We start from the raw sequence: 54,512 nt of genomic DNA, 5'->3' as shown, positions 1-54,512 counted from the left end.
TTATTGCGGTCGATGGCGGCTGGTGCTGGGCTGGCGACGAGAAGGCGGTGGCGGCATGACGGACCACCTCGACTTCAACCGCCAGGACCTGGCGCTGTTCCTCACCGCCAGCATTCGGCAGGCGGGCCATGAGAGGGCGTTCTTTCCACTTGGTGACGGCGCGCTCGATCTTGGCCGGGTGGATGGCGAGCGGCGGGAAGAGATGCGGATCCGCAGATATGCCCGCGTCTCGCCCGCGATCCTGGCGCTGGCACTTTCCGGAGAGGGCACGCTGCGCGAGGAGACGCAAGCCGCCCTCTGGCTGGCGCTGGGCATCAATCCCGACATTCGCCGCGACACACGCGAACTGCAGAAATTCAAGGCCAGCGGGCGAAGCCCGCGCCGGCCGGAGACAGATGGAAAGGTGGCGGCATGACCATTCACACCCTCTTCGACACGGCTTCGCCGGTCGTCATGCCGAGCCTCTACAAGGGCCGCCCGATGATCGTCGACAGCTTTGCCGGCGGTGGCGGGGCCTCGACCGGGATCGAGATGGCGCTCGGTCGTTCGCCCGATATCGCGATCAACCACAATCCGGCAGCCCTTGCGCTGCATGCGGCTAACCATCCGGAGACGCTGCATCTTTCGGAAAATGTCTACAGGGTCGATCCGCTGGACCACATGCGCGGGCGGCATATCGGGCTCATGCATTTTTCGCCCGATTGCAAGCATTTTTCCAAGGCCAAGGGCGGCAAGCCGGTGGAGCGGAATATCCGCGATCTCGCCTGGATCATTCCCGGCTGGATCGAGCGCATCCAGAAAAGCGGCGGCAAGGTCGATGTCGTGACCATGGAAAATGTCGAGGAGTGGAAGGATTGGGGGCCGCTGGTCGAGACCGAGCGCGGGCTGATGCCTTGCCCTGAGCGGCGTGGGCAGACCTTCGAGGCCTGGTGCAAGAAGATCCGCAAACTGGGCGGCAAGATCGAGTGGCGCGAGCTGCGCGCCTGCGACTACGGCGCGCCGACCATTCGCAACAGGCTGTTTCTGGTCATCCGGTTTGACGGCAAGCCGATCGTCTGGCCCATGCCGACGCATGTCGCGCCGAAGAAGCTGCTGCGTGACGGTTATGGCAGCCCGGATGATCCGGCCTATCTGCCGGTCCCGCTCAAGGCATGGCGGACAGCGGCCGAAATCATCGACTGGTCGTTGCCTTGCCCTTCGATCTTCGACACGAAGGCAGAGATCTTCGAAAAGCACGGGCTGCGGGCCGTGCGGCCTCTGGCCGACAATACGATGGCGCGGGTGGCGCGGGGCATGAAGCGCTATGTGCTGGATGCGGAGCGGCCGTTTCTGGTCCAGACCGGATATGGCGAGCGGCCAGGGCAGGCTCCGCGCTGCATGGATGTCGACGCGCCCCTTGGCACGGTCGTTGCCAGCGGCATCAAGCATAACGTTGTCGTTCCCCATGTAATGACCATGCGCAATGCCCAGAAGCCGTTCAACGGCGCTGACGAGCCGTTGCATACTATCACGGCTGGCGGGGCGGGAATGACGCTGGTCGCTCCCGTGCTGACCTATGCGCAGCAGGGCGGCGGGGTGCGTTCGGTCGAAGATCCTCACCACACGATCACGGCCAGCGGCAAGGATCAGAATGCGGTGATCATTCCGCATCTGACAGCCTTCTATGGTCCGGGGGCAGGCGGCGAGGATCGCTCGGCCAATGTGGCGGAGCCGCTGCGCACGATCACGACGGAAAACCGGCATGCGGTTGTCATCCCGACCGTGGTCGGCTGTGGCGGCAGGGCGGGGCAAAGCCGCCCGCGTGGGGGCGACGAGCCCGTCGCAACGCTGACCACCAAGGCAGATAACTGCGTGGCGACGGCGTTCATTGCCCAGCAGAACAATGACAGCCGTCGCCTGGGCGGCGTCAATCCGGGCCGCGGGGTCGACGAGCCGCTTTCAACGGTGACGGCGACCGGTGCGCAGCAGATGCCGGTCACGGCCTTCATCGCGCGCCAGTTCGGCGAGAGCACCGGTCACGCGATCGACGAGCCGCTAGGCACGGTGACGGCCGGTGTGAACAAGTCGCAGCTGGTGACGCCCTATCTGTCGCATCTGTACACCTCCAACACGGCAGGCGGGCAGGGCGACCTTCGCATGCCAATCAAGACCGTCACGGCCGGTGGCGGGCATGCGGCCTATGTCGCTCCATACCTTCAGAAATACTATGGGACCGGCGACGGCTCGCGGCATGACGAGCCTTGCCACACGGTGACCACCAATGACCGGTTCGGCCATGTCGAGGCCTCGATCGAGGTGCCGCCGTTCCGGCCGGAACAGGAGGGCCGGGCCCGCGAGGTGGCGGATTTCATGCGGGCGCATGGCTTCTGGGACAGCCGAGAATTCGTGACGCTCGATATCGCCGGCCAGACCTTCGTCATCGTCGATATCGGCATGCGCATGCTGACGCCGCGCGAGCTGTTCAACGCGCAAGGCTTCCCGTCCGACTACGTGATCGACGGCGCATGGCAGGGCGAGGGCGAGGACCGGCGCTATGTGGAATTTCCGAAGGATGTGCAGGTGAGCTGCTGCGGCAACAGCGTCTCGCCCTATCCCTATGCCGCGCTGGTGGCGGCCAACTGCGGCGAACTCGCCGAAATGCGGGAGGCTGCGGAATGAGCGGCGAACAGACAATCCGCCGCGGGGTGCGCAATGCGCGCTATGCGGCCATTCCAAACCATGTGTTCGAAGACGATCGGCTTTCGATGGAGGCTCGGTGGTTGCTGGGCTATCTGCTGTCCAAGCCGGACAACTGGACCGTGGTCATCGGCGACATCGTAAAGCGGGGCAAATGCGGGCGCGACAAGGCCCGAAAGATGATCGCGGAGCTTGTCGAGGTGGGTTATGCCGACCGCGAACAGACACGTGAGGACGGAAAGTTCTCGGCCTCTGTGCTGGTCATTTATGATGAGCCGATGGCCAGAGAAGGTGAGCGAATTCAGACGACTAGAGATGGTGTTGCATTTCTACCGCAGACTGATTTGCCGGCGACGGCAAAACCGTCGCCGGATTCACCGGCGCCGGTAAAGTCGGCGCTTAGTAATAACTCAGGTCTAACAAATACTGATGATAGCAATCTGAGAGAGAGCGCGAGCGAGCGTGAGGGACAAGAGGAAGATAATCCTCTTGCCGTCGAACGAGCCTTCAAGCGCTGGTATCCGTCGTGGCCGACCTATGTCGACGACAGCGAGCCGAAGGCGCGGTTGGCATGGCAGCGGCTTTCTGCGACTGACCGGCTGAAGGCTGCCGAGATGACGGCGGCCTACCTTGAGGCCGTCAAGGGAAGCGGTCGGAAATATATCTGCTCCTCGCAGGTCTATCTTGCCGAAAAGCGCTGGGAGAAGCTGGCCGAGCTGCCGAAGCCGGCTGCCGCGAAGAAGGGCGGGCGCATCGTGGTGAAGGCGTTGGGACGCGAGTTCTCGGCGGCTTACTTCGAAGCCGTACTTTCCCGGCCGCAGGCTGTGCGGCTGGCTGATGGCATTCGCCAGACCGTGCTTGCGACCTATGAGCGGCGGCGCAAGCTCAACCCGGTGGGTGCGCAGGATTATCTCGACGCCAAGGGCATCACCTTCGATGCCGAGGGCACGGCGATCTTTCCCGACACTTTCGAGCGCGACGAGGAACGCAAGCTGCGCCTGGCCGAGGGCTATCCCATGGCCAACAGGCTGGCAGCGCAGGCGCAGAACAGCGGCGAAGTGGGCCTGCCGGAGCGCTTTGAGGGGCTGAAGGAGGCCATGGAATTCGTGACCACGGACAGCGTGGTGATGGGCGCATGGCGCGCCTGGTTTGACGACAACTTCCTGCCTTTCCCGCCCATGGGGCCGAGAGGCGGATACTTCCCGGCAGGCGGGCCGGACAGGCTGGACGATTTCAGGGCGGCATTGGCAACGGGAAGCGACGAGGGCGAACATGATGCAGCATAGGCACATTGAAGGGCAGGTGATCGAGATCACCGAACGGGCCATCGCCAAGCGGGAGAGGGCCATCTGCGAGAAGGCGAATCGGGAGGATCGATTCGCGGCGGCGATCTCTGCTGCTGATGATTCGCCATGGTTCGCCGTTCGCACCATGACGGGATGCGAGCAGACTGTGGAAAAGGTGTTGCAGGATCACTCGATCGAGGCACTGGTGCCGATGCGCAAGGGCAAGACCTGGAGGCGTCAGGGCCGCATAGTCGAGGGCCGATCCATGCCCGTGATCCATGGCTATGTGCTGGTGCGCTTCATGCCGCACCCGACCGCCTTTGAGGCGATTTCGAGCATCGATAAGGTGCTCGGCTTTCTTCGTGCAGGAGAAGAGGCAAAACGCATAAGTCATTACGAGGTCAAGCGTTTCTATCAGCGGGCCGTGGCTGGTGAGTATGACTGGAAGGGTTCGCAGATCACCTACGCAGTTGGTGAAAAGGTGCGGATCACAGACGGTCCATTTGCGGGCCATATCGCGGAAGTGGTCACTCGCGAGACGCGAAAGGGTGACGTGGGCAAGGATGCCGCTGACCTGATCGTGGTCAACGTCGAGATGTTTTGTGCCGAGCACGCGGTGACGCTTCCTCTTGCGCTCATCGAAAAGTTGTGAGAGTCATCCTTCCACTGGACGCGCTGATGATCCTGCTAGTGAGCCTCTGAAAACGCACGAGAGTGTGGGGAGAAATCCTGAGGTCGGTACACCGGTCAGCCCCAGCCTTGACGGTTCGCAATGCGGACATCGACTCAAGGCCAGTGCGAAAGCTATGACCAATCACATCGACGCCACAGGATATTGGATCGCGGTTTCTCTCGTAGATGATGTCGGTCGAGATCCTTCATGGGTATTGATGGTGATGCGGGAGAAGGGCCACGGTGACATCGACCTCGATGAGGCGAGGCAGTGGCTCAAGGACAATCCGAAGGCGATGTGCTCTTGTGCGCGATGCTCGCCTAAGGTCGAGAAGGCTAAGCCGCAACCAGTGCAATTGAGCTTTCTGTAAAGCCCGGTGATGAGCCGGGCTTTCGTGTGTCTAGGAGTATGGGCAAGCTCAAGACAATGGCGCCTCGGATCGGTCGGCTTGCACCTCGCATTGGGCGTGCGCCCGGTGATGAGAAAGCCAGACTGAGAGAGCGAGATCAGACCGTCGACTGGCGTAGCTGGTATGGCACTGAGCGTTGGAAGAAGCTTCGGCGTCAGGTCTGGGTTCGCGACAAGTTCATCTGCCAGAAGACGGGAAAGCTTTGCATCGGACGGTATCCGGCGGGCAACAGTCCGGTCGCTGACCACAAGATCCCCCATCGAGGCGATGAGCGGTTGTTCTGGGACCCGGACAACATCGAGACGGTCAGCAAGGCCTACCACGATGGCGAGAAGCAGAGGCAGGAGCGAGCCCTCCGCTGAAGGGGGGGGGGCGAAAGTCTGGGGCCTTTAGAACGCCCCACCCGCGACCCCCTCACTCAGGTTTTTTATTTCCTGTGAGTTCACAAAAATGACTGTTCAAACTGCAGCAACCGAGGTGCTCGACTTGTTCGGGCAGCCTGTCCAAGCGCTCCGTGATCCACGGGGGCGGAAGAGCTACAAGAAAAGCGCTGAAAATCAGCAGCTTGTCTCCGTCCTTCGTGCTGGCGGGTGGAACCATGAACGGATTGCTGCCGTCTTGCAATGCGACGAGAAGACTCTGCGGAAATATTTTTCCCGTGAGCTGGACGTGGGCAAGGACATCGTCGAGGCGGAAACGCTGATGGTGAATTATGCGCAGATGCGCCAGGGCAAGTCGGGTGCGATTAGCCGGCAGATGAAGATCCTGGAAAATTCCGCGCTCGCAGCACCTCGGAAATCAGACGCGAAGCCGAGACGGGAGCCAAAGCCGGAGCAACTGGGCAAGAAGGCGCAGTTGGACGCCGATGCGCATAGCGGTTTGCGGTCGAGCAGCTGGGGTGATGTTCTGCAATGACGCTCGCCGTCGATCCGAACGACCTTTCGCCTCGCTGGAGCTTCGCTTGCCCTGACTGGTTCGAGCGTCTGCAGGCCGGCAAGCCGCCGTTTGCTGACCTGCCGATCGATCAGGCAAGGGCGCGGCAGGGTCTGCAGATCTTCGAAAAGCTGCGCATTCCTGATATCGATGACAAACCAACGTTCGGTGAAGCCTGCGGCCCATGGTTCAAGGAGATCGTTTCTACGATCTTCGGCTCCATTGCGGATGACGGGTCCCGGTCAATCAGCGAAATCTTTGCCCTGATCGGCAAGAAGAATTCGAAGACGACCAATTGCGCCGGCCTGCTTCTGGCATTGTTGCTGAATAACAAGGTGCCGCGCGCCGAAATCCTGTTCGTGGGGCCGACGCAGGAGATTGCCGACACAGCGTTTCAGCAGGTCGTCGGCATGATCGAGGAAGACGAGGAAGGTTATCTTCAGAAGCGGTTTCACATTCGCGACCATGTGAAGATTATCCGCGACCGCGTGACGAAAGCCTTCATCAAGATCAAAACCTTCGACATGAAGGTTATGACCGGCTCAAAACCGATCATCGTGCTGCTCGATGAGCTGCACCTCATGGGCTCAATCTCTTACGCCTCGCGCGTTATCCGCCAGATTCGCGGTGCATTGGTTCGCCGTCGTGATGGTCTCCTGGTGATTATCACCACACAGAGCGACGAAGAGCCGGCCGGCGCGTTCAAGAGCGAGCTGGAATATGCCAGGGGCGTGAGAGACGGGAAGATCACGTCGCATGTGCGGACTCTGCCGATCCTCTATGAGTTTCCGGAGGCGATGCAGATCGACGAAAAGAAGCCGTGGGAAGATCCGCGCAATTGGCCCCTGGTCATGCCCAATCTCGGACGGTCGCTGCATCTGGAAATGATGATCGCTGACTATGAGGCCGAGCGGCTGAAGGGCGACGAGGCCATTCAGCTTTGGGCATCACAGCACCTGAATGTTCAGGTGGGGCTTGCTCTTCACGGTGGGCGTTGGCGCGGGGCCGATTACTGGCCGCAGGCTGCCGATGCGCGGATCTCGATCGAGTACATGATCGAAGTCTGCGACGTGATTGTGGGCGGGGTCGATGGCGGCGGCCTGGACGATCTTCTTGGCGCAACCGTGCTCGGGCGTGTGGCCGAAACCAAGGAATGGCTGTGGTGGTCAAAGGCATGGGTGCAGGATGATGTCCTGCGGCTGCGCCCGCAGCTCGCCGAGCGGTTCCGAGATTTCAAGCTGCGCGGCGACCTGGTGATCTGCGAAGATCCTTCACAGGACATCGAGGAGCTGGCCGATCTCTTCGAACGCCTCTGGGAAAGTGGCCTGATGCCGGAGGCCGGTGCAATCGGCCTGGACCCACAGTCAGTCGGCGCCCTGGTTGACGAAATCACAGGGCGAGGCCTGCCGGACGATGCTCTTGTGGCGGTCAGTCAGGGTTACCGGCTTTCACATGCCATATGGGCTGCTGAGCGTAAGCTGAAGGATGGCACGCTCAAGCATCACAATTCGCCGATGCTGAACTGGTGCGTGGGCAATGCCAAGGCCGAGCAGGCTGGCAATGCCATCATCATCACCAAGAAAGCGGCAGGTAAGGCGAAGATTGACCCTCTGATCTCAGGGTTCAACGCCGTGTCGATCATGTCGCGCAACCCGGTTGCGCGGGGCCACAGCATTTACCAGCAGCGCGGCGCGCTCGTCATCTAGGACAATTGCCCATGCAGCTCCGTGACTTCTGGCCGTTTCGCGGCAAATCAACGGCCGGGCTCGAAGTACGAAACGCTGTGCAAGATAGTGGCGGCGGTACGATCATCGCGACTTCGGACCAGTTGGAGCGCGCAATCCGCGCTGCTGTCGTTTCATCCAGCGGCTCGATCGTGTCGCCCAATACTGCGATGAAGGTCGCCACCGTTTTTGCCTGTGTCCGGATCATTTCCGGCACGATCGCAAATCTGCCCATACAGGTGAAGCGTCGCATTTCCGCCGATGTGCGGGAAGACGCTTCCGATCATCCTCTCTGGAAAGTTCTGGCGCGCCGGCCAAATCGCTGGCAGACGCCGTCGCAGTTCAAGCGGATGATGCAGGCTCACCTGCTGTTGCGCGGTAATGCATACGCCCGCATTCTCAAGTCTGTGGCGAATGATCAGGTTATCGAGCTGATCCCTCTTCACCCTGACAGGGTCGAGGTCAGGCAGCGCAACGATCTTTCGTTGGTTTTTGAATATACCCGCCCGGATGGCGGGAAAGTTACGCTAGCTCAAAGTGAAGTGTTTCATCTGGTTGGCCTCACGCTCGATGGCGTCAAGGGCGTTTCCGTCATCACCTATGCTCGCGAAACCATCGGTATGTCGTTGTCGATGGAAGATTACGGGGCAAAACTGTTCAAGAACGGCGCCCGTCCTTCGTCCGTGCTCACTCATCCGGGCCGGCTTGGTAAAGAGGGGCTGGAGTTCCTGAAGGCCTCGCTTGATGATTACAAGCTTGGTGGCGACAGCGAAGGCAAATCCCTCATCCTCGAAGAGGGGATGAAGATGGACCAGGTCAGCATGACGTCGGAAGACGCTCAATGGCTTGATAGTCGCAAGTTTTCTCGGACTGACATTACTATGTTTTTCGGCGTCCCTCCGCATATGATCGGCGACACCGAAAAGTCGACAAGCTGGGGTTCCGGGATTGAGCAGCAGTCGATCGGTTATTCGACTTACACGGCTGAGGATCATCTCACCTGCTGGGAAGAGGCCATTGATCGCGACCTGATCACCGATGACGATCAGGTCTACGCGAAGTTCAATCGGAAGGCCCTGTTGCGCAGCGACATGAAGTCCCGCTTCGAAGCCTATCAGATCGGGCGCGCGATGAAGGTCTACTCCGCAAACGACATTCGGCGATTCGAAGACGAGAACCCGATCGAGGGTGGTGACGTCTACGAGAACCCGAACACATCAACCGACAAGGCGGGCAATTCCAATGACCCTTCGAAATCTGCCTGAGGGCAAGACCTTCCAGCGTCCGCAAAACTTCCAGTGGGACGCGCCGAGCGATGTCTTGGCAAGCTGGGCAGATTCGCCGCGCGCGGCTGAAAGCTCCGGTGATAACGTCATCACTATCTTCGATGTGATCGGCGAGGACTGGTGGACGGGCGGCGGCTTCACGGCCAAGCGGGCATCGGCTGCGCTGCGTGCGATCGGTGAGCGCGATGTTCGGGTGCAGGTCAATTCGCCCGGCGGCGACATGTTCGAGGGCATCGCCATCTACAACATGCTGCGGGCGCATAAGGGCAAGGTAACGGTCGAAGTGATGGGCTGGGCTGCCAGTGCAGCCTCGATCATTGCCATGGCCGGCGACGAAATCGTGATGGGCCTTGGCTCCTTTATGATGGTCCACAATGCCTGGGGCATGGTGGTGGGCAATCGCCATGACCTGGCCGAAGCGGCGACTTTGTTCGAGGGGTTCGATGCCGCCATAGCCGACATCTACGAGGCGCGCAGCGGGGTCGCCCGGAAGGACATCGTCAAGTTGATGGACTCCGAGACCTTCATGGGCGCATCGGATGCCGTCGCCAAAAAGTTTGCCGATCGGGTTGATGAAGGCCTGAAGTTGGACCAACCGGCGAAGAACCAGGCCGACGACGACCATATTAGAGCAAAGCGCCGTATCGAGGCCGCGCTCGCTCACAACGGCATCCCGAAAGGGGAGCGCCGAAAACTCTTTGCAGAACTTACGGGCGGCATGTCTGGCGCTGCTGTCCCTGATACCGGAGGCACGTCTCGCGCTGCCCCGGAGGCCACGTCTGGCGCTGGTCAAACCGCTGCTTTGACGCAGCAACTCATCGACATTTTCAAGATCTAGGAGATCTACCATGAAGATCGCATTCATCGGCGCCCTGGGCGCCGTCCTCTGCGCATGCGCGCTCGTCTTTCTCGCAAGCAACTCCTTCCATGCGGATCACGTCGCCACGGTTCTGTCTGCCCCCTTCAGTCTTCCCCATTTGGCAATGGTCGTGGCACCCGCGCTCAACCACCGCGCTCGTGGCATTTTCTCGGCTCGTGCCGAAGGCGATGCCAATGCGCTTTTTGCGGAATTGAAACAGACCGTCCAGGCATTCAAGGAAGCCCACGAGGCAGAACTCAAGGGCATCAACGCCAAGTTTGCCGACGTCGTCCAGGCGGAAAAGGTTGAACGCATAAACGCGGATATTTCCAAGCTGCAGAAGGCGCTCGACGACCTCAACGCCTTCAAGGCGGCAATCGAGATCGGCGGCGGAGCTGGCGAGCCCACTGCACCGGCCGCCAAGGAGCATCAGTCTGCCTTCAACAAGTGGTTCCGCAAGGGTGTCGATAACGGCCTCGCCGATCTCGAAGTGAAGGCCGCCCTGACGACGCAGTCGGACCCTGATGGCGGCTACCTGGTGCCGAAGGAAACCGAGACGCAGATCGACCGGGTTCTCGGCACTGTTTCGGTCATGCGGCAGATCGCCAACGTGATGCAGATCGGCACCGACACTTACAACAAATTCGTTAGCATGGGCGGCGCCGGTTCTGGTTGGGTCGGTGAAGAAGAGGCGCGCCCCGAAACCGGTACGGCGACGCTGCGCGAACTCGTCTTCACAGTCATGGAAATGTACGCGAACCCGTTCACCACGCAGAAGATGCTGGATGACGGGATCGTCGACATCTCCGCATGGCTGGCAGACGAGGTCCAGATCGCATTTTCCGAACTCGAAGGCGCTGCCTTCGTGGCCGGCAATGGCGTTAAGAAGCCGCGCGGTATCCTTTCCTACGATACCATTGCCAATACCAGCTACACCTGGGGCAAGCTCGGCTTTGTCGTCTCGGGCGCAGCTGCCGATTTTGCCACCACTGCACCGGCCGACGCTCTGATCGACGTACATTATGCTCTGAAGCAGGGCATGCGCCAGAACGCCTCCTGGCTGATGAGTGACGCCACCATGGGCAAGGCGCGAAAGCTGAAGGACGGACAGGGCAACTACCTCTGGAAGGAGCCCTCTGCGGCAGCCGAGGTCGCGACGATCCTCAACAAGCCTGTTTACACCGACGACAACATGCCGGCGGTGGGCGCCAATGCGTTTCCGATCGCCTTCGGTGATTTCCGCCGCGGATACATGATCCTCGACCGGACTGGCATCCGCGTTCTGCGCGATCCCTACACCAACAAGCCGAAGGTCGGGTTCTACACGACCAAGCGTTGCGGTGGCGGCATCGCCAACTTCGAGGCGATCAAGCTTCTGAAGATCTCGGCCTGATCGCGGGCGCTTCGTTCGCTGCAACTTGAACAGCATGCCGGGCGCCTGTCCGGCATCCCTTCATCCTTCCCAACACAAGGATCTGTCCCATGAAGGATATCCATTCGAAGATTACGCGCTCGGTCCTGATCGGCTGCGCCGTCCTTTCTGCCGACAATACGCCTGCCGCCGTCGACCTGCAGGGTTATGAGTCCGCCGAAATCTTGCTCGATATCGGTATTGGCGGCATCACGTTCTCCGGCACCAACAAGGTCGAGTTCAAGCTCACTCATTCGGACGATGACTCGACCTATACCGACGTCGTCACTGCCGACATGGACGGTGTTACCGTCGCCAGTGGCGGCATCATCAAGTCCCTGATCGCGGCCCATGCAGCGGCTGCCGTCTACCGCTGCGGCTATATCGGCGGCAAGCGATACCTGAAGCTCCTGGCGGACTTCTCCGGCACCCATGGTTCGGGCACGCCGATCGCGGCCAGCGTGCTCAAGGGCAACGGTTTCAGCAACCCGCAGGCCGATCAGGCCTGATCAACCGGATGAACCAGCCGGGCCGCTTTGTCGGCCTGGTTCGGCTCTACAGGAGACACGTTCATGGAAGCGAAAGTCACAAAGAGTTTTCCCGGCCGTCCGGATGACGAGGTCATGACACGTCAGTTCGAGGTCGGCGATATCGTCAAGGGCGATCTTGCCCGCGTGGCCGTCGAAAACGGATGGGCTGAGGAGGTCGAGTCTCCCGAGGTCGATGATGGTGGCAAGAGCAGCGAGCTTGCGAAGCTCACGGTTCCTCAGCTCAAGGCAATGGCGACAGAACTCAATGTCGATCTCGAAGGGGCCGAGAAGAAGGCTGACATCATCGCAAAGCTCGAAGCCGCCACCGCTGCCTGATCAGCGATGCGTCTGCGGCGGGGTCGAAAGGCCTCGCCATTTCCCTGGGAGATATCAATGCTTCGACCGCTTCGTACCGTCGCACCATTGTCGAGCCTCCTGGATCTCGAAGAGGTAAAGAGGCACCTGAACGTCGATCACAGCGATGATGATGAACTCGTCAGCGCCTACATCGATGCGGCGACAGCGCACTTCGACGGGTATTCCGGCATCCTCGGTCGCTGCCTGATCAGTCAGACATGGGTGCAAAAGTTTCATTGCTGGCCCGCCTGCGGGATGCGTCTTGCCTTTCCAGACGTGCAGTCCGTCGAGATTGCCTACTTCGACCCGCAAAACGTGTCACAGACGCTGTCGGCTTCGACATATCGTCTTATTGAAGGCGCCTCCGGTTCTTATGTCGAGTGGGACCAGCAGTTTGCTAGTCCCTCAATTTATGACCGAGCCGACGCGATCTCGGTCACGATGGTTTGCGGCTATGGAACGTCGGATACTGATGTTCCGGCCTCGATCAGCATCGCCGCAAAGATGCTGGTCGCGCATCTCTACGAAAACCGTGAGGCGGCTGGTGCCGCGCTCTCCGAGACGCCGTTTGGCGTGATGGCGCTGGTTTCGCCCTATCGCCGCATCGGTCTTTGACCATTCCCATTCGCTACAAGGAAAATCGCCATGGCTGATATCAGCATCACTGCCGCTTCCGTGATCTCCGCTGCGGCGGCACGGCGCAATCGAGGTGTGTCCGGTGCGACTATCGTTGCCGGTGATTTCATCTATCTCGATGCCGACACGACTGGAAAATATCAGCTTGCCGATTCCGACGCGGCTGCTGCGGCGGCGCGTGGAGCGACCGGCAAGCTTGCCGTCGCGCTGAACGGTGCGGCTGATGGCCAGCCGCTCGAAGTCCATGAAGAGGGGCTTCTGACGGTTGGCGCCGTGCTGACCGCGGGCGTCACCTATTATCTGTCCGATACGCCCGGCAAGATCTGCCCTCTCGCCGATATCACCGGCGGCGATTACTACGTCATCGTCGGCGTGGCCGTTTCGACCACGCAGTTGAAGGTCGACTTCCAGTATTCCGGTGTCGCGAGCTGACCATGGCGAAGGCAGCCGGAGTTGGTGGCGCTGGGAAGCTTCGTGAGCGGATCTCGTTTGCGAAGCGGATCGACAGCGAGGATGGTTATGGCAACGGCCAGGGTGACTGGGCAAACCAGTTCACCGTAGCCGGTGGCTATACCCATCTGCGCGGCGGCGAAACCGTCATTGCCTCCCGGCTCGAAAACCGCCATCCGGTGGTGATCCGCGTGCGGGCTTCGTCCGACACTCGGCAGGTCACAGCAGACTGGAAGGCCACCGATAGCCGGTCGGATATTGCCTACGCCATCCGCGACGTGACGATCGATCCCAAGGGTGCGTTTATCGACATGCTCTGCGAAAGCGGCGTGCCTATCTGATGGTACAAGGCATCCGTGAGTTAGAGGCGAAGCTCGCCGCCATCCCGCCCCGCGTCGTCAAGCTGACGCGCAAAGCTATGGAGAAGAGCGCGCAGGAACTTGTCGACATGATGAAGCGATTGGTTCCCACCGAGAGTGGCGACCTGCGCGACAGCATTGGCTGGACCTGGGGCGACGCACCGACGGGCTCATTCACGATCTTTCAGGTGCGCAATAGCAAGGCCGAGGAGGCGAGCTACGGCGCGCTGCGCATCACGGTCTTTGCCGGGAACAAAGAGGCCTTTTACGCCCATTTTGTCGAGTTTGGCACCGCGCCGCATAATGTGTCGCGCGGCGGCGGCAACAAGAGTTTCAAGGGCAAGCCTGTACCCCATCCCGGCGCCAGGGCACAACCGTTCTTCTACCCAGCCTGGCGGGCACTGCGAAAACGCATCCAATCGCGCATCAAGCGTGAAATGAAAAAAGGCATCCGGTTCATTGGACCGGATCTTCCTGGGGATGATTGATCGATGAGCGCGTCGGCGGAATTCCAGAAGCTCGTGCATGACACGATCCGTGGAGACAGTGCCGTGATGGCGCTGCTTGGCGATTTCTACGATGTGGTTCCCAAGGAACCGTTTAAGGGACGGACGGCCTATGGGTCGTTCGGACCGAGCGATGTGGTCGACGAGAGTGCCGATTGTATCTCGATGGGCACGCATAATCTGCAGCTCGACGTCTGGAGCATCGCGGTCGGGCAGGTCGAGGCCAAGCGCATCACCGATCGCCTTTACCGTCTGTTTCATGACCAGGATCTGGTGCTGACAGACAATGCCCTGGTGAGGATCAGCGTCCAGACCCGCCGGGTGATGCCGGATCGTGATCCGAAGATAACCCACGGAATCGTCACGCTCTCGGCAACGATCGAGGAGCCCGAGTGATGGCCTGGATGGTGGTTCTCCGCGAGGTCAACTGGGCGCGGCCGAAATCCATGCTGTCCTTCAATGCCAAGGCGGGACCGCAGCGCCAAGAGTGGCCGCAAGACTTCGTCGATTATGCCGTCAGCATTGGAAGGGCGACCCGCTGCGCCAATCCTGACCGGAGCCAGGCGCGCAAGGCGAAACAATCAAAACCGCCGGTTTCCGGCAACTGACAGGAGACAGGATCATGGTTGCACCCACCTCTGCCGAATTCAAGGACTTCGTGCTGGAAGTCGAGATCACATCAGGTTCTGGCGTCTACACGAAGGTCTGCGGGTTGACTGCCCGCGACATCAAGCGGAAGGCCAATATCAACTCGAACGAGGTGCCGTCTGACTGCAGCGACGAAAGCCTGCCTTCCGAGATCAAGAAGGGCGTGCAGAGTCAGGAAGTCATGGTGGGCGGCTCCGGTGTTTGGGCCAAGCAGAGCCATGAAATGATGCTGGACTGGTGGTACAGCGGCCAAACGAAGAATATTCGCCTGCAGCACGTCAACGCTGCCGTTGGCGACACCGAATACGAGTCCGGCCCGGCCATCCTGGCAGAACTTAACAATGCCGTTGAAAAAGGCCAGGTGGTCAACGCCGAGATCTCAATCGAGTTCAACGGCCTGCCGACGCGGACGGCCAAGGCCTGATGCGTCCGGCGATCGAAAAGACCTGGCCGGGTGGCGAGGACAGATTCCGGCTCGGGATCGGCCACCTCCGCGCGATCGAGGACCGCTGCGATGCCGGCTGTGCCGTCGTGCTGCTTCGCCTCCTGAAGCAGCAGTGGAAGGTCGACGATGTTCTCGCGCCGATCCGGCAAGGGCTGATAGGCGCTGGAATGTCGGACGACGATGCCAGAAAGAAAATCGACAAGGCAACCGAGGCGGCAAGCCTCTATGCCCTTGCGCTCGTCGCCGCTGACATCCTGCGTAATTTTATCATGTGGGAAGGTGGGGACCAGCCGGGGGAGGGCGAAGCGGGGACAGTGATGAGCGAGAGCTGAACCCGCTACCGAATGGCCGCACACGCTGGTCAAACTATTTCATGCTCGGCACCGCGATGGGCTTTCCGCCTGGTGCCGTGAACGAGATGACACTCTGGGAATTCGCATGCTGCGCGGAAGCATTCCGCAAGATGCACGCTACTGACGAGGCCCCGCCGACCATGTCGGCAGAGCGGGCCGCCTCCCTCGGAATTGCAGGATTTTGAACCGTGGCCACCGACGACACCGCACGACTGCTCGTCTCGATCGAGGCGACACAGGCCAAGTTTGCCAAGCAGCTTGCGTCCATCGCAAAGGATGCTGGCGCGACCGCAACGTCTATCGAAGGGCGGTTTAGTCGGGCGAACGACAATGCAGCGAAGTCCTTTGATAATGTTGGCCGGCGAGCCGTGGCGTCGCTTGGATCTCAACGGGCGGCGGCGCAGAATCTATCATTTCAGCTGAACGATATCGCAACCCAGCTCGCGGGCGGACAGTCTCCGTTCCTGATCGCCATGCAGCAGGGCTCGCAGATCAGCCAGGCCCTCGGGAGCGCAGGCGCGGGCGGGGCTGTGTCAGCACTGTCGACGGCCTTTGGCTCCATGCTCAATCCGGTCTCGCTTGCCACGTTTGCCATCATCGCGCTCGGTGGGACGGCGATTCAGTATTTCACCAGTCTGCTCAGCGAAACGGATAAGTCCGCGGAGGCCTTGCAGAAGCAGGCGCAGCTCATTCAGCAGGTGGCGAAGGAGTGGGGTGATGCGGTTCCGGCGTTGAAGGCCTATGCCGACGAACTGGAGCGCACTCAGAAGATTTCCGATCTTCAGCAGGGCGCGCAGATCATCAATGAAGGCACGCTCGAAGGGACGCGGGCCGCTATTGACGACATCCGGATTGCTCTTGCAGACGTAAACTCTCAGCTTCAGGGACAGGACCCCGAGGTTATTCTTGCACTTCAGTCCGCCTTCGAACAATTCGCGGCGGCTGCGGAAGATGGCTCGCTCAAGGTCGAAGACGTCCAGAACGTCCAGGATGCGTTGGCATCGGCAATCAATGCGACGGGCATCCCTGCGCTGGACGGTTTTCGCGCAATGTTCGATCAGCTTGCCGCATCGGCACTGCAGGCCGCCGGTAGCGTGCAGCAACTGAATGCCGCAACCGGTGCGGCGACGACTGCGCTCTATCCTTCGCAGGGGGCTTATGGCGGGGTTACTCGCAGCCCTGATGGGAATATCCAGAACGGCGGCTTCATGACGCCGGAGAATGGACCTACGCCGGATTCTCGGCCGCTGATCGAACTGACCGGCCTTCCGAAGGCAGGAGGCGGCGGGCGGTCCAAGGCTGCCAGTGAGGCGGAGCGTGAGCGAAAGGCGGTAGCCGAGCTGATCGAGCAACTGCAGTTCGAGCAGACGCTGATCGGTATGAGTGACCAGGAGCGGCAGGTCGCAAACGCTTTGCGGCGTGCGGGAGCTGCCGCCACTGACGAGCAACGTGCAAAAATAGAGCAGTTGGTCGAAGCGACTTATGCCGAGCGTGATGCCTTAAAGGCCAGCCAGGAAGCGATGAAAGAGCTGCAGGCGATCGGCAAGGACGTCTTGCAGGGAATCGTTTCGGATCTTCGCGCTGGTAAGAGTGGGGCGGAAATCTTCGCCAACGTGCTCGACAAGATCATCGACAAGCTTGCAAACATCGCCATCGACTCGATCTCCTCTAGCCTTTTCGGCGGTGGCGGTTTCCTTAGCTCAATTTTCAGGGGTTTTGCCGGGGGCGGATATACCGGCAATGGCGGTAAGTATGAACCCGCAGGCATTGTTCACAAGGGGGAATATGTCTTCGATGCCGAGGCCACGCGACGCATCGGCGCTGGCAATCTCAAGCGTCTCGCTGGTTATGCGAAGGGTGGCCTGGTTGGTGGGGGCGCGAGTGGCCAGGCGGCCGGCGCTATCGGCGGCGGTGCTGTCATCACCTACGCTCCCGTCATCGATGCGCGCGGGGCCTCCGTCGAGGCTGTGGCACGTCTGGAGCGGACAATGCAGCAAGACAGACAGAACCTGACCAAGGTGATCGATAGCAGAATGTCTGTCTCCCGCATCCGCAAGACGAGGGCATGATGGCACGTCTTTTGTCCTGGCCACTTGGCCTCAAGTGGAACAGATATAAACTTCTAAGCGGTCCCGAAACGATTGGAGCTGGTTCGAATTCATCGATCGGCAACGTCACGCAGTCGATTACGTCGCCCTTTGGTGCGCGATACATCCAGCTCTCGTTTCCCAGTCTGCGAGGTGTCGAGGCGCGTCGGGCGCGCGGGTTGGTCACGGCACTGCACAAAGGTGCAAATGCTGTCCGCGTTTCATTCTGCGATTGGGACGGGATGACCTTTTCCGAGGCGGGACTTCATGTCCCTGAGACTGAGCGCCGCGATGGTGTGCCGTGGAGCAATGGGCAGTCGTGGAGCAATGCTCGCAACTGGGGCATGTCGAAGCCACTCGTTGCTGTCGCTGAACCTGTTTCCTCGGATGATTCCGTTGTCGCTCTTGCAGGCGATTTCTGGGGTGGTTTGCTCGGTATCGGGGATTGGGTCGGCTTCGCACCCCTGCATTTCGGCCTCTATGAAGTTACCGAGGTGATTGAGCCCGGGCGATACCGTATTTGGCCGCCGTTGCGAAAAGCGCTGACGACGTCAGATTTCGCGACCTTGCATCCCGTCATGGCCATGCGCTTTCTTTCCACGAATCTTCCTGATGCGGAAAGGGGTCCGGCATTTCTCGATGGGCTGACGCTCTCGCTGTTCGAAGTCTTCGACTACGACGTGCGTGACTACTTCACCGAATGAGTGGTTGATCCATGCCAATTTTCTCTGAGGCTGATCGGGCGTTTCTCAGGCGCCCGCACATTGCGCGTGCCTGGTTCGTGGAACTGCAGCTGCCGTCCGGCACCTGGCGCCTGCACAATGGCGTTGGGCGAAAGACGGTCGGCGGGGTGGAATGGCGCGGGGTTTCCGATCCGGGCGGCAGGCAGCTGGTATCGCTCTCTGCTGTCGAAGATCCGCGATTTGGCCAAGCGGCGAAGCTGGATATCGTCATTTCGGGCGTCAATGTGGATTTCGTGCGCTCGGTCAAGGATCAGGCGCGGCTGATCGAGGGCGCGCCGGCTGATGTCTACTGGTGCGCTTTTGATCAGGAAACCCAGGAAGTCTGGTCGGGCGGTCTCAAGAAGCTGTTTCCCGGCTATCTGTCTTCACCTCGCCGGCAGAGCCAGGGCATCGGTATCCGGACAGTGTCCTTCACCATCGAAACGCTGTGGCAAAGCCAGAACTTCGTGTTCGGCGGGGCCTGGACGGATGCAGCACAGCAGATGCGGTATCCGGGCGACAAGGGCCTGCAATATGTCGGCGTCAAGGTGACGGAGATCATCAAGGGATGATTGAAGATAATCTCGCAGCTTATCTCGATGCGGCTATCGACCAACCTATGATCTGGGGTGAGAGCGACTGCACGACCTGGCCTGCGCGCTGGATCGAACGGGTGCGGTCTTGCCCTCTCGATATGCCGCGGTGGTCGAGCCGTGGTGAGGCCTATTCGTTGATCGATGTTTCCGGCTCTCTGCTTGCTCTTTGGGATGATGTGTTGGGGCGGGCAGGTTTGTTCGAGACCGGATCGCCGCTAGCGGGAGACGTTGGCGTCATCACCAGTCATGCCCATGGCCAATGCGGCGGGATTTTCCTTGCCAACGGTTTCTTTGCCTGGCGTGCGGAGCCGCAGGGCTATCGCATTCTTCGGCCTCGCGCCGATGCCATCCTCAAGGCCTGGTCCATCCGATGAAGCTCATCAAGCTCCTGATGCATTGCGGTGCGTCCTACATCGCCATGGTCTCTCATGCCTCGGCGGACCCGATCTCCATTATTGCTACGGCCATTCACGGCTTCCTGCTGTCCAGCACTGCGATTGCCGCATCTCTCACTGGCACGCTCGCAACGATCGCGGCCAATGCTCTGGTGTTCGGTGGGTTGGCGCTCGCATCCGGTCTGGCGGGCCGGCCCCGGGGTGGTGCGGTGAAGCCATCCGATGCCAAGAGCAATTTCGAGACGGGTGAGAGCTCCGTCATCGAGGGGGTGGGGCGTGTGCGCGTGGGTGGGCTGAAAGCCTTTGGCAATTCTGACGGCAGCACCCGCGCTCGCCTGATCTGCCACCTGCAAGGCCCAATCGACGCAATCGAGGCGTATTACCTCGGTCAGCGCGAAGTGACGGTCGAGGCCAATGGCGACATCAGCTCACCGCCGTGGGTCAAGCCTGGCGGAAGTTGGGCGAACTGGCTGACCAAGGCTGGCACCGGATCTGAAACGGCGTGGTCTGGCCTGATGGCGCTGTTTCCAACTCGCTGGACTTCAGCACATAGGGTGCGTGGGATCGCGCAATCGCAACTGCGTTTTTACAATCCTGGCCTGACCAAGCCAAAATATCTCAGCCTCTACCAGAATGGCGCGCCGGATGCGGAGGTGATCGCCCGCGCTTCGCTGATTTACGATCCCCGCACCGGGCTTACGGCCTGGACCGACAATGGCCCGCTGATCTGCGCGCATGTGCTTCGTCGTGATCCAGCATTTGGCTTTGACCGGTTCAACTGGACCAAGATCGCGGCGACTGCCACTGCAGCCGACCAGCTGGTAACGACGCGCAGCGGCACCGAAAAGCGTTGCCGACTCTGGGGCATCTGGGCCTGGGAGAGCGAGCGCGGCGAGACGATGAAGCAGTTTCTCGAATCGGCAGGGCTGGAAATCCGCCTCGACGAGAATGGTCTCATCTATTTCGAGTTCATCGATGACACGCCCACGGCAGAAATCGCGTTCACGCCTGAAGATATCTACGATTACAGCTGGTCTTCAGGGCCGGAGGCCGTAGAGCGGCCGAATATCTGCCGGGTCAAATACTATTCACCCGAGCGTCTGTTCGAAATCGCCGAAGTCAACCTCGACGGGATTGCCTGGGCTCGGATTGAAGACGAAATCGAGCGCTACGGGCCGAAGTATTTCGATATCGAGTTGCCTTTCTGCCCCTCGGCTGCACAAGCGCAGCGCATTGCGCGGCGGCGGTTTCTCATGGAGCGTGCCGATCGCGGCACCATCGTCACAAACATGGTCGGGCTTGCGGCCTGGGGGCTTTTCTATGCCGATATCACCGAGCCCGATCTCGGCGATACTTCGGTCGTAAGAATGCAGCCGCCTCGGGTGGATGACGAAAGCGGATCGGTCGAGATCCCCTTTGTCGCCTGGCCTCAGCTGACCGCCTGGGTTCCGGCAACCGACGAGGCTCTGCCGCCTGAGGTGGTTCCGGAACTGGGTTACGAATCCGATCTCCTCACACCGAATGCGCCGATGGTTGCGTTGCAGATCACCTATCCCGGGGGCGGCAAGGAATTGCGCATAGGCTTTGCTTTGCCGGCGCAATCCTACGACACGACCGAGGCGACTTATCGCGCCTATTCTGCTGGGCTTCCCGGTGCCTGGGAGAGCATGACCGAAGGGCCTGCGACAAACGCAGCGACTTTCGCCTATGTGGCCGGGGATTTCGAAGGCGCGACAATCGACGCCCGCGTGCGCGTCTTCAAGGATGACGAGGGCAGTTACAACTCGGCAAACCTGAACACCGTTGTCGCTGTCGACAACGCAGCGCCTGCGGCTCCCTCCGTGGTAAGTGCCGAGACCGTCGACTTGAGCCTCAATGCGGTTCTCAGAACCTCGCAGATGCGCGTTGCGGCCTTTCATCTGGAGCGCCGAACGAAGGCCAGCGCGTTTGTCGATTTCGGCCCCTGGGCCGCCGTCAACACCTACGCCGCACGTCCGGGCGTCGATGTAACCATCAGCAACTCGGCGAGCAGTTCCTACAGTGTGCAATGGCGCATCCAGGCGCTGACCAGCGACGGCACTGGCAGCGGTTACCTCAGCTACAGCGGCTCGGCTCCTTAAGGCATCCCGAACTATTCATCATACGAGGATCATCATGGCAGTTTTGACCAAACGCGCCTCCAGCATCTTTGCGCCTGTGAACGCGGATGGCTCGCCACGCGGCGCAGACCTGGGCGAAGCCTCGGTCTGGGGGACAGAGGTAGAGCGCGCGCTTGCGGCAGTTGGCGCGGACGCGCTTGAGCCCGGCGATATTCCACCGTTCTACGTCGATGCTTATGACGCTGGCGCCGGTGCGGCGAATGCGATCGAGGCCACAACCTCCGGCCCTGTCGCTGAAGGTGTGCCAGTCTTCATGAACATCTTCGAGACCAGTGGGGCAGGGCCGGTCACCGTCCGGTTCAACGGGGCAGGGCCGGCCTATACCATCAAGACAGCCAGCGGCAACGACCCGGCGACAGGCGGCCTCCCGGCTGGCATGCAGGTGATCGGGCGGATTTCGGGAACGCAGTTTCGGCTCTACACCGATCAGGTGTCGAGTGCGATTGTGGCAGCGGCGGAAGCAGCGGCGCAGCGGGCTGAGGACGCACTTGCTGATCTTGTCGCCGGCGCGGTCCTTGATGGCTCTGTCACCAACGCGAAAGTCGCTTCAAATGCTGCAATTGACGCGACAAAGCTCGCATTTACGCAGGCAGTCGCGGGAGCGGTTCCCCGCTCGATTCAACTGAAACTGGCTGATGCGATCAGCGCCAAGGACTTCGGCGCTCGTGGCGACGCCGTAGTGCAGCGAGCGACTGTGAGCATTGCCAGCGGCGCCGCTGTCCTTACGGTCGGGGCAGCCTTGTTCTCTGCCGGCGACGTTGGAAAATCCATCGCCGTTGAGGGCGCGGGGGCTGCCGGCGGCATACTCAACTCAACTATCTTGAGCTTCACGTCATCGACGCAGGTTACGCTTTCCACGAATGCCTCCACGACGCTATCCGTGTCGACAAACAAGACCGTGGCATTCGGTACAGACAATTATGCAGCTATCGTTGCGGCGCTTGATGTGGCGGGTTCTACAAGAACCGTAAACGTCCCTGACGGGCTGTATTATGTCAGTCAGGCAATCGTCCGAACCACTCCATTCAAACTTGCCGGTTTTTCTGACGCTGCCGTTCTTCTTCTTCCAAGAGCAGGCGCTCTCCTAAACATTGACGCAACGTCAGCAAGCAACAGCGGGGGGGCAATCTCCAACATTCGCTTTGCATCCATCACCAACGCATCCGGTGCTTATGGCATCCGTGTGACCGGGGCCGCATCAAACTTCGTCGCCCTTTGGAACTTCACGAATGTTCGGCTCTCCGGCTTCAATCAGTCTGTATCAATCAGCAAGGGACACTCTCTCAGCGGTTCGTGGTACGTTTCGTTCTTCAGCGCCAACACCTTCGACAACCTCATTGTCGACGAATACAATGGGAACCGCGCTCAGTACGGCATTGCGGGCGACGGCGCGAATACGCTGACTGTTTCAGGCGGGCTCATCCGAGCAGACATATCTGGGATTTCTCTCGGGAACGGCTCGATCGGCTTCGGCGATATTCTGGTGGTTGGCGTGCACTTTAACTTCTGCGATGTCTGTGTGACGCTCACGGGCTCGACAACGTCGAACTTCTACAAGCACAACATCGCGATCGTTAACTGCCAGTTTGATGGCGAGGTTTTGGGAATCAGAAGCCTGACGAATGTCGACACCTATACGGAGGTAGGCTGCAACTACGGCGGCGCAGGCGTCTCACCACCATCTTCAGTGTTCTCTGGGTGTGTTCGCGTTTCAATCATCCAGACTTCCCTGAAATCCGAGTTGGGTAACCGCAAGACATTCACAGGCGGAGCGATGACACTTGATGTCGTCCAAGTCCTTGCAATGGGCGCAACCTACAAAAGCGCCCGTGTCGAGGTGGTCGCAATGGGGACCGTGACTGGGGTGGGTGAATGCATCAGTCACCAAACTTTTATGGTGATCAGAGACAACGTGGGTGCCATGTCTGTTACGGCTGGAACGCAGACACAGGCCCCCGGATCTGGTGACCGGTTTTCGATTGGCATGACCACGGGAACAGGCTTGGCGAACGTGAGGATCACACTGCCTGCCGCGCACGACGGGACGGAGGTCTCTGTGCAAGTGACGCTGATTTCTGACGACTTTGTAATGTATGCGCTGTGACTTGTCGCCCGTGAAGGTTGTGGTAAACCGCAACCATGACGACGAGCACAATGCGAAACGACATCACGGGACTGAGAGCGATCGCGGTTCTCTCAGTCCTGTTCTATCATGTTGGCGCGCCTGTCTTCCCCGGCGGTTTTGTCGGGGTAGACGTGTTTTTGGTCATATCTGGTTATCTTATCACCTTGAAGATCCGGAACGAAATCGAGCGCACTGGGCGCTTCGATTTGAGCGCGTTCTATACCGGCCGGGTGCGTAGGCTTTTCCCTGCACTTCTGGCTACGGTCACGGGATCATCCATTGTTGCCTGCCTGATCTTCCCGCCATCTCTTTTTCAGGAGTTGGCCGGGTCGGCCGTCGCGGCGGTTTTGAGCTTTTCGAATTTCTTCTTCTACGGTGAAAGTGGATATTTTGACACCTCAACGAGGTTGAAACCTCTGCTTCACACATGGTCGCTGAGCATGGAGGAGCAATTCTATCTTGTATGGCCGGTCGCGATGATCTTTCTGATGAAGGTCAGGGGGGGAGGCGTTCGTCTGGCCGTGATTGCTGCACTCTTGTCGGCAAGCCTGCTGCTTAGCATCGCCAAAATGGCTGATCAGGCGATGATCTACTATTTGCTTCCATTCCGCGCTTTCGAATTGCTGATCGGCGCCCTACTGGCGCTTACAGAAAGGAAGTCCGGAGCAGACAAGGCTTTCGGGTCGTGGATCGGCTTGCTGGCGGGCTTAGCCTGCATCATCTGGCCGGTGTTGTTTTATTCCAAAGAGACGGTTTTCCCGACCTACAACGCTGTGCTGCCATGCCTTGGTGCGGCCTTGGTGATATTCTCCGGACAGTGCAAGGCCGGTCGGATCATCATTGGAAATCGCCCGATGGTCTATTGCGGGTTGATCAGCTACTCGCTGTATCTCGTTCACTGGCCGGCAATCGTCTTTTGGGAATATGCATCTGGCAGTTCGCCGACCCTGTGGGGACAGGCTGCGATCTGCGCGATATCTGTTGCCCTCGCTTCGGCAAGCTATCATCTCGTAGAGACGCCGTTCCGGCACTCGAAGGCGATAAGCTCAAGAATGGCCATGTCGGCATGCTTCGTTGGCGCGTCACTGGTTATCGCCCCCGCCGTGGTGGTCTGGTCTGGAGACGGGTGGCCTTGGCGCTTTCCCGGTGCAGCGATGACACTGATTGATCCGACCCGGTTCGACGAAGGCGTTACACATTACCCTCGCGATTGTTTCGCGCTCCCCACTCAGAAGCCAGACGAGAAAGACCCAGCCTGCTTCACAGCGGCAAACAACGGGAAAAAGAACGTGCTGCTGCTCGGCGACAGCACCGCCAATCATCTCGCCGCAGGACTGCATACCCTCCTTGCGGAGGAGGCCAACGTGTTGATCTGGGCCTCGTCTGTTTGTCCTCCTGTGCGAGGCGTTGCCGCAAAGGACAACCCAAACTGCCGGTCCAACATGGACCAGTTTTTTGACGAAATTCTGCCCGCGAACCACTACGATCTGGTCATAGCTGCGAGCTTCCAAGAGTTGGATGCAATGCGTGCGGGGTTCGGCGAAACACTGGAGACATTCAGGAGGGTTGGAACCCCTGTCGTTCTCGTTGGCCGTCCTCTGCTGTACCGGGCGAACCCATCGGACATCATCGCCCAAAACCTCCGTAGCGATGACTTTGGAACGTTGCTCGCCTCCAGGCTCCGCATTGGATGCGATGGGGAAGATGGGCTAGACCAGCTTGTAGCCCCCGATCGGTTCTTCTCGATGAAGTCGCATCTGTGTTCGAACGGCCTCCCAATTTATCAAGTGGGCGGCACCCTCATCAATGCGGATGTTCTTCATCTCAACGGACGCGGGTCTCTGATGATCGCTCGTAACCTCATCGCCTGGCTTCGTCAGCATACGCTACTTTGATCCGAAACGCTGCGTCATGTCCGCTCACGGATAGCGAAATTATCCCTGATGAGTTTCAACGGTATCCAGCATGGGCTCGCTTCGAGCCCCTAATTCACTTCCATAAACTTCGTTAGTCCTTGGTGGAGCCACTCCCATGATCACGACCACGTCACCGCGTGGCCGCGCCTTTACGCGTGGCCATGAAGGCATTGTTTTGACCTGCTATCTCGATTCCGTTGATGTTCCGACCATCGGAACCGGCTTCACGATGCGCAGCGCTGCCGTTCGGCGGGCGCTCGCCAAGATCCGGATCACCAAGCTGGTGCCCGGCAAGACGAAGATCACCATGGCGCAATGCGATGCGATCTTTGCCGAGGTGCTGGCGGCGGAATTCGAGCCGGCTGTTGTGAAGAATTCGCCCGCTGATCGCTCTCAGCAGCAGATGGATGCGGCGACCAGTGCGATCTTCAACCTGGGCACGGGCGCCATGGGCTGGCGCTGGGCTGAGGCCTGGCGGCGGGGCGATGTCTCCGGGGCAGCCTCCATTCTCGGCAGCAACTATAACACGGCCAAGGGCCGGAGGCTGCCGGGGCTGGTGCGCCGGCGGAAGGAAGAGGCCGCGCTCTTCTTGCATGGGGATTATGGCGACCACCGCCTGACCAAGCCTGAAGGCGTGCAGCGGACTGAGCAGGCAACCCAGCCTTCCGGGCCCGACGAGGTGGTGCGTGAGGTGCAGGGGCTGCTGGTCAAGGCTGGCTTTGATCCCGGCAAGGTTGACGGCTGGATGGGCGCGAAGACGACAGCTGCGGTTCTGGCTTTCCAGAAGGCCCATCCGCACCTCAAGGCAGACGGCATCATCGGTCCGGCGACGATTGCGCAGCTGCGGCGCGAGGCAGCCGTTGCAGGCGAGGCAACCACGAAGAGCGTTGCGGGCGGTGTTGCTGCCGGCGGTGCGGCTCTCGCCACGGGCTTGCCCTGGGGCTGGATTGCCGCGGGTGCCGCTGTCGCTGTTCTCGGCGTGCTGGTCTTCGTGGCCTGGCGCAAGCGCGACGTGATCGCGCGCCGCTTCAACACCTGGAGCGGCCGTGAAGCCGTCGTCTGAGTTCATCTTTCCAAGGCTCTGATCCGATGAGGAGATCAACACATGAGTGTCGTCGCGTCCATATTGATCGACGTTGCCGCAAAGGTTGGCGCACCGATGGTCAAGTCAATCCTCGAAAAGCATGTCGGTGGCGTCGCCGGATCGGTCGGCGGTGCCGTGATCGACGCGATCGCCGGGCAGGCGGGCGTTTCACCGCAAGACCTGCCGAAACTGCCTGAGCTGCAGCTCGAGGCGGCGATTGGCGCCGTGGAAGCATCGCCGGAAATCATTCTTGCCTACACACGCGGCCAGGAGCTTTCCAACGAGCTGATGCTGGCCGAGATGAACTCGGAAAGCCGGTTCGGCTGGATGTGGCGGCCGGCCGGCATGTGGCTCATGCTGTTCCTCACCGCGTGGTTTGCCTTTCTGCGGCCGGTCGTTAATGCGGCGTTGTGGTCGGCAGGGACCGCCATCCAGATCGAAATCGGTCTCGATCTCGCAACCTTCCTCGGCATCTTCACCATCTATACCGGCCTCTATATGGGCGGGCATACGGTGATGAAGGCGGTTGCGAAGGCGAAAGGCGCATGATGGCCGCGCATACGGACCTTTGAAACAGGAGATCTGAACTATGCCTTCTTCCACGCTGACCAAGTATCAGGACTTTTCCGAGCAGCTTGCCCGGGGCGTCCACAATTTCGGTGCGCACACGATCAAGGTCGCCTTTACCAACACGACCCCGAATGTGGCAACGCACACGGTGCTTGCCGATATTGGCCAGATCGCCACGGGCGGCGGCTATACCGGCGGCGCTGGTGGCGGGTTGGTACTCGACACCGTGATCGTTTCTGAGGCAGCTGGGATCGTCACTATTGACGCGGCCGATGAGGTTTTCACCGCAAGCGGCGGCAGTGTCGGGCCCATCCGCTATTTCGTGTTCTACAATGACACCCCGACATCGCCGGCCGATCCGCTGATCGGGTACATCGACTATGGCGCGTCCATTGTCATTGGTGATGGCGAGGCCGTCGCGATTCCGATGCCGTCCGGCTTTCTCACCATTTCCTGAAGGATGGCCCGATGGCTTGCCTTGCCAACATAGTGTATGACCCGACGACTGCCGTGACCTGGGCGACGACGGCGAACCTCGCGATGACCGCGATGAGTACGACCAATCTGCGCAACAGCTTCACTGTGCCAGCAAACGGCAAGGTGATGGTTCGCCTGGTCTGCACCATTCATGGTGCCGTTACCATGCCGAGCATTCTGCTTGGGGTGCTGCAGGGCTCGACCATCATCGGTCGCGTTTCGCCGATCGGCGGGCTGAAAAACACTGCCGTGGCAACGGCAATGGTGACGCAGGAGGCGACCTTCGTCGTTTCAGGCCTGACGCCTGGGGCTTCTCTGACCTGGGATATGGCTTACGGCGTCGAGACGCTTGTCGCTTCCACGGCGATCAAGGCGGGCGGGCCGAACGATACCACAAGCAATAACGCCTTCGGGGCTGCCATCTTCGAGATCTGGGAGGCCTGATGCCCGGCTCCAGCCTCAGCCGGCTGATTGCGCCGGCCACGCAGCGCAAGGTCTATGGGATGATCGCGCAGCCGGGTTCGGTGGCGATCGGGGGCGGCTCGATCGGGCTGCGGGCAACCCGGGTCCTCACTCTAGGCGCGGCCTCGACCGCCATCACTGGTCGCGCGCTTGCGGCCAACCGGCAATACGGGCTGCCGCTGCAGCCAGCCGCACTTGATATCACGGGGCAAAGTCTGGCGCTGACGCTGGCGCGGCGGCTCTCTGTCACTCCGGGCTCTTCCTCCCTTGCAGGCGCGTCCCTCTCGATGCGCGTGGCGCGGCGACTGGTAGCGCAGCCTGTTTTGCTTTCGTTGACGGGCGGCAGCCTGGGCATGCGGATCACACGGCAGATTGGATTGCAGCCGGCGGCAGTTGTCGTCGCTGGCGCCGATATCGACATGCTGGCGCTTCGCCAGACGATCCTTGCGCCGGGCGCTGTCTCCGTCACCGGGGCCGAAGCGCTGGTTCGCGTGGTCAGGCGGCTGGATGTCGTGCCCGGCGAGATGGGGACGGCAGGTGCGCCCCTTTCCGTCACCTATCAGAGCAACACGGTTTCCTATTCGCTCTTCGTCGCCCGCGCGCCGCGCGTAACCGAGCGACGGGCTATCCGCCCCTCCAACTTTCCTTTCATCGAAACAGGGCGGCGGCCGGCGGAACTGCTGCGCACGGCGCGAGGCCCCTGGGGTTCCATATTCATAGCAAGGCGGCCGCGATGACTAATACGATTGACAAGGGTTATGGCTTCGGGATGCGGTTCCCCATTCTCGACGAGTTGGGACAAAAGGAGGCGCTCACGGGCGCTGCGATAGAATGGAAGCTGGCGGCAAGCGCAAGCGGGATGCCGCTGATCGAGCGCGAGACTGGCGACATGACTATCTCGACGGCGGCTGGGACTGTGGAATTTACATTGACGTCGATCGAGACGGGCGCGCTTCAGCCCGGCCGCTACTATCACCAGCTCGCGGTGGCGCCTGCGGGCAAGGAGCGAAAGGTCTATTTCTCCGGCTTTTTGAAAGTGGAGGCGCGGCTGTGATGACGGCAAACAGCCAAGCGCTGGTGATCGAGGCGCTGAAGGGACGATGACGGATGGCTGATGCGGAGCAGACGGTTTGGGAACTCAAGGGGCAACTGACCGGGATTGAGAAGCAGTTGCAGCACATTGCCGAGGACTTAAAAGCTTCGCGGCAGGAATCCAGCGACAGTCGCCGACGCATGTATGCGCAGATTGACGCAGTGAAAGACGAGGCGGCAGAAAGCCGGGCGAAGATCGAGCGCGTGGCGGCCGATCTGCAAGAGAACAAGCCAATATTCATCGAGATCCGCGCATGGAAGGAACGCTTCATCGGCATGCAGATGCTGCTGGGGGCAGGGGCTGCCGTGATTGGTGGCGTGCTGGTAATCTTCTGGAAGTGGATCGGGCACAAGCTGGGGGTGGGCTGATGCGGGCGATACTGTTTTGGTTGGTGCCATCGCTTGCGCTTGCCGGCCTGCCGCCCGAGATCCCCGAGGATCAGCCGGAGCGGACAAGGATTGTGGCGGCGGCCGTGCCCTGCCTCAGGGGCGAGACGGAGCGGCGCTATGTCGTGCATTGGTGGGTTGTCAACGAGCGCACGGGCGAGCGAATGCAGGTGGGCAGTCGTCAGGTGCGGCTGCGGTGCTGACGGATCAATAGAGGTTTCCTAGCTTAACGTTCGCGGGTACCATTGGGGAAAAGATCACCTGAAACAATTTTGCATTTCATATGTTTGGCAGCTTTCCGGGATTATTTGGGAGGGCGGATGCACGGGTTGTTGGCGGGACATGATGCCCGGCGGTTTAACGAGACGCTCAGGCGGCTTTCTGAAAAGTTGAAAGCTGATCCTTTGGCTGAGCTTTGGGCTGAACTTGATGGGGTCGACCCGGCGCACCGCCGCATTATCGACCTCCTTGTCACGCTCGCCAAGATCGAGGGGCAAGCTGTGAGTGCCTTCCTCGCTGAGGCGGTGGACATGGCCGCTGATGGCGAGCCGCTTCTGCGGCTGGTGAAATGAGAGACTGAGAACCCCCACCTGTTGAAGGATGTCCCGGAATGTGACGGTTTCCTAAGATTTCCTCTTCAACAGAGGAGATACACATGTATCGGGAACTTGAGGGAATGCTTTGGGTGGCCATGATCGAGGCGCAACGCCTGGGTGATGGGTTTGTAGCGCATCTGGTGCGTATGGCGCTGGTGGAATGCAGAAGCCGCGAGGAGGGCGACGACGAACCGCAAGGTGAGGGCGTGCTGATCGACGAACTACAGTCATAGCGCTGCTGGGCCCCGCGGAAGAAATTTCGCGGGGTCTTTTTCGTTCATGTCTCGACCGGCAGCAGCACCAGATCCTTGTCGGGCAGGGGCCGCTGCAGCGCCTTGGCGCTTTCCCACGGTTCTGACAGCCAGCGGTCCACTTCTTCCTCGGTCGTCAGGATCACCGGCATCGCCTTCGGGTGGATCGGCTTGACGATCGCATTCGGCTCGCAGGTGAGAAAGCTGAAGAGCTCGTGTTCGCCCGGCCGGGGATTTTTGAGCGAGCCGCGCTCGCCATGCCAGCCGGTCCACATGCCGGCGAAAAAGGCGAGGGGCTTTTCTTCATTGATGGCAAACCAGCGCTTGGTTTTCTTCGGCTTGGTGTCTTCCCATTCGCAGAACGTTGTCCACGGCACGACGCAGCGGTTCTCGACACCCAGCCATCGGCGCCAATGGGGCGACGCGGTGTTTCTGATGTTGGTGACGCCGCTATCCGGTTTGCCTTGCGTGACTGAGGGTGGCGAGGGCATGCCCCAGGTGAGGTTGGTCAGCTCTCTGCCGTTTTCCGTCGCGCGCACCACTGGCGCCGGCCGATCCGGATAGACATCTAGCGATGGCTGAAGATTGCCGAGCTTATCGGCTATCGCGCGGGTGAGGGCGCGGATCGCTTCCTGGTTGGTGGTGATGTTGTAGAGATTGCACATGGAAAGGCCTCCCGGAGGAGGCCAATCGTGAGGCTCGATGGGTCTATTTGCAACCCTTGCTCTTCAGAGAGTTTTCAATGGATTGCACCTTGCCCTTGGCAACTGCGACCTGGCCCTCCTTGTCGCCGCCTACGGCTGAGGACATTGGTACGCCGATGAGGAACACGCCGAAAGCATCCCCATTTGCGGCGTCATTCTGCGCCTTGGACACTGCCGCCAGGTTCTGTTGTTCCTTGATCATCTCTTGGCCGAGCTGCTGGCAGGTTTGACCTTGGTAAACAGCCATCGGAATATCAACGGGCACGATTGCGTCCGGACGCTTGGCGCAGGACGACAGGGCGGCGAGTGTCGCCGCTGCGAGTACGAGTTTCTTCATGAGGCTCCCCAGCTTCGATTTACGGTGCGACCATATCTAGGCGCTGACGGACAGGGAAGGGTTGAGCTGCGTCAGTCAACAATTCTAGCGCGAGCGGTCAAGGGTAGCCAGTTTGCCGGAAGACAACGGGAACAGGCGTGGCTAACCGGCTGCTAAATGCCTTTGAAATCACCGAATATTGGTGGGCCCGGAGGGAGTGCCACGCTGGAGGCTTCTAAATCGTCCTGCTTCCGCGTAACTATTTGGGGGACTGATCTCAGATGTAGCCAAGGGGGGCATCCATGGGAGAGCTGCTTGACAGGGAACTTCAGAAACGAATTTTAGCGGATGCGGCCGAGCGGTATCCCGGTAAACTAAGGCTTGAGGGTCTGCCGGGGGGCGAAACACGCGAGAATGTGGTGAACTCGGTCTATCTTCATGAACATGACATGCTTGCTGTGACATGGAAGGGAAACGTCGTTTGGGGATCTCCGCAATACGTGAGGATCACGGCAAAGGGGCTTGATTTTCTGGCCAACGATGGAGGGTTGTCCGCCGTCTTGGGCGTTGTCACTGTAAAACTTCACGATGATACTATCAGGGGTTTGCTGCTAGCTAAGCTGGAAACATCTAGCGCACCGATTGAGGTCCGCCAGAAACTGGCAGAGCAGATCAAGACACTTCCTGCCGAAGCCCTAAAGGAGATCACGCTTTCCGCTATGAAGTCTGGATTGCAACAAATCCCCGACGTCGCCGTCTGGCTTGCAAAGCATCTAAGTGAGCTTTTTTGATTCATCACGCTAGAACGGTGCGACCTGGGTCCGAAAAATCCTAAATGTTTCTATAGAGTAGGGTGCGACCAAGGGCCGGAGCCAACCGCTTGAAATTCCCTCTAGGTTATTCACCTGCAGGTATTCGCACATAGGCGGCCTCTCATTTCATTACGCCAAAGAGCGGCAACCTGCCGGTTATCCACAGGTGTCGATTTCAGTGGATTTCATTTTACAATTCCAACTTGACGACACGGAAAACGCTTCGTTATTTGGGGCGGCATTTTACAGCAGCACTGCTCCTAGTTGCTTGAAAAGCATCACCATGCGCAGCAACTCTTAATCAGCGGGTCGTAGGTTCGAGCCCTACATCACCCACCATTTTCTCCATGCCATTATAATTTCAGAGTCTTTGCAATTGCCGAGCTCTCGGCATAGAGGACTGATGGCACAGTTTGGCTGGCCAATCTGGCTACGCATCTCCGCTCAATTTCACCGACCGTATTCTCATGGCGGCGGCGTGACTGCCGTCTGACTGAAACTCGGGGTGGGGCGGGCTGCAGTCGTACGCTTCGTTTGCCCTGGCTCGCGATGAGTATTCCGCCTCCAAGCATACAGATATCTGATGGTGCAACTTCACGCGGACGTGGCCTAACTCGGGCCGTAAAAAGCTATACTCATTGGCGATAATCTTTCATCGGATGCTATCCGAGATTGTCCTTATGTACCGATCCTGGACATGAATAGATTGTTGATGTTCTTTTTTTGTTTCGGCGAGCGCGCGTCGATATTCCGCTTTCGTTCGTGTTCTTGCACAGTTTTGCCTGTGGATAACTGTGGATAATGCTTGTAGCCGGCTTATCGGCCGACTGATTCGTGACGGGCTTGCGGAAGGATGAATGGCACAGCTGCGGCGGGCAGACGCCCGACGGCTCCCCGGATGCCGTAGACGTCTGCAATAACGTCGTCTTCAAGCGCCTGAAGGGGCGTTCCCTCCCGCACAAGGCGGCCGTGGTGAAGGATGGCGAGATGATCGGCAAACTCGGCTGCGAGATTGAGATCGTGCAGGATTGCCAGAACGATCCCGCCACCTCGCGCAAAATCACGGGCAATTTCCAGCACGGAAATCTGATGGCCGATGTCTAGGCTTGCCGTGGGTTCATCGAGAAATATCGCACAAGGACCGCTGGCGCCTCTTGGAGTGGGGATCTGAGCCAGAACGCGGGCGAACTGGACGCGTTGCTGCTCGCCACCGGACAGGCTGTTATAGGGGCGTGCGTCGAAGCCGGCGAGGTCCAGGCGCGCAAGGGCACGACGGGCCGCGCGATTGGGGTCCAGGCTGCCATGCGCGACGGCTCCCATGCGCACGACTTCGAGCGCGGTAAAGGGGAAGGATAGATGTGTCGATTGCGGCAGGACGCCTCGGATGGCTGCAAGGTCAGTGGCGCGCAGCGTGGCAATGTTGCGATCGCCATAGAGAACGGTGCCGCTGTCTGCGGCGATTTCACCGGTCAGGGTTTTGAGCAGTGTCGACTTGCCGGCCCCGTTCGGGCCGATGATGACGGATACTTTGCCGGGTTCCAGGGTCAGGCTGACCGTGTCGACAAGCGTGCGTCTGGCGCGACGCACGGAGATCTGGTGCGCATGAATCATCAGCGAGCCTCCATCGCTTCGCGCCCGTTGCGCTGGAGCAGCAAAAGCAGGAAAACGGGTGCGCCGATCAGTGCGGTGATGATGCCGATCGGCAATTCTGCAGGCGCTGCGATGGTCCTGGCGATGGTATCGGCAAACAGCAGAAGGGCAGCGCCTCCAAGCGCAGATGCAGGCAGCAGGAAGCGGTGCGCTGGGCCGATGGCCAACCGCAGCAGATGCGGTACGACAATGCCGACAAATCCGATCGAGCCAGCAGCCGCCACCGTCGCACCGCAGGCGGCAGCAACGGCCAGAATCGCAATCCGCTTTAAGCGCTGGACGGGCACCCCCATGTGAAAGGCGGCCGCATCGCCGAGGACCAGGGCGTCGAGGCCTCTGGCGACGAAGGGCGTGATCAGGAGTACGGCGGCCACGAAAGGCAGGATCGCCAGGATTTTTGCGGTTGTTGCGCCACTGAGGGAGCCGAGCGACCAGAATGTGATGTCGCGCAGCGCCCGGTCGTCTGCGACGAAGACGAGCAGGCCGGTGGCTGCGCTCGTCATGGCGGCAATCGCTATGCCGGACAGGATCAGTGCCGTCGTCGACGTGTAGCCGTTGCGGGTGGCGATCGCGTAGAGCAGGAAAGTATTGCCGAGGCCCCCGATGAAGGCCATCAGCGGCAGGAAATGATCGCCGAAGATCTGCTGAAGCGGGAGGAGAAGGGTCGGGCCGAGCACGATTGCGAGCACGGCAGCAAGGGCTGCACCCGAGGTGACGCCGACAATGCCGGGATCTGCGAGGGGGTTGCGGAAAAGGCCCTGCATGATCGCGCCAGAAACGCCAAGGGCTGCGCCAACCAGGAGACCCATCCCGGTTCGGGGGAGGCGTACGGCTTCCAGAATGATCCGGGTCTGCGTCTCAAGGCTGGACCCGTCTGTGGTCAGGTAGCTGATCAGGTGTGGGAGGCCCACCCCTGTTGGCCCGACGACGAGCGAAACGACGATGGCGGCGGCGAGAAGCAAAACGAGGGCAAACAGGACGACAGCGGCGACTGGTGCACGGTCGCCATCCTCCTTGCCGGCCTCAGTCACAGCAAGGACGCTCATGGGGTGGCATGCCCATCATATAGCTTGGCATGCAGCTCGGCAGCGGCTTCGCTGGCGCGCGGGCCGAGGCCCAGCAGCATGAGGCCGTCCATGGCGATGAAGGCGCCGTTACGCCCCGCTGGCGTCGCGGCCAGCGCCGGCAGCGCAAAGGCCTGTTCCTTGGTGAGATGTGTACCTCCGCCGTTCATCACGAGCACGACATCCGGTGCGGCGGCGATCACCGCTTCATCCGTCAGCGGCTTGTAGCCCGAAATTGATTGTACGGCATTCTCACCGCCAGCAAGATTGATCATCGCATCCGCCGAGGTCTGTGAGCCTGCGGCCATCACGCGCCCATTGGCGAGCGACAAGGCGAAGAGGACCTTCTTGCGCGGCCCAGATATGGCTGCGTTCTTTGCCGCAATCGCTGTTAGCTCACTTGCAACCTTATCGGCCAGCGCGCCAGCTTCGCTCTGCCGGCCAATGGCCTCGCCAACGGCACGGATCTTAGCCGGGATCGCATCGATCTCTGGCGGGGAGGGGATGCTGACGAATGGCAGCCCGCTGGCTTTGAGGATTGCAATCGAATCGACCGGGCCAGCACCGCTTTCTGCGATGATCAGGTCGGGCTTCTGCGACAGGACGCCTTCAGCGGAAATCTGGCGGACATAACCGATGTTCGGCTTTTCCTGCGCTTCCGGTGGATATAGGCTGGTCGTGTCGACAGCTGCGATGCGTGTGCCGCCGTCGAGCGCGTAAATGATCTCGGTGACTGTTCCGCCAATGGAGACGATCCGCGCAGCTTCGGCTGCGGTGGCCCGATCGGCGACCAAGGGTTGACTTGCAAGGAGTAGGCCTCCTGCGGCGGCGATCAGGGCGGCGCGGCGGGTGAAAAAGACAGACTGCATAATGGATCGGTACCTGTAATCGGGCGTCTTTCGCGGTCGATCGACGATGCTTCGAGCGGTCGCCGATGGCCGACAAAACGCGGCGGACAATTAACTTGACTTTGATACACAAGTTTAAATACCAAGGCAACAGGTCGAGGTCAGGCGCCTCAGTGTGCCCGTATCCGGGCGTTATGGCGCTTCGATCCCGCTTCAGTCTCAACAGCTTTTGAAAGGGTCATCATCTATGTACATCGCCATGAACCGCTTCCGGGTGGTGCCGGGTTTCGAAGAAGCATTCGAGAACCAGTGGAAGGCGCGCCAGGGGCGTCTCGCCGAAATGCCGGGCTATATCGAGTTCCACATGCTGAAGGGCCCGGTGGCAGAAGATCACACGCTTTATGCCTCCCATACGGTCTGGGAGAGCCACGAGGATTTTCTCGCCTGGACGAAATCGGAGCAGTTCCGTGCCGCTCATGCCCGCGCGGGCGAAAGCAAGGTGCAGTACTTGTCTGGCCCGCATTTCGAAGGCTTTGACGTGATCATTCACGAAGATCGCGGCGGGAACCGTCTGACGACGGAAGCGGCCTGAGGCGATCATGGAGAGCGCTACTGAAGTGAATGGCACGATCGACGAGCGCGCACGCGCAGCGCTTGCCGAAAAGCCGGATGGCGTGGTTGAGCAGATTGCTGCCAAGGCGGGCGTCAGTCCTGCGGATATTCTGGCCATTTTGCCGGAAGGGGCCGCGATTACGGTTCCTGCCGACAAGTGGGCGCAGATTTGGTCCGATCTGTCGACCTGGGGCGACATCCTCATGATCGTTCATACCGAGGATATCGTGCTTGAGGTCGAGGGGCGTCTACCGGATGGCAGTGAAGGCCATGGCTGGTTCAACATCCATGGCGACAGCCCGATCGGCGGCCATATCCGCACGGATCGTTGCGTGTCCATCGTCTTCGTCGATCGCGGTTTTCACGGTCGCAGGTCCTGTTCGGTCTGGTTCATGAACGGCGAGGGCAGGGCGATGTTCAAGGTATTCGTCCGCCGCGATGAGGCCCGGGCACTGATTGAGCCTCAGGTCGAGCGTTTCGAGGCACTTCGCGCCCAATTTGCATGATCGACCGGGCATTGGAGCGGTTGCCGCGTTTGTTGCCTCTCCACTGCCTTGTGGCAAGTCGTTCTTTCTTTTGCCTTTAACTGGCTCTACTGTCGCTCAAAGACATTGTCCGACTGGCCAGATCCTTGATCCATATCCTGACACATATTCGTGGCACCCGGCTCGTCCGGGTCCTCTTCGTTTTGTTCTTCACGCTGGGGGCAACATCGGTTCCAGCCCAGGATAAACCCGGCGAAACACCTGTTTCGGCGGGCGAATCTCCTGCGGGTGCGACCGCGCCTTCGGTGCCGCCTGCGGCAAACACGCCTGTCCAGACGGCTCCAGCAGTCCAGGCTGCGCCGACGGCTCAGGTTCCGGAGCCTGCGGCCGAACCGCTCTCGCCTGATGATCCGCTGGTGATTGCGTCGCAACGCATTGAGCAGGTGCGCACCCGTCTCGCTGGCCTGCGCGAACAGGTTGAAAAGAACGAGGCCGATGACCGGATCCTCGCTGATATCAAGATCCAGACAGACGCTCTGGTGCGTGAGGTGCTATCGATATCCGTCGATCTGCGCCCTCGTTTGAACGATATTCAGACACGTCTGACCGAGCTTGGCGAGCCTCCAGCAGAGGGACAGCCGGCGGAGAATGCGGCGGTCACTCAGGAGCGCAATCGGCTGAACGCGTCGCGGTCCGAAATCAATGCGATGACGGGGCAGGCGGAAGACCTTTCAATTGAGGCAAAGACGCTCTCGGATCGCATATCGAATATTCGCCGCAGTCTGTTCACCAATCAGTTGTTTGCCCATACGGAGATCGACGGGACAATCCTGCGTGATGCATGGGATTCGTTCAGAAGTGACGCCGAGCGGGTGCGCAAGAGCATCCTCAGCTGGCTGCAGTTCGTTGTCCGCTTCAAGGCCGCCCCGCTTGCCATTGCAGTGGTTCTGTCGCTTGCGCTCGCATCGGCCATCGTGTTTGCAGAATATCGCCTGTTTGGCAGGCTTCATCGCCGCGATCCAACCAATGATGATCCCTCCTATATCAGCCGCCTGTCCGTCGCGTTCTGGTCGACCATCCTTCCGTCGCTCGCCCTGACTTTTTTCCTCGTCTCGACCTATTTCCTGCTCCAAACCTTCAATGTGTTGCGGGGCGATATTGCCCCGATCGCAGCGTCCGTCTTTGCTCTGATCGGTCTCGTCTTCTTCGTCACCGCCGTTTCCCGGGCGGTTCTGGCGCCAGCTGCGCCGAACTGGCGGCTGGTGCATGTTTCCAATCGCGGCGCGCGCGACCTGAGCATCGCGATATTCCTGATGGTCCTGGTCAACGGCGTGGACTTCGTGCTCGCTGTGATCAGCGAGACCTACAGTTCGCCTGTGGTTTTGACGGTGGTGAAGAGCCTCGTCTCGTCGGTCATCGTTGGTCTCTTGCTCGTGCTGGTGTCCCTGCTGAAGCCGGTGCTTGCAGAGAGTGAGAACCCGGCCGCGCCCGGGCGGGACTGGCCAAGGACGGTATCCTATACCCTCAGGGGCGTCGGGGTGGTGCTGATCCTCGCCGCATCGATCGGCTATGTGGGGCTGGCCCGGTTCCTTGCGACGCAAATTGTCGTGACCGGTGCGGTGGTCGCGACAATCTATATTGGCATTCTTTCCGGCAAGGCGATTTCTGCACCGAACCAGTTCGGCGAAACCCGGGTCGGCCGGTTCATCGGACGGCAGTTCAGGCTGAGCAGTGTCGGGCTTGATCAGAGCGGGATCGTTGCTGGTCTTTTCATCTATGCTTTCGCTCTTGCGACAGGTGTGCCGCTTATTCTGATGTCCTGGGGCTTCCAGCCGGGCGACATCCGGCTTTGGGTCTATCGCCTGTTCACCGAGATCAATGTCGGCACGATACGGATTTCCATCTTCGGCATTCTGGGCGGCATCCTGCTCTTCGCCATAGGGCTGGTGCTGACCCGCTGGTTCCAGAAGTGGCTGGACGGAAACGTCATGGCTCGGTCCCAGGTGGATGGCGGCGTTCGAAACTCAGTGCGCACCGGCATTGGTTACCTCGGTACGGGTCTTGCCGGCATTGTGGGGATATCGGCCGCCGGTATCGATCTATCGAGCCTTGCACTGGTGGCGGGTGCCCTGTCGCTCGGCATCGGTTTCGGCCTGCAGAATATTGTCTCGAACTTCGTGTCGGGGCTGATCCTTCTGGTCGAGCGGCCCTTCAAGGTCGGAGATCATGTGATCACCGGTGTCAACGAAGGCATTGTCCAGCGCATTTCGGTCCGCGCGACGGAAATCGAGACATTCCGACGACAGACAATCATCGTGCCGAATTCCGAACTGATCAATGCACCCGTCGGGAACTGGACGCATCGCAACAGGGTGCAACGGTCCGAGGTGCCGGTAAGCGTTGCCTTTGATTCCGATCCCGAGGAGATCATCCAGGTTTTGCTGGAGGTGGTGGCGGACAATCCCGACATCCTGCGAAATCCCGAGCCGCATGTTGAATTTCTGCGGTTTGGCGCGTCGTCCCTGGATTTCGAGTTGCGCTTCCATCTCGCCGACATGGGCAAAGGGCTTGATATCCGCAACAATGTCCGCGTCGAGATCCTCAAGCGCTTTCGGGCGAGGGGTATCGTCATGCCCTATCCGCACCAGGATGTTACGATCAGCATGCGTGATGCCATGTCGATCACCCGCAGAGGGCGAAAACCGTTCGCTCCGCAAAAATCACCTGACGTCGATTTGCAAGACGAACCGGATGATGACAAGATCCTGCCATGAACGCTCCATTCAGGCCGCATTCAGCCGGATAATGGCAAGAGAGTGGCATGCGCTTCGGGATCGTTCCGGTGTGCGTTCGGGGAGTGACGCTCTTGCTTCATCTTGGTGTGGACAAATGGCATGTCATGGGAAGGCTTCTCGCCTTTGGCGGAATTCTTCTGGCGTTCGGGGCGAATGCTGCGACCATCAACAATGGCGGGGCGTCCGCTGTGGTCATCGTCGTCGTTGAAGATGGTAGCAAGGTCGAACTGGCACTTGACGCCGGCGCATCCGAGACAATCTGTCCTGCCGGCTGCTTCGTAACACTCCCGAATGGAGACCGGATCGGTCTCGCTGGTGATGAGACAATCGAACTGGGAGACGGTGGCGCCGTCATCAAGTGAAAATCGCTTGAACTGAAAAAGTTCTTGGCGAAGATCGTTATTTATTCATTTGTCCTAAATCACGCAAGATCGTGCTTTCCGGGGTTAACGGTTCCGCAAAGCATCGATGTTACCTGTTTCACGAAGAAACAATTACAAAAGAAGGCGTGTCATGGCAGTTCTTGGCGTCTCGGGGATGGAGTATTCCGGAGAAACTTTTCCTGATGTCCGGATTATTCTCGGTGAAGACTCAAACGTCTTCACGCAGATGATCAGGCAGCGCCTGAAGGAACTGATGGGGGTCGATGTCGAAATCTGCCGCACCTTCGAAGATCTTCAGATGGCCAATGAGCTTTCAGACGCCAAGGTCGATCTGGCAATCTCGAACATCAATCTGCCCGGTGCAGAAAATGGCGAGGCGCTTGAGTATCTGATCGACTGCAATATTCCGACCGTGGTCTTTACCGGAACATTCGTCGACGAAATGCGCGAGAAGCTGTTGGCGAAGGACATCGTCGACTACATTCTCAAGGACAATGTCTTCGCCGTCGAAATGCTGGCTGAGTCCGTCTACCGCTTCCTGACCAATCATCGCCATCACGTGCTGATCGTTGATGACAGCCCGACGGCGCGAGCGCTTCTATCCAGCCGCCTGCGTCGTTACAATTTCCGTGTTAGCCTTGCGGAAAACGGCGCCAAGGCCATTGAGCTTCTCAAGGCCAATCCGGATGTCGGACTTGTCGTTACCGATTATAATATGCCCGATATCGACGGCTTCGAACTGACCCGCCGTATCCGCGCCGTTCGCGGTTCACACGAGTTGCGCATCATCGGCGTTTCCTCATCGAATAACCGACTGCTGTCGGCGCGCTTCCTCAAGGTTGGTGGTAATGACTTCATGCTCCGGCCTTTCATCGACGAAGAGTTCTATTGCCGCGTGAACCAGAATCTGGACACGCTGGTGCAGATCAAGGCCGCACAGGCCCGCAAAGCTGGTTGATTACCGCTGCTGATTGGCTTTGACTGCTGAGGGGTGTGTCTTGTCACCCCCTCACGCCAGCCCTCAATGATCCCCGCAAAACTGCGCGGCACCTTGCCCGTCTGCCTTCACGCCTGCCACTGCGTCGGTTGGTTGTTGATCTCAGTCTGGTCCTCATGCGGCAGAAGATGGTCGGCTGGGTCTGGTCTCGTGATGAAGTGTTCTTATATTGAAGCGCACGCCGCCTCCGGCACTGTCCATTTCCGAGCACTTCATGACCCCCATAATTTCGGTGAGATCCCTCTCCAAGAGCTATTCCAATGGCTTCAAGGCGCTTGATGGCGTCAGCCTCGACATAAAGAAGGGCGAAATTCTTGCCCTGCTAGGCCCGAACGGCGCCGGCAAGACAACATTGATTTCCATCATCTGTGGCATGACAAATCCAACCGCTGGCAGCGTCACGGTCGACGGATATGACGTGGTCAAGGATTTTCGTGAGGCGCGGGCCAGGATCGGCCTCGTCCCACAAGAGCTGACAACGGACATGTTCGAGAGTGTGATCAACACGGTCAGCTTCTCTCGTGGCCTGAATGGCAGGAAACCTGATCCTGCCTTTATTGAGCAGGTGTTGGCGGATCTGTCGCTTCTCGACAAGCGCAACAATGCCCTGCGGGAACTCTCGGGTGGCATGAAGCGGCGCGTGCTGATCGCCAAGGCCTTGTCGCACGAGCCAAGCATTCTCTTCCTTGACGAGCCGACGGCGGGCGTCGACGTGGCCTTGCGCAAGGATATGTGGCAACTGGTGGAACGGTTGCGGGAGAAGGGTGTGACAATCATCCTGACGACCCACTATATTGAAGAAGCGCAGGAAATTGCCGACCGGATCGGCGTGATCGACCGAGGTCGTCTTTTGCTGGTCGAGGACAAAGATGCGCTGATGCGCAAGCTGGGCAAGAAGCAGTTGGCCGTCAAGTTGACGCAGCCGATCACGGCGCTGCCAGCCTCTCTTTCCAGCTGGGATCTTGCTCTTTCCGAGGGAGGCGACGAGTTGGTCTATGCCTATGAGCTGGGCAGTCAGGATGGGGAAATCGCCCGCCTTCTGCAGGCGCTGTCCGCCGCCGGTCTGTTGGTCGGTGACTTGTCGACACGCCAGACCTCGCTCGAAGACATCTTCGTGTCGCTGATCGGAGAAAACGCATGAACATCGAAGCGATCAAGTCGATCTATGTCTATGAGATGGCCCGCACCCGTCGCACGCTCTTGCAGAGCATTGTCTCGCCTGTCTTGTCCACTGCGCTCTATTTCGTCGTGTTTGGCGCAGCCGTTGGCTCCCGGATGCAGGAAATTGACGGGGTCTCCTATGGCGGATTTATCACGCCTGGCCTGATCATGCTGGCGCTGGTGACGCAATGCGTTTCGAACGGATCGTCCGGCATTTATTTCCCGAAATTCACCGGAACGATCTATGAAATCCTCTCGGCGCCGGTGGCTATGTTCGAGATCCTGATCGGCTATGTTGGCGCGGCGGCGACCAAAGGCATGCTGGTCGGCCTGATCATTCTGGCAACAGCGGCTGTGTTTGTTGATTTGCAGATCCAGCATCCGGCTCTGATGTTGTTCTTCATGATCCTGACGGCGATCACCTTCAGTCTCGCCGGCTTCATCATCGGTATTCTGGCGAAGAATTTCGAGCAGTTGGCGCTTGTGCCTTCCCTCGTCGTGCCGCCGCTTACCTTTCTCGGTGGAACCTTCTATTCGATCGACATGCTGCCGCCGTTCTGGCAGACGGTCAGCCACTTCAATCCGGTTCTCTACCTGGTGAGTGGTTTTCGCTGGAGCTTCTTTGGCACGTCGGACATCGATCCAGTGGTCAGCCTGGTGATGATCGGGGTCTTCCTGGCGGCTCTGCTCGGCTTCCTGCACTGGATCTTCAAGACCGGCTACAAGCTCCGGCCCTGATCATTCGACTCAGTCGCGCAATCTGAGTTCGTCCCCCTGCATCTGCAGTGAGTGCAGGGTGGCCAAGAAACTCATGCCAAGGAGGCTGCTATCGAGCAGTCCTTCCTCAAGCACGACAGCGTCGACATTGGTTCGGACGATGTCTCCGAGCCTGATTTCGGGGATCGTATGGGGGGCGGCCTGGGCCCGGCCGTTCGCCGTCAGCACTGTGCGGCTGAAGATTAGCGTATCCGGGTCGATGCCCATGCGCACGGCATCCTCGAAGCGCAGCGCGACGGAACTCGCGCCAGTGTCGATCAGCACTGGTACGTCGATTGCGCCAATGCTGATCGTCGTTTCGAAATGACCGCCAAGTGACTTTTGCAACAGGACTTCCCGGCCGCCATCTGCCGTGCGCACGGAGACAGCTCGGCCCGGTAAAAGACCCGCCAGCAGTTTTTCGCCGACCCGCTCGGCATCCTGACGATAAACATAGCCGGTCATCAGCGTGAGGCCGATCAGCACCCAGATCAGGAGGTGACGCAGGGACTGCCCCAAGGTGTTGCGACCAAGCAGGATACCTGTCGAAATCATCAGGATAATCGGCAAAGTATAGATGATCTGACCGAAATCCTCGTTGTCCATGCCGAAGCTCTGGACCGCGTCGTGATTAAAAACGAGAACAAGCAGACCGACGCCGAGGATGGCAAAGGCGAGCAGGTAGCGCATCAGCTTCCGTCTCTCTCGCGGGCGATCTGACTTCTGCGGGTCTCGCGGCGTGGGCGGCGTTCGACGGTTTCCAGGCGGGCGGCAAGGGACGCCATGATGCTGCGCCGCTCCTCGGCGCTATAGGTCGTCCAGTAGCCAATTTCCTCACGCGTCCGGCCGCAACCGAAGCAATAGCCGGTCTTGTCGTCGATCGAACAGATCAGGATGCAGGGCGTTTCCATCGCTTGCCTTTCGTTGGCGCTTTATATCGGCGTGCTAAACCAGGAAGGCAAGGGAGGTCAGAAAGAGGATTTCGCAGACCTGTTGCGTTGCGCCCAGCGTGTCACCGGTATGGCCGTCCAGCTTGCGTCTGACGAATGCAGTGAAGGCTGTAACGCCTGATGCCGCAACCAGCATGGCAGTCGCAACGGGTAAAACCGCAAGGACAAGGCTTGCGAGCAAGAGCGGTATAAGCGTTCCGCCAAGGTAAGCGACCCGAGCGGCATAAGGGTCAGGTTCGCCCGCCGCAGCTGCTACGCCCGACATGCGCGCCGAGGGTAGGGTACGCCAGTGCCAGACAAGCGCCGAGCGACTGAAGGCTGCAGCTGACAGCAGCGCGATTGCTGTGGCTAGTGGCGATGTTTCGTTGAGCAATGCTGCGAGCGCCGCCGTCCGCAGCCCAAAGGAAAAGATCAGCGCTACGGCGCCATACGCACCGATCCGGCTGTCCTTCATGATCGCGAGCGCGGTATCCTTGTCTCGTCCCCCGCCGAGGCCGTCGGCGCAGTCCGCAAGTCCATCTTCGTGGAGTGCACCGGTCGCCATCACCATGAGCAGCAGTGCCATCAGTGCCGCAAGGACGCCCTTGTCACCCGTTGATCCAAGGAGGCCCAGGATGACGGATGCCGGCAGTGCAATCAGCATTCCGGCGAGTGGAAATGCCGCGACCGTGCGGGTCAGGCGACCGTCATATCCGACGAAGAAACGGTCCGGAACGGGGAGGCGACTGAGGAAGGCGAGGGCTCTTGCTGTTTCCTCTGCGACGATACGCCAATGCGACATTCCTGCCTTCCGTTCAACGGTCGTCCCTGGACGCCGCTTTTTGAGTTGAGCCCATCGGGTTCGGTGATTAAGAGAGAGGCCACAAAGCCCGATTTGCTGGAAGAATACAAGGATACTCCGCCGATGAGCGTCACCGGTCTCCCCTTCGACGATTTCCGTACGCTGCTGAGAGATCTGCCGGGGCCCGATACGGCCGCGCTGGCTGCTGCGCGGGACAGGGATCGTCAACTGACCAAGCCACCGGGTGCACTCGGCCGGCTTGAGGAAATCGCCATGTGGCTTGCCGCATGGAGCGGGCGTGCACCGGCGGTCAACCGGCCGCTTGTCGCCATTTTTGCCGGTAATCATGGCGTGACCCGCCATGGCATCACGCCTTTCCCGCCTTCGGTGACCCAGCAAATGGTCGAGAATTTTGCAGCCGGCGGTGCTGCTATCAATCAGATCTGCGTGACCCATGATCTGGGTTTGAAGATCTTCGATCTCGCGCTTGATTATCCGACAGGTGACATCACCTGCGAGCCCGCCCTGTCCGAGCGTGATTGTGCCGCCACCATGGCCTTTGGCATGGAAGCGATTGCGGGTGGTACGGATCTGCTCTGCATTGGTGAGATGGGTATCGGCAACACGACTATTGCGGCGGCGATCAACCTCGCACTTTATGGCGGCGAGGCCGAGGATTGGGTCGGACCCGGAACCGGTTCGGAAGGCGAGATCCTGCAGCGCAAGATCGCAGCGGTTAAGCAGGCGGTCGCCTTCCACCGCGAGCATCTCGGCGATCCGTTGGAAGTCCTGCGCCGCTTGGGCGGTCGCGAGATCGCGGCGATGGCCGGTGCGATCCTCGCCGCCCGCATGGAGCGGATCCCCGTACTGATCGACGGCTATGTGGCGACGGCCGCCGCTGCCATTCTGAAGGCTGCGAATCCGACGGCGCTGGATCACTGCCTGATTGGTCACGTCTCCGGTGAACCTGGTCATCTCCGCTCGATCGAGCGCCTCGGCAAGACGCCGCTTCTGGCGCTTGGCATGCGGCTCGGGGAGGGCACGGGTGCGGCACTTGCCGCCGGTATCGTGAAATCGGCGGCTGCCTGCCATTCGGGCATGGCAACGTTCGATCAGGCTGGCGTGAGCAACAAGACCCATGGCTGAGCGTCACGAAAAGCCCACAGCCGCTGAAAAGCTCGCGGCGGAAACGATTAAGAAAAAGACCGGCGTCGCCCATCTGTTTGCCGCCGGGCGCTATTCGGCGCAGGGGTTCCGGAGGCTCATCCTGGAGGCGGCCTTCCGTCACGAGTTGCTGGCATTTGGCGTCGGTCTCGTCATGTTCGTCGCCGTCGGCGCGTCGCGCTTCGAATTCCTCGGTTTTATTGTCCTGATGTTGCTGATGTTCTGTGTCGAGGCGCTGAACACCGCGATCGAGGAACTTGTGGACCGTATATCACCTGAGATCTCGACCGTCGGGCGTAACGCCAAGGATCTTGGATCCTTCGCGGTTTTCTGTCTGATCATGTCGAATGTCGCGTTTGTCGCCTACGTGCTCGTGGAGCGGCTGATCTTTAGCTGATCAGGCAAATTGACGACGGCGGGGTTCTACCGCCTTCGTCTCGCTCACTGCGGGCAGGCTTTCGAGGACACGGCTTGATGGCAGGATGGCGATCACTTCCGTGCCCTCACGCAGCCTGGATTTCAGTTTGAATTCCCCACCATGCTTGGCGAGGATCGCTTGGACGATGGGGAGGCCAAGGCCGGTACCCTGCTCTGCGCTCTTGATCGCGATCGAACCCTGGCCAAAGGCCGAGAGCACGATCGGGATTTCGTTTTCCGGGATGCCCGGACCATTGTCCTTGATCGAGATGTATTGTCCGCCGCCTGCGGTCCAACCCGCCTTCACCATGATCTCTCCGCCCTGCGGCGTGAACTTGACGGCGTTCGACAGCAGGTTGAGGACGACCTGGCGAATTGCCTTTTCATCGGCCCAGACGGGCGGCAACCCCGTCTCAAACTGCTGATCGATCCGGATATTTTTCGATTTGGCCCGGAGCTGGATCATGCCGATGGATTCTTCCGCGACGTCGAGCAAGGAAATCGTTTCCTCACTAAGCTCGTATTTTCCCGCCTCGATGCGCGACAGGTCGAGGATCTCGTTGATAAGGTCGAGAAGATGTTTTCCGGAGCGATGGATGTCGCTCGAATATTCCTTGTAAAGCGGGTTGTTCAGCGGCCCCAGAACCTCCGTTGCCATGACTTCGGAGAAGCCCAGGATCGCGTTGAGCGGAGTGCGCAGTTCATGCGACATCGAGGCGAGGAAACGGGACTTCGCCATATTGGCTTCTTCAGCCCTGCGCCGTGCTTCGTCAGACAGCGATTTTGCCACTTCGAGCTCGGCGATCAGGTCGTCCTTCTCCGTTTGGAAGGACAGAAGTTTCACATTTGCCTGGTGCAGCCGGTTGGTAATGTAGATGAAGAAGACAAGCGCTGTGGTGAAGACCGCGGTCAGGCCGACATCGAGCATGTGGCGGCTGCTGATGGCAACATAGATGAGCGCGATGACCGTGGGCAGGAAGCTGAATAGGACTGCCTGACGTAGCAGCATGGCGCCCATTGCAGAGATGGAAACGGCCAGAAGAAGCACAGACCCCTTGTAGGAGATGAAGGTCGTCTGTTCGCAGGTCGCACAGGATTGCAGGGCGAACAGGGCCCATGCGCTTCCCATGGCGATCTGGGCGACAAGGATGAGATGACGCCAACGCTGTTGGTTTGCAGGCGTGATGCCGCTTCTTTGTGCGCTCCGGACCAAGAGGACGCCGGCCGCATGCATGCTGAGTGCAAAGAGCGCCCAGATCATGATTGCGGGCTCAGCGGTGAAATACGCGCCAAAGCCTGCAACGAGGAAAATGATGACAGGCATGACGGCAGCGCCTTGCAGTGTTGCTGCAATGTGCATGCTCAGGATCTCGGCGTCGAACGCAGGCGACAGACCTTGCCCCGACTGCAGCCGGTCACGGGTCGTCCGCACGGCCTTTGTCGCAGCCGTCTTTCGATGACCGCGTGTCAGGTCGACAACGTTCTTGTCCGTCGATGTGGATACGTCATCACTCATGGATTTGCGGTCTTTTGCTCTTGTTGAAGTGTTAGCGCTCAAATCTTAAGAAGATCCTGTCGCGGAAGGATTTGTTTGCCATATGTGCCAAGATTTCCTTCACATAGCCAAGCTCAGCCGAGGGCGGGCATGTGCGAAGCGCTCGCTTGCCGTCGCTGAAGGAGGGAACCAGATGGGGGACACTGGCTTTGCTATCGATCCAGGCGGGCGAGGTTGAGCAAAGGAGGTCGAATGGTTTCTGTTTTCCCGAATGCTCCAGATGCGATCGGTGCGCTCGGCCGTGCCATCGCCTCCTGCCGGATCTGCCGCGACAGCCCGCATGGCGGTGAGGCCTTCCGGCTGCCGCATGAGCCGCGCCCGATCGCCTGGCTTTCGTCGGAGGCGCCGATCCTGATTGCCGGTCAGGCGCCGGGCTTGAAGGTTCACGAGTCGGGCTTGCCTTTTAATGATGCCTCAGGAGACCGGCTCCGTCAGTGGCTCGGTGTCGATCGTGAGACTTTTTACGATCGCAGCCGGTTTGGCATTGCACCGATGGGTTTTTGTTTCCCCGGCTATGACGTCCAAGGTCACGATCTACCGCCGCGTCGGGAATGCGCACCGCATTGGCGCGCAAGCGTCATGGCGACGATGCCTCAGGTGCAGCTGGTTCTGGCCATCGGCCAGTATGCACAGACCTACCATCTGGGGGAGCGTCGTCGCCGGACGATGACAGAGACGGTTACCCATTGGCGGGAATTCCTGTTGAGCAACCGACCGGGCCCTCGTGTCTTGCCCTTGCCGCATCCGAGCTGGCGGAATACGGGCTGGTTGAAACGGAATCCTTGGTTCGAAGCCGACGTCCTGCCCGTGCTGCGTCGCGAAGTTTCCCTGTTGATAGCTGGAAATGATTTTCCAGTGGTGGGCTGATTCGGGCTATATCAGAGAAAATCAGTTTTCGGGGCCGTCATGGATCGTCTAGACCGCAAGATACTTCGCATTCTTCAGGAAGATTCCACGCTCGCCGTCGCCGATCTGGCGAAAAAGGTCGGACTTTCCACCACGCCATGCTGGCGCCGTATCCAGAAGATGGAAGAGGACGGGGTGATCCGCAAGCGCGTGGCCCTGCTCGATCCCGCCAAGGTCAATACCAAGGTGACCGTTTTCGTCTCGATCCGCACCTCCAGCCACTCAATCGAATGGCTGAAGCGTTTTTCGGAAGTCGTTTCTGAATTCCCGGAAGTCGTCGAGTTCTACCGGATGAGCGGCGACGTCGATTATCTTCTGCGCGTTGTCGTGCCCGATATCGCGGCTTATGACGCCTTCTACAAGCGGATGATCGCGAAGATCGAGATCCGGGATGTCTCCTCCGCATTTGCCATGGAGCAGATCAAATACACGACCGAGCTTCCGCTCGACTACATGATGCTCGACAATCAAAAGAGCGGCGAAGACTGATCATATTGCCTCGGTCTATCCCGAGGTCAGGCAGTTGAAGGCCGGGCGCTTCCGGTTGGAGGCGCCCGTTTTTGCTTATTCGCTCTCCAGCCGCGCAAGCAGCGAAGACGTGTCCCAGCGATTGCCACCGAGCTTCTGGACCTCGCCATAGAACTGGTCGACGAGTGCCGTGACGGGCAGGGTCGCACCGTTTCGGCGTGCTTCCGACAGAACGATGTCGAGATCCTTGCGCATCCAGTCGACCGCAAAGCCGAAATCATACTTGCTTTGGTTCATGGTCTTGTGGCGGTTTTCCATCTGCCAGGAGCCGGCGGCCCCCTTGGAAATCACCTCGACGACCTTTTCGATGTCGAGGCCTGCCTTCTTGCCGAAATGCACACCTTCGGCCAGTCCCTGGACCAGACCGGCGATGCAGATCTGATTGACCATCTTGGTCAACTGACCGGCGCCGACCGGACCCATGAGGCCAACCATTCGGGCATAGGCATCGATCACCGGTTTGGCGCGCTGAAATACCTGCTCGTTGCCGCCGCACATGACTGTGAGCACGCCATTTTCGGCGCCGGCCTGTCCGCCGGACACAGGCGCGTCGATAAAGGCGCAACCGATGGCCTCGGCGGCGGCGGCAATCTCGCGGGCGACCTCGGCCGAAGCCGTGGTGTTGTCGATGAGGATGACGCCTGGCTTCATCGTGGCAAGGACACCGTCCGGGCCGGTGGTCACCTGGCGCAGGTCGTCATCATTGCCGACACAGGTGAAGATGAAATCTGCATCGCGGGCCGCTTCGGCTGGTGTCGGGGCTGCGGTTCCACCATGCTGGGAGACCCAGCTTTCAGCCTTTGACGCCGTCCTGTTGTAGACGGTGACCTCATGGCCGCCTTTGGCTTTCAGATGCCCGGCCATAGGGTAACCCATGACGCCCAAACCGATGAATGCAACCTTCGCCATATAAATGTCTCCTGTCCTTGATCGCGATATGCATAGATCAAGGCAGGAGCGGTGGAAAGCCATCCGGCGGCTTTGCGCACCGGCCGATCATATGCCGAGCCGGTGCTGTTCGCGCTTCAGGCTGTGGGAAGCTTTCTCGCCACGACCAGATGGCCGGGCGACGGTTCGCCATCCTGCATGCGCACATTGATGTCGGTCAGTTCGATCAGCTCGAACCCAGTCGCAGTCAGCCGTTCGCGAACATAGTCCTCTGCATGGACGAAGCGCTGATGCGGGCCGACCTTGTACGGTTTGCCGTCCATGGTGGCTGCTGAGCGGGTTTCTGAGGAGAAGACGAAAATGCCGTCGTCCACCATGTTTTCGGCGGCGCCGAAGAAGAGCGGTTCAAGAGCCCCGAGATAGGGCAGCACGTCTGTCGCCGTGATCAGGTCGAAGGGCTCGTCGTCGTTGTCTTCGAGGAAGTCGTCGATTTCCGCAACGTAGAGTGTTTCATAGAGATCCTTCTCATGCGCGAGTTCGACCATCTTTTCGGAAATGTCGATGCCGGTGATATCCTCGACCATGTCGCGCAATGCGCCGCCGGTGAGGCCCGTGCCGCAGCCCAGATCAAGCAGGCGCTTGAAAGGACCTAGGTTGAGGGTCTGCAGCCGCTGACGCACCATGACCGGTACGGCGTAGCCGAGTTGTTCGACGAGGATGTCTTCGAAAGCTTCAGCGTGCTGATCGAAGAGGGTGGCGACATAGGCGTCCGGCGCCTTGGCAGGCGTTTCCCCCCGCCCAAGAGACGCAATGCGAACGGCTGCGCCGCCATGGTCCTCGGGGTCGATCGCGAGCACTTCCTCATAGGCCTTCACGGCGGCGTCAACATCGCCTGCCTTTTCCAGTTCCAGGGCGCGGTTGTAGGCTTCCGCCAGCGCTTCTTCGTCGATCTTGGCCATGCGGGCCTCCTGTATAAGAGTGGCCGTTCGGCCGGTGGGCTGCTCTAACCCTTCGGCTTCGGATTGGCAATCTTTGGCCGAGGCGAACCGACGCATGCCGCATGGTCAGTATCGCCATGTTCCGCTCTGTGTGCGGGCGGAACGCTCTTCCTCAACGCTTCAGATGGCGTGTCAGCCGGGCTTCGATGGCGGCCCATGTATGGCGGAGCGTCTCGACAATGGCGAGGTAGAAGATCGCCGCCCAGAGATAGGTCTGGTAGTCAAAGGTGCGCGAGAAGGCGTAGCGGGTCTGGCCCATCAGGTCGAGGACGGTGACAACGGCAACCACGGCGGAGCCCTTGATCATGAAGATGATCTCATTGCCGTAGGGGCGGAGGGCGACGATCAGGGCCTGGGGGAGGATGATCTTCCAGAAGGTCACGCTCTTCGGGAGGCCCAGGGATGCGGCGCCTTCCGTCTGGCCGCGCGGCACGCTCTGGATGGCGCCGCGCAGAATTTCAGCCTGATAAGCGGCCGTGTTCAACGTCATGGCGAAGGCGGCGCAGTACCAGGCCTCACGGAAAAACCACCAGAGACCGAGGGCTTCGATCTGCGGCCGGAAGGATCCGAGCCCGTAATAGACCAGAAAGATCTGCAGCAGCATCGGTGTGCTGCGGAAGAGGTAGACATAGCCATAGGAGATGATGTTCAGCACCTTGCTCTTCGACATCCGGGCAAAGGTGACAGGCAAAGACAGGAGCGCGCCGAGAACGATGGATGTAAATGTCAGTGCGAGCGTGGTCCAGAGGCCGTTCAGATAGCGCGGTCCGTAGCGCATGATCTTGTCGCTGTCCCAATTGGAGATCATCGACCAGAGCAGGGCGGCACCGAGCAGGGCCCAGAAGGCCAGGAGTGCGTAGCCTAGAATACGCGAGCCGGAAAGCGCCCTTGCCGATGCGGGGGGCGCGGGGCGGGCAGGTATCATTTCGAGGATATGGCTCATCGGCTGGCCTCCGAGCGATTGGCCCAACGCGAAATCGCGTTGAGACCGATGGAAGAGACGCTCGCCAGCGCAAGATAGATCAGACAAGCCAGGCCATAGAACAGGAAGGCCTCTTTGGTTACGCGTGCCGCAACGCCGGTTTGTCGCAGAATGTCGGCAAGACCGATGACGGAAACCAGGGCCGTATCCTTGAGCAGCACGAGCCACAGATTGCTCAGCCCCGGAAGCGCGATGCGGATGAGCTGTGGGACGATCACCAGCCCCATCGTTTTGCCCCGCGACAGGCCGACGGCGCTACCCGCCTCGTATTGCCCCTTGGGAATGGCGCGAAAGGCCGAAAGCAGAACTTCCGAGGCGTAGGACGAGAAGACAACGGAGAGGGCCAGCATGCCTGCGACAAAGGCGTTGATCTCCACCTGCACGCCGCTGCCAAGCGATGTGAACAGGGTCTGCAACAGGATCTGGAAGCCGTAATAGATGATGAAGAGGGTCAGGAGTTCGGGCATGCCGCGAAAGATTGTGGTGTATATGCCCGTGGCGGTCCTGAGGCTGCGCTCCTTCGATTGCATCGCGAGGGCAATCAGGAAGCCGAGGGCGAGCCCGACAGGCAATGTGGCAACGGCAAGCGATAGCGTCACCTTGACGCCTAACGCAATCTCGTCTCCCCAACCGGCGTCGCCGCAAGCGACCAGGCTATCCTTCGCCAGCAGTTGAAAGGCGCCCGCTGGCCCACAGAACGGATCGAGGGCGCGGCTAACCTCATTCCAGAGGGAGCCGAGCGCTTCAGTCACTCCGACCATGCTTCATTCCCCTTCGGCGGTTGTTCCGCCTTTTCACTCTTTGCATGCCGAAAATGAAATGGCGGAAGCGCAGAGACTTCCGCCATTCCCATGATCATGGTGATAGCGATCAGTTGCCGTAAACGTCGAAGTCGAAATACTTCTTGTTGATCTCAGCATACTTGCCATTGGCGCGGATGCCTTCGATCGCGGCCGAGAGCTTGTCAGCGAGTGCCGTTTCGCCCTTGCGAACTGCGATGCCTGCGCCCTGGCCGTTGATTTCGACGTCTGTCTCCAGCGGCGTCAGGATCTTGCAGCACTTGCCGGCGTCCGACTTGACCCATTCCGACAGGACGACGATGTCATCGATGACGGCGTCGACGCGACCGCCTTCGACGTCGAGCTTGTACTCGTCTGCGGTCGGGTAGAGCTTCAGCTCCGAGTCAGCCATGTGCTTTTCAGCGTAGTTTGCATGGGTGGTCGAGGACTGCGCGCCCAGCGTCTTGCCCTTCAGGCCGGCCAGGTCGGTGATCGGGCTGTCCTTCGGAACGGCAATGGCAGGCGGCGTATTGTAGTACTTCTTGGAGAAGTCGACCTTTTCCAGGCGCTCAGGCGTGATCGACATCGATGCGATGATTGCGTCAAACTTCTTTGCCTGGAGCGCCGGAATGATGCCGTCCCAATCCTGCGTGACGAATTCGCAGGTTACTTTCATTTCTTCGCAGAGCGCCTTTGCAATATCGATATCGAAACCGACCAGAGTCCCGTCGGCTTCCAGATTGTTGAATGGCGGATAGGCGCCTTCAGTGCCGATGATCAGCTTTTCCTGGGCCATCGCCGAACCGGCGAAGAGCGAAAGTGCAGCGATCGAGGCTGCTGCCAGAAAACGTTTCGAAATACGCATGTGATCCTCTCTTTTGGTGGGTGCCCCTGTTCTTTTCATTGGCTATCCCTGGCCGCATGGCCGTGTTCGACCATACTTGGACCCAATATTCGTCTGCTTTTGTCGTGGAAATCAACCGCAATCGCGCGAATGGACAAATTTTGCCACCGCAAAAGGTCGTGGATGGTCATAATTCCGTGCGGAGTTGATGATGCAGCTTCTGGCATCATGGAGCAAAGCGCGTATTCGTGCGTTCACATGCGGTTAATTTCACTATTCTTAAGGTCGGCTTCAATCCGGCCTCTCGGGACCGAAACAGAATGACACGTGCGCTGCGGCGGACAGCATCTCCGTCTGCCGCGGCGTAAAGGGAAGGAAACAAAAGGCATGTTCAAGAAAAGACTGCTCAACACCGTGGCTATCCCGGTGTTGTCTATGGCGATGCTGGCAAAGCCAGCGGGGGCCGTCAGCGTCATCAATGGTCCCGATCCGGTGACACAGTCGCGTCAAGCAGACGAGAAGCTGATTGAACTGGCGCAGGCCGTGACCTGCAACGACGGTTCGGAAGCTGCAGACGCCGACGAATGCGCGGCCCGTGATTCCCAGGCCCAGGCGGAAGCCGAAGCCCAGGCTCAGGCAGAAGCCGAAGCCCAGGCCCAGGCGGAAGCCGAAGCTCA

The 54,512-nt window shown here is 59.8% G+C and carries 64 protein-coding genes and 1 pseudogene (1 of these 65 running past the window's edge); 51 read left to right on the top strand and 14 right to left on the bottom strand.

The genetic code is table 11. The annotated features are described in order from the left end of the window. The 38 genes from IP76_RS01940 to IP76_RS23015 all read left to right on the top strand — a co-directional run. A protein-coding gene (locus tag IP76_RS01940; protein WP_156318444.1) for a hypothetical protein crosses the window boundary here: on the top strand, positions 1–59 show its final stretch. It extends 1,372 nt beyond the left edge of the window; 59 of the gene's 1,431 nt are visible here — the last part of the coding sequence; the start codon falls outside the window, past its left edge; it ends in the stop codon at positions 57–59. Next, a complete protein-coding gene (locus tag IP76_RS01935) occupies positions 56–415 on the top strand; it encodes a hypothetical protein (protein WP_054156501.1) in 360 nt (119 codons plus the stop codon). The genes IP76_RS01940 and IP76_RS01935 overlap by 4 nt, the downstream gene beginning before the upstream one ends. Positions 416–453: 38 nt before the next feature. Then, entirely contained in the window at positions 454–2,658 is a 2,205-nt protein-coding gene (locus IP76_RS01930) for a DNA cytosine methyltransferase (protein ID WP_245281362.1), read from the top strand. Continuing rightward, on the top strand, positions 2,655–3,962 hold the full coding sequence (locus IP76_RS23420) for a hypothetical protein (RefSeq protein WP_054156499.1): 1,308 nt from the start codon (positions 2,655–2,657) through the stop codon (positions 3,960–3,962). Before IP76_RS01930 ends, IP76_RS23420 begins: the two co-directional genes overlap by 4 nt. Then, the gene (locus tag IP76_RS01920) at positions 3,949–4,614 is read left to right on the top strand and encodes a transcription termination/antitermination protein NusG (protein ID WP_054156498.1); all 666 of its coding nucleotides are present in this window, start codon (positions 3,949–3,951) and stop codon (positions 4,612–4,614) included. The genes IP76_RS23420 and IP76_RS01920 overlap by 14 nt, the downstream gene beginning before the upstream one ends. Positions 4,615–5,043: 429 nt before the next feature. Continuing rightward, the gene (locus IP76_RS01910; protein WP_054156496.1) at positions 5,044–5,406 is read left to right on the top strand and encodes an HNH endonuclease; all 363 of its coding nucleotides are present in this window, start codon (positions 5,044–5,046) and stop codon (positions 5,404–5,406) included. Between the two features lie 88 nt (positions 5,407–5,494). Continuing rightward, a complete protein-coding gene (locus IP76_RS01905; protein ID WP_054156495.1) occupies positions 5,495–5,959 on the top strand; it encodes a hypothetical protein in 465 nt (154 codons plus the stop codon). Next, positions 5,956–7,683: a terminase TerL endonuclease subunit gene (locus IP76_RS01900; RefSeq protein WP_054156494.1), complete on the top strand. Its 1,728-nt coding sequence runs from the start codon at positions 5,956–5,958 to the stop codon at positions 7,681–7,683. The genes IP76_RS01905 and IP76_RS01900 overlap by 4 nt, the downstream gene beginning before the upstream one ends. Before the next feature lie 11 nt (positions 7,684–7,694). Continuing rightward, complete coding sequence (locus IP76_RS01895) at positions 7,695–8,966, top strand: phage portal protein (protein ID WP_054156493.1); 1,272 nt, start codon at positions 7,695–7,697, stop codon at positions 8,964–8,966. Next, positions 8,944–9,825, top strand: coding sequence for a head maturation protease, ClpP-related (locus IP76_RS01890; protein ID WP_054156492.1), 882 nt, complete (start codon positions 8,944–8,946; stop codon positions 9,823–9,825). Before IP76_RS01895 ends, IP76_RS01890 begins: the two co-directional genes overlap by 23 nt. Before the next feature lie 10 nt (positions 9,826–9,835). Continuing rightward, positions 9,836–11,239, top strand: coding sequence for a phage major capsid protein (locus tag IP76_RS01885; protein ID WP_082352370.1), 1,404 nt, complete (start codon positions 9,836–9,838; stop codon positions 11,237–11,239). Positions 11,240–11,328: 89 nt separating this feature from the next. Continuing rightward, entirely contained in the window at positions 11,329–11,766 is a 438-nt protein-coding gene (locus IP76_RS01880) for a hypothetical protein (protein ID WP_054156491.1), read from the top strand. A gap of 63 nt (positions 11,767–11,829) precedes the next feature. Then, positions 11,830–12,123, top strand: coding sequence for a hypothetical protein (locus IP76_RS01875; protein WP_054156490.1), 294 nt, complete (start codon positions 11,830–11,832; stop codon positions 12,121–12,123). A gap of 57 nt (positions 12,124–12,180) precedes the next feature. Next, a complete protein-coding gene (locus IP76_RS01870) occupies positions 12,181–12,759 on the top strand; it encodes a head-tail connector protein (protein WP_054156489.1) in 579 nt (192 codons plus the stop codon). A gap of 30 nt (positions 12,760–12,789) precedes the next feature. Next, positions 12,790–13,212 carry a hypothetical protein gene (locus IP76_RS01865; RefSeq protein ID WP_054156488.1) on the top strand — a complete coding sequence of 141 codons (423 nt, stop codon included), beginning with the start codon at positions 12,790–12,792 and terminating at the stop codon, positions 13,210–13,212. Between the two features lie 2 nt (positions 13,213–13,214). Then, entirely contained in the window at positions 13,215–13,571 is a 357-nt protein-coding gene (locus tag IP76_RS01860) for a head-tail adaptor protein (protein WP_054156487.1), read from the top strand. Continuing rightward, positions 13,571–14,077: an HK97-gp10 family putative phage morphogenesis protein gene (locus IP76_RS01855; RefSeq protein WP_054156486.1), complete on the top strand. Its 507-nt coding sequence runs from the start codon at positions 13,571–13,573 to the stop codon at positions 14,075–14,077. Before IP76_RS01860 ends, IP76_RS01855 begins: the two co-directional genes overlap by 1 nt. 3 nt (positions 14,078–14,080) lie before the next feature. After that, entirely contained in the window at positions 14,081–14,491 is a 411-nt protein-coding gene (locus IP76_RS01850) for a DUF3168 domain-containing protein (RefSeq protein ID WP_054156485.1), read from the top strand. Beyond that, the gene (locus tag IP76_RS01845; RefSeq protein ID WP_054156484.1) at positions 14,491–14,703 is read left to right on the top strand and encodes a hypothetical protein; all 213 of its coding nucleotides are present in this window, start codon (positions 14,491–14,493) and stop codon (positions 14,701–14,703) included. The genes IP76_RS01850 and IP76_RS01845 overlap by 1 nt, the downstream gene beginning before the upstream one ends. A 14-nt stretch (positions 14,704–14,717) precedes the next feature. Next, the gene (locus IP76_RS01840) at positions 14,718–15,167 is read left to right on the top strand and encodes a phage tail tube protein (protein WP_054156483.1); all 450 of its coding nucleotides are present in this window, start codon (positions 14,718–14,720) and stop codon (positions 15,165–15,167) included. Beyond that, positions 15,167–15,520 carry a gene transfer agent family protein gene (locus IP76_RS01835; protein ID WP_054156482.1) on the top strand — a complete coding sequence of 118 codons (354 nt, stop codon included), beginning with the start codon at positions 15,167–15,169 and terminating at the stop codon, positions 15,518–15,520. The genes IP76_RS01840 and IP76_RS01835 overlap by 1 nt, the downstream gene beginning before the upstream one ends. Before the next feature lie 209 nt (positions 15,521–15,729). Further along, a complete protein-coding gene (locus IP76_RS01830) occupies positions 15,730–17,610 on the top strand; it encodes a phage tail length tape measure family protein (protein ID WP_054156481.1) in 1,881 nt (626 codons plus the stop codon). Next, complete coding sequence (locus tag IP76_RS01825; RefSeq protein WP_245281360.1) at positions 17,607–18,332, top strand: hypothetical protein; 726 nt, start codon at positions 17,607–17,609, stop codon at positions 18,330–18,332. Before IP76_RS01830 ends, IP76_RS01825 begins: the two co-directional genes overlap by 4 nt. Positions 18,333–18,343: 11 nt before the next feature. Then, complete coding sequence (locus tag IP76_RS01820) at positions 18,344–18,922, top strand: hypothetical protein (protein ID WP_054156480.1); 579 nt, start codon at positions 18,344–18,346, stop codon at positions 18,920–18,922. Next, positions 18,919–19,320 (top strand): hypothetical protein, encoded by a 402-nt coding sequence (locus IP76_RS23235; RefSeq protein ID WP_054156479.1) that lies wholly within the window; start codon positions 18,919–18,921, stop codon positions 19,318–19,320. The genes IP76_RS01820 and IP76_RS23235 overlap by 4 nt, the downstream gene beginning before the upstream one ends. Then, a complete protein-coding gene (locus IP76_RS01810; protein ID WP_054156478.1) occupies positions 19,317–21,461 on the top strand; it encodes a phage tail protein in 2,145 nt (714 codons plus the stop codon). Before IP76_RS23235 ends, IP76_RS01810 begins: the two co-directional genes overlap by 4 nt. A 34-nt stretch (positions 21,462–21,495) precedes the next feature. Next, entirely contained in the window at positions 21,496–23,604 is a 2,109-nt protein-coding gene (locus IP76_RS01805) for a hypothetical protein (protein ID WP_054156477.1), read from the top strand. 35 nt (positions 23,605–23,639) lie between these two features. Next, positions 23,640–25,520 carry an acyltransferase family protein gene (locus IP76_RS01800; RefSeq protein ID WP_054156476.1) on the top strand — a complete coding sequence of 627 codons (1,881 nt, stop codon included), beginning with the start codon at positions 23,640–23,642 and terminating at the stop codon, positions 25,518–25,520. A gap of 136 nt (positions 25,521–25,656) precedes the next feature. Beyond that, positions 25,657–26,604: a peptidoglycan-binding protein gene (locus IP76_RS01795; protein WP_054156475.1), complete on the top strand. Its 948-nt coding sequence runs from the start codon at positions 25,657–25,659 to the stop codon at positions 26,602–26,604. A gap of 42 nt (positions 26,605–26,646) precedes the next feature. Continuing rightward, positions 26,647–27,174 carry a 3TM-type holin gene (locus IP76_RS01790; RefSeq protein WP_054156474.1) on the top strand — a complete coding sequence of 176 codons (528 nt, stop codon included), beginning with the start codon at positions 26,647–26,649 and terminating at the stop codon, positions 27,172–27,174. A 40-nt stretch (positions 27,175–27,214) separates the two neighbouring features. Then, positions 27,215–27,652, top strand: a complete 438-nt coding sequence (locus tag IP76_RS01785) for a hypothetical protein (protein ID WP_054156473.1) — start codon at positions 27,215–27,217, stop codon at positions 27,650–27,652. A gap of 11 nt (positions 27,653–27,663) precedes the next feature. After that, positions 27,664–28,116 (top strand): hypothetical protein, encoded by a 453-nt coding sequence (locus IP76_RS01780; protein WP_054156472.1) that lies wholly within the window; start codon positions 27,664–27,666, stop codon positions 28,114–28,116. Beyond that, positions 28,116–28,871 (top strand): hypothetical protein, encoded by a 756-nt coding sequence (locus tag IP76_RS01775; RefSeq protein WP_054156471.1) that lies wholly within the window; start codon positions 28,116–28,118, stop codon positions 28,869–28,871. Before IP76_RS01780 ends, IP76_RS01775 begins: the two co-directional genes overlap by 1 nt. After that, complete coding sequence (locus IP76_RS01770; RefSeq protein WP_054156470.1) at positions 28,868–29,188, top strand: hypothetical protein; 321 nt, start codon at positions 28,868–28,870, stop codon at positions 29,186–29,188. Before IP76_RS01775 ends, IP76_RS01770 begins: the two co-directional genes overlap by 4 nt. Positions 29,189–29,241: 53 nt before the next feature. Then, entirely contained in the window at positions 29,242–29,595 is a 354-nt protein-coding gene (locus tag IP76_RS01765) for a DUF1515 family protein (protein WP_054156469.1), read from the top strand. After that, entirely contained in the window at positions 29,595–29,816 is a 222-nt protein-coding gene (locus IP76_RS01760) for a hypothetical protein (protein ID WP_054156468.1), read from the top strand. The genes IP76_RS01765 and IP76_RS01760 overlap by 1 nt, the downstream gene beginning before the upstream one ends. Positions 29,817–29,933: 117 nt before the next feature. Further along, the gene (locus IP76_RS01755) at positions 29,934–30,185 is read left to right on the top strand and encodes a hypothetical protein (protein WP_054156467.1); all 252 of its coding nucleotides are present in this window, start codon (positions 29,934–29,936) and stop codon (positions 30,183–30,185) included. An 83-nt stretch (positions 30,186–30,268) separates the two neighbouring features. Next, complete coding sequence (locus IP76_RS23015) at positions 30,269–30,442, top strand: hypothetical protein (RefSeq protein ID WP_156318442.1); 174 nt, start codon at positions 30,269–30,271, stop codon at positions 30,440–30,442. 44 nt (positions 30,443–30,486) lie between these two features. Here IP76_RS23015 and IP76_RS01750 read toward each other — a convergent pair whose 3' ends face one another. Beyond that, positions 30,487–31,125: an SOS response-associated peptidase gene (locus IP76_RS01750; protein ID WP_054156466.1), complete on the bottom strand. Its 639-nt coding sequence runs from the start codon at positions 31,123–31,125 to the stop codon at positions 30,487–30,489. 43 nt (positions 31,126–31,168) lie between these two features. Beyond that, positions 31,169–31,501, bottom strand: coding sequence for a hypothetical protein (locus IP76_RS01745; RefSeq protein WP_054156465.1), 333 nt, complete (start codon positions 31,499–31,501; stop codon positions 31,169–31,171). Positions 31,502–31,782: 281 nt separating this feature from the next. Here IP76_RS01745 and IP76_RS01740 point away from each other — a divergent pair, with 281 nt between their 5' ends. After that, positions 31,783–32,271 carry a hypothetical protein gene (locus tag IP76_RS01740; RefSeq protein ID WP_054156464.1) on the top strand — a complete coding sequence of 163 codons (489 nt, stop codon included), beginning with the start codon at positions 31,783–31,785 and terminating at the stop codon, positions 32,269–32,271. Between the two features lie 837 nt (positions 32,272–33,108). Here the strand turns inward: IP76_RS01740 and IP76_RS01735 are convergent. From IP76_RS01735 to IP76_RS01725, 3 genes are read right to left on the bottom strand one after another with little or no spacing between them, the layout of a single operon-like run. Further along, positions 33,109–33,903: a heme ABC transporter ATP-binding protein gene (locus IP76_RS01735; RefSeq protein WP_054156463.1), complete on the bottom strand. Its 795-nt coding sequence runs from the start codon at positions 33,901–33,903 to the stop codon at positions 33,109–33,111. Continuing rightward, on the bottom strand, positions 33,903–34,988 hold the full coding sequence (locus IP76_RS01730) for an iron ABC transporter permease (protein WP_054156462.1): 1,086 nt from the start codon (positions 34,986–34,988) through the stop codon (positions 33,903–33,905). The genes IP76_RS01735 and IP76_RS01730 overlap by 1 nt, the downstream gene beginning before the upstream one ends. Then, positions 34,985–35,875, bottom strand: coding sequence for a hemin ABC transporter substrate-binding protein (locus IP76_RS01725; RefSeq protein WP_054156461.1), 891 nt, complete (start codon positions 35,873–35,875; stop codon positions 34,985–34,987). The genes IP76_RS01730 and IP76_RS01725 overlap by 4 nt, the downstream gene beginning before the upstream one ends. 226 nt (positions 35,876–36,101) lie before the next feature. On the opposite strand from IP76_RS01725, the gene IP76_RS01720 reads away from it, so the two are divergent. From IP76_RS01720 to IP76_RS01690, 7 genes are all read left to right on the top strand, one after another. After that, positions 36,102–36,446 carry an antibiotic biosynthesis monooxygenase gene (locus IP76_RS01720; protein WP_054156460.1) on the top strand — a complete coding sequence of 115 codons (345 nt, stop codon included), beginning with the start codon at positions 36,102–36,104 and terminating at the stop codon, positions 36,444–36,446. Between the two features lie 7 nt (positions 36,447–36,453). Further along, a complete protein-coding gene (gene hutX / locus IP76_RS01715; RefSeq protein WP_054156459.1) occupies positions 36,454–36,972 on the top strand; it encodes a heme utilization cystosolic carrier protein HutX in 519 nt (172 codons plus the stop codon). A gap of 125 nt (positions 36,973–37,097) precedes the next feature. Beyond that, positions 37,098–39,725 (top strand): mechanosensitive ion channel family protein, encoded by a 2,628-nt coding sequence (locus tag IP76_RS01710; RefSeq protein WP_245281359.1) that lies wholly within the window; start codon positions 37,098–37,100, stop codon positions 39,723–39,725. A gap of 125 nt (positions 39,726–39,850) precedes the next feature. Then, a complete protein-coding gene (locus IP76_RS01705; protein ID WP_054156528.1) occupies positions 39,851–40,108 on the top strand; it encodes a hypothetical protein in 258 nt (85 codons plus the stop codon). 151 nt (positions 40,109–40,259) lie between these two features. Then, the gene (locus IP76_RS01700) at positions 40,260–41,087 is read left to right on the top strand and encodes a response regulator (protein ID WP_054156458.1); all 828 of its coding nucleotides are present in this window, start codon (positions 40,260–40,262) and stop codon (positions 41,085–41,087) included. A gap of 253 nt (positions 41,088–41,340) precedes the next feature. After that, on the top strand, positions 41,341–42,267 hold the full coding sequence (locus tag IP76_RS01695) for an ABC transporter ATP-binding protein (protein ID WP_054156527.1): 927 nt from the start codon (positions 41,341–41,343) through the stop codon (positions 42,265–42,267). Beyond that, on the top strand, positions 42,264–43,025 hold the full coding sequence (locus IP76_RS01690) for an ABC transporter permease (RefSeq protein ID WP_054156457.1): 762 nt from the start codon (positions 42,264–42,266) through the stop codon (positions 43,023–43,025). The genes IP76_RS01695 and IP76_RS01690 overlap by 4 nt, the downstream gene beginning before the upstream one ends. Positions 43,026–43,034: 9 nt before the next feature. On the opposite strand, the gene IP76_RS01685 is transcribed toward IP76_RS01690, so the two are convergent. From IP76_RS01685 to cobS, 3 genes are read right to left on the bottom strand one after another with little or no spacing between them, the layout of a single operon-like run. After that, positions 43,035–43,733, bottom strand: coding sequence for a TIGR02281 family clan AA aspartic protease (locus IP76_RS01685; protein ID WP_156318441.1), 699 nt, complete (start codon positions 43,731–43,733; stop codon positions 43,035–43,037). Then, on the bottom strand, positions 43,733–43,954 hold the full coding sequence (locus IP76_RS01680) for a DUF1289 domain-containing protein (RefSeq protein ID WP_054156455.1): 222 nt from the start codon (positions 43,952–43,954) through the stop codon (positions 43,733–43,735). The genes IP76_RS01685 and IP76_RS01680 overlap by 1 nt, the downstream gene beginning before the upstream one ends. A 34-nt stretch (positions 43,955–43,988) precedes the next feature. Continuing rightward, complete coding sequence (gene cobS / locus IP76_RS01675) at positions 43,989–44,774, bottom strand: adenosylcobinamide-GDP ribazoletransferase (RefSeq protein ID WP_054156454.1); 786 nt, start codon at positions 44,772–44,774, stop codon at positions 43,989–43,991. A 123-nt stretch (positions 44,775–44,897) separates the two neighbouring features. On the opposite strand from cobS, the gene cobT reads away from it, so the two are divergent. Together cobT and IP76_RS01665 are read left to right on the top strand one after the other, a co-directional pair. After that, complete coding sequence (gene cobT / locus IP76_RS01670) at positions 44,898–45,920, top strand: nicotinate-nucleotide--dimethylbenzimidazole phosphoribosyltransferase (protein WP_054156453.1); 1,023 nt, start codon at positions 44,898–44,900, stop codon at positions 45,918–45,920. Beyond that, positions 45,913–46,335: a diacylglycerol kinase gene (locus tag IP76_RS01665; protein WP_054156452.1), complete on the top strand. Its 423-nt coding sequence runs from the start codon at positions 45,913–45,915 to the stop codon at positions 46,333–46,335. Before cobT ends, IP76_RS01665 begins: the two co-directional genes overlap by 8 nt. Here the strand turns inward: IP76_RS01665 and IP76_RS01660 are convergent, their stop codons facing one another. Next, positions 46,336–47,871 (bottom strand): sensor histidine kinase KdpD, encoded by a 1,536-nt coding sequence (locus IP76_RS01660; protein WP_054156451.1) that lies wholly within the window; start codon positions 47,869–47,871, stop codon positions 46,336–46,338. Positions 47,872–48,102: 231 nt separating this feature from the next. On the opposite strand from IP76_RS01660, the gene IP76_RS01655 reads away from it, so the two are divergent. Both IP76_RS01655 and IP76_RS01650 read left to right on the top strand, forming a co-directional pair. Beyond that, the gene (locus IP76_RS01655; RefSeq protein WP_054156450.1) at positions 48,103–48,777 is read left to right on the top strand and encodes a uracil-DNA glycosylase family protein; all 675 of its coding nucleotides are present in this window, start codon (positions 48,103–48,105) and stop codon (positions 48,775–48,777) included. A 39-nt stretch (positions 48,778–48,816) separates the two neighbouring features. Next, the gene (locus tag IP76_RS01650; RefSeq protein ID WP_054156449.1) at positions 48,817–49,305 is read left to right on the top strand and encodes an Lrp/AsnC family transcriptional regulator; all 489 of its coding nucleotides are present in this window, start codon (positions 48,817–48,819) and stop codon (positions 49,303–49,305) included. A 75-nt stretch (positions 49,306–49,380) separates the two neighbouring features. On the opposite strand, the gene IP76_RS01645 is transcribed toward IP76_RS01650, so the two are convergent. The 5 genes from IP76_RS01645 to IP76_RS01625 form a co-directional block, all read right to left on the bottom strand. Further along, positions 49,381–50,316: an NAD(P)-dependent oxidoreductase gene (locus IP76_RS01645; RefSeq protein WP_082352368.1), complete on the bottom strand. Its 936-nt coding sequence runs from the start codon at positions 50,314–50,316 to the stop codon at positions 49,381–49,383. A 53-nt stretch (positions 50,317–50,369) separates the two neighbouring features. Next, positions 50,370–51,191 (bottom strand): methyltransferase domain-containing protein, encoded by an 822-nt coding sequence (locus tag IP76_RS01640; protein WP_054156447.1) that lies wholly within the window; start codon positions 51,189–51,191, stop codon positions 50,370–50,372. A 151-nt stretch (positions 51,192–51,342) separates the two neighbouring features. Then, on the bottom strand, positions 51,343–52,173 hold the full coding sequence (locus tag IP76_RS01635; protein WP_054156446.1) for an ABC transporter permease: 831 nt from the start codon (positions 52,171–52,173) through the stop codon (positions 51,343–51,345). Then, complete coding sequence (locus tag IP76_RS01630) at positions 52,170–52,973, bottom strand: ABC transporter permease (RefSeq protein WP_054156445.1); 804 nt, start codon at positions 52,971–52,973, stop codon at positions 52,170–52,172. The genes IP76_RS01635 and IP76_RS01630 overlap by 4 nt, the downstream gene beginning before the upstream one ends. Before the next feature lie 109 nt (positions 52,974–53,082). Continuing rightward, the gene (locus IP76_RS01625; RefSeq protein ID WP_054156444.1) at positions 53,083–53,856 is read right to left on the bottom strand and encodes an ABC transporter substrate-binding protein; all 774 of its coding nucleotides are present in this window, start codon (positions 53,854–53,856) and stop codon (positions 53,083–53,085) included. Between the two features lie 366 nt (positions 53,857–54,222). Here IP76_RS01625 and IP76_RS01620 point away from each other — a divergent pair. Further along, a pseudogene (locus tag IP76_RS01620) lies at positions 54,223–54,512 on the top strand (hypothetical protein); the annotation flags it as partial.

It is taken from the genome of Rhizobium sp. AAP43 (assembly GCF_001296045.1).
In the GTDB taxonomy this organism is placed as follows: Bacteria; Pseudomonadota; Alphaproteobacteria; order Rhizobiales; family Rhizobiaceae; genus Allorhizobium.
The sequence above is the reverse complement of the archived record's forward strand: the minus strand, read 5'-3'. Positions and strand labels throughout refer to the sequence as shown.

Excerpts from the sequence above, each read along its gene's own strand:
- IP76_RS01795 (WP_054156475.1), top strand. The coding sequence starts at position 25,657 with ATGATCACGACCACGTCACCGCGTGGCCGCGCCTTTACGCGTGGCCAT.
- IP76_RS01885 (WP_082352370.1), top strand. The coding sequence starts at position 9,836 with ATGAAGATCGCATTCATCGGCGCCCTGGGCGCCGTCCTCTGCGCATGC.
- IP76_RS01935 (WP_054156501.1), top strand. The coding sequence starts at position 56 with ATGACGGACCACCTCGACTTCAACCGCCAGGACCTGGCGCTGTTCCTC.
- IP76_RS01800 (WP_054156476.1), top strand. The coding sequence starts at position 23,640 with ATGACGACGAGCACAATGCGAAACGACATCACGGGACTGAGAGCGATC.
- IP76_RS01840 (WP_054156483.1), top strand. The coding sequence starts at position 14,718 with ATGGTTGCACCCACCTCTGCCGAATTCAAGGACTTCGTGCTGGAAGTC.
- IP76_RS01825 (WP_245281360.1), top strand. The coding sequence starts at position 17,607 with ATGATGGCACGTCTTTTGTCCTGGCCACTTGGCCTCAAGTGGAACAGA.
- IP76_RS01890 (WP_054156492.1), top strand. The coding sequence starts at position 8,944 with ATGACCCTTCGAAATCTGCCTGAGGGCAAGACCTTCCAGCGTCCGCAA.
- IP76_RS01650 (WP_054156449.1), top strand. The coding sequence starts at position 48,817 with ATGGATCGTCTAGACCGCAAGATACTTCGCATTCTTCAGGAAGATTCC.
- cobS (WP_054156454.1), bottom strand. The coding sequence starts at position 44,774 with ATGTCGCATTGGCGTATCGTCGCAGAGGAAACAGCAAGAGCCCTCGCC.
- IP76_RS01680 (WP_054156455.1), bottom strand. The coding sequence starts at position 43,954 with ATGGAAACGCCCTGCATCCTGATCTGTTCGATCGACGACAAGACCGGC.
- IP76_RS01775 (WP_054156471.1), top strand. The coding sequence starts at position 28,116 with ATGCCCGGCTCCAGCCTCAGCCGGCTGATTGCGCCGGCCACGCAGCGC.
- IP76_RS01745 (WP_054156465.1), bottom strand. The coding sequence starts at position 31,501 with ATGAAGAAACTCGTACTCGCAGCGGCGACACTCGCCGCCCTGTCGTCC.
- IP76_RS23235 (WP_054156479.1), top strand. The coding sequence starts at position 18,919 with ATGATTGAAGATAATCTCGCAGCTTATCTCGATGCGGCTATCGACCAA.
- IP76_RS01930 (WP_245281362.1), top strand. The coding sequence starts at position 454 with ATGCCGAGCCTCTACAAGGGCCGCCCGATGATCGTCGACAGCTTTGCC.
- IP76_RS01685 (WP_156318441.1), bottom strand. The coding sequence starts at position 43,733 with ATGCGCTACCTGCTCGCCTTTGCCATCCTCGGCGTCGGTCTGCTTGTT.
- IP76_RS01870 (WP_054156489.1), top strand. The coding sequence starts at position 12,181 with ATGCTTCGACCGCTTCGTACCGTCGCACCATTGTCGAGCCTCCTGGAT.
- IP76_RS01635 (WP_054156446.1), bottom strand. The coding sequence starts at position 52,173 with ATGAGCCATATCCTCGAAATGATACCTGCCCGCCCCGCGCCCCCCGCA.
- IP76_RS01855 (WP_054156486.1), top strand. The coding sequence starts at position 13,571 with ATGGTACAAGGCATCCGTGAGTTAGAGGCGAAGCTCGCCGCCATCCCG.
- IP76_RS01920 (WP_054156498.1), top strand. The coding sequence starts at position 3,949 with ATGATGCAGCATAGGCACATTGAAGGGCAGGTGATCGAGATCACCGAA.
- IP76_RS01770 (WP_054156470.1), top strand. The coding sequence starts at position 28,868 with ATGACTAATACGATTGACAAGGGTTATGGCTTCGGGATGCGGTTCCCC.
- IP76_RS01905 (WP_054156495.1), top strand. The coding sequence starts at position 5,495 with ATGACTGTTCAAACTGCAGCAACCGAGGTGCTCGACTTGTTCGGGCAG.
- hutX (WP_054156459.1), top strand. The coding sequence starts at position 36,454 with ATGGAGAGCGCTACTGAAGTGAATGGCACGATCGACGAGCGCGCACGC.
- IP76_RS01735 (WP_054156463.1), bottom strand. The coding sequence starts at position 33,903 with ATGATTCATGCGCACCAGATCTCCGTGCGTCGCGCCAGACGCACGCTT.
- IP76_RS01865 (WP_054156488.1), top strand. The coding sequence starts at position 12,790 with ATGGCTGATATCAGCATCACTGCCGCTTCCGTGATCTCCGCTGCGGCG.
- IP76_RS01755 (WP_054156467.1), top strand. The coding sequence starts at position 29,934 with ATGCACGGGTTGTTGGCGGGACATGATGCCCGGCGGTTTAACGAGACG.
- IP76_RS01875 (WP_054156490.1), top strand. The coding sequence starts at position 11,830 with ATGGAAGCGAAAGTCACAAAGAGTTTTCCCGGCCGTCCGGATGACGAG.
- IP76_RS01820 (WP_054156480.1), top strand. The coding sequence starts at position 18,344 with ATGCCAATTTTCTCTGAGGCTGATCGGGCGTTTCTCAGGCGCCCGCAC.
- IP76_RS01765 (WP_054156469.1), top strand. The coding sequence starts at position 29,242 with ATGGCTGATGCGGAGCAGACGGTTTGGGAACTCAAGGGGCAACTGACC.
- IP76_RS01660 (WP_054156451.1), bottom strand. The coding sequence starts at position 47,871 with ATGAGTGATGACGTATCCACATCGACGGACAAGAACGTTGTCGACCTG.
- IP76_RS01810 (WP_054156478.1), top strand. The coding sequence starts at position 19,317 with ATGAAGCTCATCAAGCTCCTGATGCATTGCGGTGCGTCCTACATCGCC.
- IP76_RS01790 (WP_054156474.1), top strand. The coding sequence starts at position 26,647 with ATGAGTGTCGTCGCGTCCATATTGATCGACGTTGCCGCAAAGGTTGGC.
- IP76_RS01900 (WP_054156494.1), top strand. The coding sequence starts at position 5,956 with ATGACGCTCGCCGTCGATCCGAACGACCTTTCGCCTCGCTGGAGCTTC.
- IP76_RS01780 (WP_054156472.1), top strand. The coding sequence starts at position 27,664 with ATGGCTTGCCTTGCCAACATAGTGTATGACCCGACGACTGCCGTGACC.
- cobT (WP_054156453.1), top strand. The coding sequence starts at position 44,898 with ATGAGCGTCACCGGTCTCCCCTTCGACGATTTCCGTACGCTGCTGAGA.
- IP76_RS01720 (WP_054156460.1), top strand. The coding sequence starts at position 36,102 with ATGTACATCGCCATGAACCGCTTCCGGGTGGTGCCGGGTTTCGAAGAA.
- IP76_RS01665 (WP_054156452.1), top strand. The coding sequence starts at position 45,913 with ATGGCTGAGCGTCACGAAAAGCCCACAGCCGCTGAAAAGCTCGCGGCG.
- IP76_RS01630 (WP_054156445.1), bottom strand. The coding sequence starts at position 52,973 with ATGGTCGGAGTGACTGAAGCGCTCGGCTCCCTCTGGAATGAGGTTAGC.
- IP76_RS01835 (WP_054156482.1), top strand. The coding sequence starts at position 15,167 with ATGCGTCCGGCGATCGAAAAGACCTGGCCGGGTGGCGAGGACAGATTC.
- IP76_RS01860 (WP_054156487.1), top strand. The coding sequence starts at position 13,215 with ATGGCGAAGGCAGCCGGAGTTGGTGGCGCTGGGAAGCTTCGTGAGCGG.
- IP76_RS01845 (WP_054156484.1), top strand. The coding sequence starts at position 14,491 with ATGGCCTGGATGGTGGTTCTCCGCGAGGTCAACTGGGCGCGGCCGAAA.
- IP76_RS01785 (WP_054156473.1), top strand. The coding sequence starts at position 27,215 with ATGCCTTCTTCCACGCTGACCAAGTATCAGGACTTTTCCGAGCAGCTT.
- IP76_RS23015 (WP_156318442.1), top strand. The coding sequence starts at position 30,269 with ATGTATCGGGAACTTGAGGGAATGCTTTGGGTGGCCATGATCGAGGCG.
- IP76_RS01625 (WP_054156444.1), bottom strand. The coding sequence starts at position 53,856 with ATGCGTATTTCGAAACGTTTTCTGGCAGCAGCCTCGATCGCTGCACTT.
- IP76_RS01740 (WP_054156464.1), top strand. The coding sequence starts at position 31,783 with ATGGGAGAGCTGCTTGACAGGGAACTTCAGAAACGAATTTTAGCGGAT.
- IP76_RS01805 (WP_054156477.1), top strand. The coding sequence starts at position 21,496 with ATGGCAGTTTTGACCAAACGCGCCTCCAGCATCTTTGCGCCTGTGAAC.
- IP76_RS01645 (WP_082352368.1), bottom strand. The coding sequence starts at position 50,316 with ATGGCTTTCCACCGCTCCTGCCTTGATCTATGCATATCGCGATCAAGG.
- IP76_RS01700 (WP_054156458.1), top strand. The coding sequence starts at position 40,260 with ATGGCAGTTCTTGGCGTCTCGGGGATGGAGTATTCCGGAGAAACTTTT.
- IP76_RS01705 (WP_054156528.1), top strand. The coding sequence starts at position 39,851 with ATGGGAAGGCTTCTCGCCTTTGGCGGAATTCTTCTGGCGTTCGGGGCG.
- IP76_RS01730 (WP_054156462.1), bottom strand. The coding sequence starts at position 34,988 with ATGAGCGTCCTTGCTGTGACTGAGGCCGGCAAGGAGGATGGCGACCGT.
- IP76_RS01880 (WP_054156491.1), top strand. The coding sequence starts at position 11,329 with ATGAAGGATATCCATTCGAAGATTACGCGCTCGGTCCTGATCGGCTGC.
- IP76_RS01640 (WP_054156447.1), bottom strand. The coding sequence starts at position 51,191 with ATGGCCAAGATCGACGAAGAAGCGCTGGCGGAAGCCTACAACCGCGCC.
- IP76_RS23420 (WP_054156499.1), top strand. The coding sequence starts at position 2,655 with ATGAGCGGCGAACAGACAATCCGCCGCGGGGTGCGCAATGCGCGCTAT.
- IP76_RS01655 (WP_054156450.1), top strand. The coding sequence starts at position 48,103 with ATGGTTTCTGTTTTCCCGAATGCTCCAGATGCGATCGGTGCGCTCGGC.
- IP76_RS01910 (WP_054156496.1), top strand. The coding sequence starts at position 5,044 with ATGGGCAAGCTCAAGACAATGGCGCCTCGGATCGGTCGGCTTGCACCT.
- IP76_RS01695 (WP_054156527.1), top strand. The coding sequence starts at position 41,341 with ATGACCCCCATAATTTCGGTGAGATCCCTCTCCAAGAGCTATTCCAAT.
- IP76_RS01895 (WP_054156493.1), top strand. The coding sequence starts at position 7,695 with ATGCAGCTCCGTGACTTCTGGCCGTTTCGCGGCAAATCAACGGCCGGG.
- IP76_RS01850 (WP_054156485.1), top strand. The coding sequence starts at position 14,081 with ATGAGCGCGTCGGCGGAATTCCAGAAGCTCGTGCATGACACGATCCGT.
- IP76_RS01690 (WP_054156457.1), top strand. The coding sequence starts at position 42,264 with ATGAACATCGAAGCGATCAAGTCGATCTATGTCTATGAGATGGCCCGC.
- IP76_RS01750 (WP_054156466.1), bottom strand. The coding sequence starts at position 31,125 with ATGTGCAATCTCTACAACATCACCACCAACCAGGAAGCGATCCGCGCC.
- IP76_RS01760 (WP_054156468.1), top strand. The coding sequence starts at position 29,595 with ATGCGGGCGATACTGTTTTGGTTGGTGCCATCGCTTGCGCTTGCCGGC.
- IP76_RS01725 (WP_054156461.1), bottom strand. The coding sequence starts at position 35,875 with ATGCAGTCTGTCTTTTTCACCCGCCGCGCCGCCCTGATCGCCGCCGCA.